This window comes from Janthinobacterium sp. 344 (assembly GCF_900112025.1).
Classification (GTDB): Bacteria; Pseudomonadota; Gammaproteobacteria; order Burkholderiales; family Burkholderiaceae_D; genus Janthinobacterium.
In genome coordinates this window covers 114,554-172,224 of record NZ_FOKL01000012.1, presented here as the reverse complement: position 1 = coordinate 172,224, position 57,671 = coordinate 114,554, and the positions used below count along the sequence as shown (strand labels likewise).

The 57,671-nt window shown below is 59.2% G+C and carries 50 protein-coding genes (2 of these 50 running past the window's edge); 10 read left to right on the top strand and 40 right to left on the bottom strand.

What is annotated here, in order from left to right; translation table 11 throughout:
- From BM193_RS25495 to BM193_RS25410, 18 genes are all read right to left on the bottom strand, one after another.
- Positions 1 to 323 carry the start of a glycosyltransferase family 4 protein gene (locus BM193_RS25495; protein ID WP_092802704.1) on the bottom strand. It extends 679 nt beyond the left edge of the window, so 323 of the gene's 1,002 nt are visible here — the first part of the coding sequence; its start codon is at positions 321 to 323; its stop codon lies off the left edge, out of view.
- A 14-nt stretch (positions 324 to 337) separates the two neighbouring features.
- The gene (locus BM193_RS28565; RefSeq protein ID WP_139176340.1) at positions 338 to 1,594 is read right to left on the bottom strand and encodes a hypothetical protein; all 1,257 of its coding nucleotides are present in this window, start codon (positions 1,592 to 1,594) and stop codon (positions 338 to 340) included.
- Positions 1,595 to 1,690: 96 nt separating this feature from the next.
- Positions 1,691 to 2,572, bottom strand: coding sequence for a glycosyltransferase family 2 protein (locus BM193_RS25485; protein WP_092802710.1), 882 nt, complete (start codon positions 2,570 to 2,572; stop codon positions 1,691 to 1,693).
- Positions 2,569 to 3,702 carry an NAD-dependent epimerase/dehydratase family protein gene (locus BM193_RS25480; protein ID WP_092802713.1) on the bottom strand — a complete coding sequence of 378 codons (1,134 nt, stop codon included), beginning with the start codon at positions 3,700 to 3,702 and terminating at the stop codon, positions 2,569 to 2,571. Before BM193_RS25480 ends, BM193_RS25485 begins: the two co-directional genes overlap by 4 nt.
- A gap of 11 nt (positions 3,703 to 3,713) precedes the next feature.
- On the bottom strand, positions 3,714 to 4,361 hold the full coding sequence (locus BM193_RS25475) for an acyltransferase (protein ID WP_139176342.1): 648 nt from the start codon (positions 4,359 to 4,361) through the stop codon (positions 3,714 to 3,716).
- Positions 4,362 to 4,496: 135 nt separating this feature from the next.
- Positions 4,497 to 5,123 carry an acyltransferase gene (locus BM193_RS25470; protein ID WP_175533420.1) on the bottom strand — a complete coding sequence of 209 codons (627 nt, stop codon included), beginning with the start codon at positions 5,121 to 5,123 and terminating at the stop codon, positions 4,497 to 4,499.
- 25 nt (positions 5,124 to 5,148) lie between these two features.
- Positions 5,149 to 5,973: a glycosyltransferase gene (locus tag BM193_RS25465; protein WP_092802722.1), complete on the bottom strand. Its 825-nt coding sequence runs from the start codon at positions 5,971 to 5,973 to the stop codon at positions 5,149 to 5,151.
- Complete coding sequence (locus BM193_RS25460) at positions 5,970 to 7,211, bottom strand: polysaccharide biosynthesis protein (RefSeq protein ID WP_139176344.1); 1,242 nt, start codon at positions 7,209 to 7,211, stop codon at positions 5,970 to 5,972. The genes BM193_RS25465 and BM193_RS25460 overlap by 4 nt, the downstream gene beginning before the upstream one ends.
- Positions 7,212 to 7,409: 198 nt before the next feature.
- Positions 7,410 to 8,333, bottom strand: a complete 924-nt coding sequence (locus BM193_RS25455; RefSeq protein WP_092802727.1) for a transketolase family protein — start codon at positions 8,331 to 8,333, stop codon at positions 7,410 to 7,412.
- Positions 8,330 to 9,139, bottom strand: coding sequence for a transketolase (locus BM193_RS25450; RefSeq protein ID WP_254786417.1), 810 nt, complete (start codon positions 9,137 to 9,139; stop codon positions 8,330 to 8,332). Before BM193_RS25450 ends, BM193_RS25455 begins: the two co-directional genes overlap by 4 nt.
- 11 nt (positions 9,140 to 9,150) lie before the next feature.
- On the bottom strand, positions 9,151 to 10,236 hold the full coding sequence (locus BM193_RS25445; RefSeq protein ID WP_217638524.1) for an NAD-dependent epimerase/dehydratase family protein: 1,086 nt from the start codon (positions 10,234 to 10,236) through the stop codon (positions 9,151 to 9,153).
- 13 nt (positions 10,237 to 10,249) lie between these two features.
- Positions 10,250 to 11,575 carry a lipopolysaccharide biosynthesis protein RfbH gene (rfbH, locus tag BM193_RS25440; RefSeq protein ID WP_092802730.1) on the bottom strand — a complete coding sequence of 442 codons (1,326 nt, stop codon included), beginning with the start codon at positions 11,573 to 11,575 and terminating at the stop codon, positions 10,250 to 10,252.
- Between the two features lie 18 nt (positions 11,576 to 11,593).
- Complete coding sequence (gene rfbG / locus BM193_RS25435; RefSeq protein WP_092803079.1) at positions 11,594 to 12,661, bottom strand: CDP-glucose 4,6-dehydratase; 1,068 nt, start codon at positions 12,659 to 12,661, stop codon at positions 11,594 to 11,596.
- On the bottom strand, positions 12,661 to 13,431 hold the full coding sequence (gene rfbF / locus BM193_RS25430; protein ID WP_092802733.1) for a glucose-1-phosphate cytidylyltransferase: 771 nt from the start codon (positions 13,429 to 13,431) through the stop codon (positions 12,661 to 12,663). Before rfbF ends, rfbG begins: the two co-directional genes overlap by 1 nt.
- Before the next feature lie 61 nt (positions 13,432 to 13,492).
- On the bottom strand, positions 13,493 to 14,716 hold the full coding sequence (locus tag BM193_RS25425; RefSeq protein WP_092802736.1) for a GumC family protein: 1,224 nt from the start codon (positions 14,714 to 14,716) through the stop codon (positions 13,493 to 13,495).
- Between the two features lie 152 nt (positions 14,717 to 14,868).
- The gene (locus BM193_RS25420; protein WP_175533419.1) at positions 14,869 to 16,488 is read right to left on the bottom strand and encodes an SLBB domain-containing protein; all 1,620 of its coding nucleotides are present in this window, start codon (positions 16,486 to 16,488) and stop codon (positions 14,869 to 14,871) included.
- Positions 16,489 to 16,804: 316 nt separating this feature from the next.
- Positions 16,805 to 19,747: a YjbH domain-containing protein gene (locus BM193_RS25415; protein ID WP_092802742.1), complete on the bottom strand. Its 2,943-nt coding sequence runs from the start codon at positions 19,745 to 19,747 to the stop codon at positions 16,805 to 16,807.
- 381 nt (positions 19,748 to 20,128) lie between these two features.
- The gene (locus BM193_RS25410; protein ID WP_092802746.1) at positions 20,129 to 20,833 is read right to left on the bottom strand and encodes a DUF4197 domain-containing protein; all 705 of its coding nucleotides are present in this window, start codon (positions 20,831 to 20,833) and stop codon (positions 20,129 to 20,131) included.
- Positions 20,834 to 21,159: 326 nt separating this feature from the next.
- Between BM193_RS25410 and BM193_RS25405 the strand changes: the two genes are divergently transcribed.
- From BM193_RS25405 to BM193_RS25395, 3 genes are read left to right on the top strand one after another with little or no spacing between them, the layout of a single operon-like run.
- A complete protein-coding gene (locus tag BM193_RS25405; RefSeq protein WP_092802749.1) occupies positions 21,160 to 22,488 on the top strand; it encodes an LLM class flavin-dependent oxidoreductase in 1,329 nt (442 codons plus the stop codon).
- Positions 22,485 to 23,816 (top strand): MFS transporter, encoded by a 1,332-nt coding sequence (locus BM193_RS25400; protein ID WP_092802752.1) that lies wholly within the window; start codon positions 22,485 to 22,487, stop codon positions 23,814 to 23,816. Before BM193_RS25405 ends, BM193_RS25400 begins: the two co-directional genes overlap by 4 nt.
- A gap of 36 nt (positions 23,817 to 23,852) precedes the next feature.
- The gene (locus tag BM193_RS25395) at positions 23,853 to 26,243 is read left to right on the top strand and encodes a TonB-dependent receptor (RefSeq protein WP_092802755.1); all 2,391 of its coding nucleotides are present in this window, start codon (positions 23,853 to 23,855) and stop codon (positions 26,241 to 26,243) included.
- Between the two features lie 6 nt (positions 26,244 to 26,249).
- On the opposite strand, the gene BM193_RS25390 is transcribed toward BM193_RS25395, so the two are convergent.
- The 11 genes from BM193_RS25390 to leuS form a co-directional block, all read right to left on the bottom strand.
- On the bottom strand, positions 26,250 to 27,854 hold the full coding sequence (locus BM193_RS25390) for an SEL1-like repeat protein (RefSeq protein WP_092802758.1): 1,605 nt from the start codon (positions 27,852 to 27,854) through the stop codon (positions 26,250 to 26,252).
- Between the two features lie 3 nt (positions 27,855 to 27,857).
- Positions 27,858 to 30,062 carry an EAL domain-containing response regulator gene (locus tag BM193_RS25385; RefSeq protein ID WP_092802761.1) on the bottom strand — a complete coding sequence of 735 codons (2,205 nt, stop codon included), beginning with the start codon at positions 30,060 to 30,062 and terminating at the stop codon, positions 27,858 to 27,860.
- Positions 30,063 to 30,067: 5 nt separating this feature from the next.
- Positions 30,068 to 32,230 (bottom strand): HDOD domain-containing protein, encoded by a 2,163-nt coding sequence (locus BM193_RS25380; protein ID WP_175533418.1) that lies wholly within the window; start codon positions 32,228 to 32,230, stop codon positions 30,068 to 30,070.
- A 202-nt stretch (positions 32,231 to 32,432) separates the two neighbouring features.
- A complete protein-coding gene (locus tag BM193_RS25375; protein ID WP_217638525.1) occupies positions 32,433 to 33,713 on the bottom strand; it encodes a multidrug effflux MFS transporter in 1,281 nt (426 codons plus the stop codon).
- Positions 33,714 to 33,893: 180 nt separating this feature from the next.
- On the bottom strand, positions 33,894 to 35,063 hold the full coding sequence (locus BM193_RS25370; protein WP_092802769.1) for a THUMP domain-containing class I SAM-dependent RNA methyltransferase: 1,170 nt from the start codon (positions 35,061 to 35,063) through the stop codon (positions 33,894 to 33,896).
- A gap of 109 nt (positions 35,064 to 35,172) precedes the next feature.
- Positions 35,173 to 35,790, bottom strand: a complete 618-nt coding sequence (locus tag BM193_RS25365; protein ID WP_092802772.1) for a 2-hydroxychromene-2-carboxylate isomerase — start codon at positions 35,788 to 35,790, stop codon at positions 35,173 to 35,175.
- Between the two features lie 9 nt (positions 35,791 to 35,799).
- The gene (locus tag BM193_RS25360; protein ID WP_092802775.1) at positions 35,800 to 36,237 is read right to left on the bottom strand and encodes a CopD family protein; all 438 of its coding nucleotides are present in this window, start codon (positions 36,235 to 36,237) and stop codon (positions 35,800 to 35,802) included.
- 69 nt (positions 36,238 to 36,306) lie between these two features.
- The gene (locus BM193_RS25355; protein ID WP_092802778.1) at positions 36,307 to 37,578 is read right to left on the bottom strand and encodes a glutamate-5-semialdehyde dehydrogenase; all 1,272 of its coding nucleotides are present in this window, start codon (positions 37,576 to 37,578) and stop codon (positions 36,307 to 36,309) included.
- A gap of 17 nt (positions 37,579 to 37,595) precedes the next feature.
- Positions 37,596 to 38,612: a DNA polymerase III subunit delta gene (holA, locus tag BM193_RS25350; protein ID WP_092802781.1), complete on the bottom strand. Its 1,017-nt coding sequence runs from the start codon at positions 38,610 to 38,612 to the stop codon at positions 37,596 to 37,598.
- Between the two features lie 10 nt (positions 38,613 to 38,622).
- On the bottom strand, positions 38,623 to 39,219 hold the full coding sequence (gene lptE / locus BM193_RS25345) for an LPS-assembly lipoprotein LptE (protein ID WP_092802784.1): 597 nt from the start codon (positions 39,217 to 39,219) through the stop codon (positions 38,623 to 38,625).
- A gap of 2 nt (positions 39,220 to 39,221) precedes the next feature.
- Complete coding sequence (gene leuS, locus BM193_RS25340; RefSeq protein ID WP_092802786.1) at positions 39,222 to 41,861, bottom strand: leucine--tRNA ligase; 2,640 nt, start codon at positions 41,859 to 41,861, stop codon at positions 39,222 to 39,224.
- 150 nt (positions 41,862 to 42,011) lie between these two features.
- On the opposite strand from leuS, the gene BM193_RS25335 reads away from it, so the two are divergent.
- Positions 42,012 to 42,800 carry a DUF6597 domain-containing transcriptional factor gene (locus BM193_RS25335; protein ID WP_254786415.1) on the top strand — a complete coding sequence of 263 codons (789 nt, stop codon included), beginning with the start codon at positions 42,012 to 42,014 and terminating at the stop codon, positions 42,798 to 42,800.
- 79 nt (positions 42,801 to 42,879) lie between these two features.
- A complete protein-coding gene (locus BM193_RS25330; RefSeq protein WP_092803085.1) occupies positions 42,880 to 43,245 on the top strand; it encodes a VOC family protein in 366 nt (121 codons plus the stop codon).
- Here BM193_RS25330 and BM193_RS25325 read toward each other — a convergent pair.
- Positions 43,242 to 44,138 carry a LysR substrate-binding domain-containing protein gene (locus tag BM193_RS25325; protein WP_175533417.1) on the bottom strand — a complete coding sequence of 299 codons (897 nt, stop codon included), beginning with the start codon at positions 44,136 to 44,138 and terminating at the stop codon, positions 43,242 to 43,244. The two genes, BM193_RS25330 and BM193_RS25325, sit on opposite strands and share 4 nt — an antisense overlap.
- A 161-nt stretch (positions 44,139 to 44,299) precedes the next feature.
- Here BM193_RS25325 and BM193_RS25320 point away from each other — a divergent pair, with 161 nt between their 5' ends.
- Together BM193_RS25320 and BM193_RS25315 are read left to right on the top strand one after the other, a co-directional pair.
- The gene (locus BM193_RS25320; RefSeq protein WP_092802792.1) at positions 44,300 to 45,481 is read left to right on the top strand and encodes an acyl-CoA dehydrogenase; all 1,182 of its coding nucleotides are present in this window, start codon (positions 44,300 to 44,302) and stop codon (positions 45,479 to 45,481) included.
- Entirely contained in the window at positions 45,481 to 46,728 is a 1,248-nt protein-coding gene (locus BM193_RS25315) for a CaiB/BaiF CoA transferase family protein (protein ID WP_092802795.1), read from the top strand. Before BM193_RS25320 ends, BM193_RS25315 begins: the two co-directional genes overlap by 1 nt.
- Before the next feature lie 37 nt (positions 46,729 to 46,765).
- Here the strand turns inward: BM193_RS25315 and BM193_RS25310 are convergent, their stop codons facing one another.
- Genes BM193_RS25310 through BM193_RS25300 form a run of 3 tightly spaced genes read right to left on the bottom strand, consistent with a single transcriptional unit; the run spans position 46,766 to position 48,559 of the window.
- A complete protein-coding gene (locus tag BM193_RS25310) occupies positions 46,766 to 47,092 on the bottom strand; it encodes a barstar family protein (RefSeq protein WP_086144655.1) in 327 nt (108 codons plus the stop codon).
- Positions 47,093 to 47,100: 8 nt separating this feature from the next.
- Positions 47,101 to 47,910: a 4-hydroxy-tetrahydrodipicolinate reductase gene (dapB, locus tag BM193_RS25305; RefSeq protein ID WP_092802798.1), complete on the bottom strand. Its 810-nt coding sequence runs from the start codon at positions 47,908 to 47,910 to the stop codon at positions 47,101 to 47,103.
- A gap of 19 nt (positions 47,911 to 47,929) precedes the next feature.
- Positions 47,930 to 48,559 carry an outer membrane protein assembly factor BamE gene (locus tag BM193_RS25300; protein ID WP_254786419.1) on the bottom strand — a complete coding sequence of 210 codons (630 nt, stop codon included), beginning with the start codon at positions 48,557 to 48,559 and terminating at the stop codon, positions 47,930 to 47,932.
- 194 nt (positions 48,560 to 48,753) lie between these two features.
- Between BM193_RS25300 and fur the strand changes: the two genes are divergently transcribed.
- The gene (gene fur, locus BM193_RS25295) at positions 48,754 to 49,185 is read left to right on the top strand and encodes a ferric iron uptake transcriptional regulator (protein ID WP_092802805.1); all 432 of its coding nucleotides are present in this window, start codon (positions 48,754 to 48,756) and stop codon (positions 49,183 to 49,185) included.
- A 51-nt stretch (positions 49,186 to 49,236) separates the two neighbouring features.
- Here fur and hrcA read toward each other — a convergent pair whose 3' ends face one another.
- A complete protein-coding gene (gene hrcA, locus BM193_RS25290; protein ID WP_092802808.1) occupies positions 49,237 to 50,253 on the bottom strand; it encodes a heat-inducible transcriptional repressor HrcA in 1,017 nt (338 codons plus the stop codon).
- 117 nt (positions 50,254 to 50,370) lie between these two features.
- Positions 50,371 to 51,096, bottom strand: a complete 726-nt coding sequence (locus tag BM193_RS25285) for an HAD family hydrolase (protein WP_175533416.1) — start codon at positions 51,094 to 51,096, stop codon at positions 50,371 to 50,373.
- A 255-nt stretch (positions 51,097 to 51,351) separates the two neighbouring features.
- Here BM193_RS25285 and BM193_RS25280 point away from each other — a divergent pair, with 255 nt between their 5' ends.
- Positions 51,352 to 51,942, top strand: coding sequence for a hypothetical protein (locus BM193_RS25280; RefSeq protein ID WP_175533415.1), 591 nt, complete (start codon positions 51,352 to 51,354; stop codon positions 51,940 to 51,942).
- A gap of 36 nt (positions 51,943 to 51,978) precedes the next feature.
- Positions 51,979 to 52,560, top strand: coding sequence for a hypothetical protein (locus tag BM193_RS25275; protein ID WP_092802817.1), 582 nt, complete (start codon positions 51,979 to 51,981; stop codon positions 52,558 to 52,560).
- Between the two features lie 186 nt (positions 52,561 to 52,746).
- On the opposite strand, the gene mmsB is transcribed toward BM193_RS25275, so the two are convergent.
- The 5 genes in view from mmsB to BM193_RS25250 are tightly spaced (at most 23 nt apart) and all read right to left on the bottom strand, a layout consistent with a single transcriptional unit that may run on beyond the window.
- Positions 52,747 to 53,652 (bottom strand): 3-hydroxyisobutyrate dehydrogenase, encoded by a 906-nt coding sequence (gene mmsB / locus BM193_RS25270; RefSeq protein WP_092802820.1) that lies wholly within the window; start codon positions 53,650 to 53,652, stop codon positions 52,747 to 52,749.
- A 23-nt stretch (positions 53,653 to 53,675) separates the two neighbouring features.
- Positions 53,676 to 54,803, bottom strand: a complete 1,128-nt coding sequence (locus BM193_RS25265) for an enoyl-CoA hydratase/isomerase family protein (RefSeq protein WP_092802823.1) — start codon at positions 54,801 to 54,803, stop codon at positions 53,676 to 53,678.
- Complete coding sequence (locus tag BM193_RS25260; protein ID WP_092802826.1) at positions 54,796 to 55,581, bottom strand: enoyl-CoA hydratase; 786 nt, start codon at positions 55,579 to 55,581, stop codon at positions 54,796 to 54,798. The genes BM193_RS25265 and BM193_RS25260 overlap by 8 nt, the downstream gene beginning before the upstream one ends.
- Positions 55,578 to 56,738: an acyl-CoA dehydrogenase family protein gene (locus BM193_RS25255; protein ID WP_092802829.1), complete on the bottom strand. Its 1,161-nt coding sequence runs from the start codon at positions 56,736 to 56,738 to the stop codon at positions 55,578 to 55,580. The genes BM193_RS25260 and BM193_RS25255 overlap by 4 nt, the downstream gene beginning before the upstream one ends.
- An 11-nt stretch (positions 56,739 to 56,749) precedes the next feature.
- Positions 56,750 to 57,671, bottom strand: the 3' portion of a protein-coding gene (locus BM193_RS25250; protein WP_092832550.1) for a CoA-acylating methylmalonate-semialdehyde dehydrogenase. It continues 587 nt past the right edge of the window; only the last 922 of its 1,509 coding nucleotides appear in the window; its start codon lies off the right edge, out of view; it ends in the stop codon at positions 56,750 to 56,752.

Genomic DNA, 57,671 nt, shown 5'->3' with positions numbered 1-57,671 from the left:
TTATAAATATTTCTGAGGATCACATCATAATATATCTTGTGCGCAGCACTATAATAATGAAGATGCGTTAAATCATGGACAGTAATGATGTCCGGCGTTTTCGAATTAAATGGAGGTATGAATCCCGGAGACCAAAAGACATCAGATTTCAATTTCCGCAGTTCGGCACCCAGCCGCAAAGGTGAAAGCGGATCGGAAATCTTTCCGGCATAGTTGAGTGATTGCAGCGCTATATCTTCCGGTTTTCTCTTGATCAATGCAGCTGCAACAGCACCAATTCCAGTCGGTCCCATCCAGCGACCATCGTAGCTCAAATTCATCATTATTTTCCCCTATCTTATAATTTTTTATCGTTTTGAAAAAATTGAACTGCCATTTTCTTCGAAGAAAACAATGAAAGAATAATTGCCAAAAACAGATGTTCAACAACCAGATATCCTGCCCCTAACGGAATTAGCTCAATCCCCATGAAAAACAGTACTAAAATAAAAATACCCATGTTTGCTGTTTTTTTCAGCTTCACCACAAGTGTTTTAAAGATGACACCCAATACAAATGCCCATGCAAAAAAGTAGACAATGGCAAATATTCCGAAATCTGCCCATACGCCCCCCATACCGAAAGCAGGGGATCCAGTATCATTTTCAAACCACTCAGGATAAAAAGTTTTCGCGAGCAAGAAATAACCAAAATCTTTCGGTTTTTCGGGATAGATAACGCGCGGCAAACGAGAATATAGATTCTGCTCAACAACAAGCCGCCCATACTGCAATGGGAAATCACTATCAATTACCTTATTACCATTCCTTGTGTAGTCAGAATAGCTTGATATATTTACAGCCATCTCAATCAAATTACTTTGTTTCGCAGTAAATACAGCAAACAAGGAAACCAGAAAAGCGGAAGCAATACCAAAATTGACCAGGAATTTTTTTCCGCCCATTTTTCGTCCAAGTACATACGTAATATATGCAAAATAAATCATGACAATAGTAATAAATTGCCCCTTACTGCCATGAAAATATATATTAGCCAACAAAAAGACAAAGAATATTATTGAACCAAAAAATGTTTTTCTTTTAGTAAAAAGAAATACAATGAAAGCCAAATTGTTTAACAGGGCTGTGGTAAAAAGAAAAATCCCATATCCCGAGCGGGTATTTTCATAAATCTTTCGTGGCATAGCCAGCATATCCCGATATTCGTACAAAATCGGAAGCATTAAAAAACATGAAACAGATAGCAGAAAAATATGAAAATATTTAACATCATTATTTTTTCGAAAATCAGCAATCGAATTTATAAAACGCGAATCAATCGGCGTCACATATCGATATGCCACGGCAAAAACACAAAATTGTACAATATAACAGGCATAAGCATAGCTATATGCAAATACGCTGCCCTGCAAACCATTCAATGCAATATTGAGCGGTTCAAGAACAAAATAAACCGGAACTTGAAAAAAAATCACTGGAACCAAGACATTAAAGTAAGATTTCTCATATTTCACAATCATTGCATATGTAAAAATATAAAAAAGCGCCGCCATAAAAATAACGGCATATACAATGTAGGTATCTGAATTGTTCAATTTATTACTTCTTTGATAGACGGTTTTCAATCATAAACTTTAATTTATCATTAACCTGGGTTCACTTCAATCCGCTCAATACGAGATTATTACTAATTACATTTTCAAACCATCGGCAATTGCGGAAAAGAACGGTTTTCGTAATTTTTTTGAAAATAACTGCCATTTCAAAAGCCGAGTCAAGAAATAATAAGTAAGTGAAATAACCTTCATTGAAAATTTGAAATTTTTACGAATAAAATACAGTCTGTTCCGTTGTGCATAATAGGTAGTAAACGTCGATGCTGAACCGCCTGTGCTGCTGCTCACCTTGTGCTTTACTTCTCCAGCTGCCCAATAATAAATTCCGAAACCGCCATGGTTTGCCCGCCATACGAAGTCCGTGTCGTCATAATAAACAAAATATTTTTCATCCATCATGCCAATTTTTTTAAACACTGATTGGTGAATCAGCATGAAACACGTGGGTGCGTAGTTGGTCCGTCCGTCTGTATTATATTGAGCCTTGTCCGCCTCACCTTCGCCACGATGTGTGGTAGTGCCCGTCCAGTGATTGATGGCACCACCGGCGCACCAGATATTTCCGGAATCAAAAAAATAGATCTTCGGTACCACCAGTTTTTCGTTACGACTCTTCGCGACCTCGAGCATCTTGCTCAGTAACGCAGGATCATCAAACTCAATATCATTATTCAGCAACAGCACGTATTCGCAAGCATTTTCCAGGGCTAGTTCAATTCCCTGGTTGTTACCCTTGGCCACGCCAACGTTTTCCGTATTCTTGATCAGCATGACATTTTTCATGCCGTACTGTTCAATCAGCACCTCTGAACTCTTGTATGAAAGATCGTCCAAACTATTGTCTATAATATACAGATAATAGTTATCAAAATCCTGACGGCTCAGGCTCTCAAAAAACCCGGGCAGCACATCGGCACTATTGAATAAAACCGTCACCAGTCCAATCTTCTCCGTCATTTAAACAGTCCCCGCTTGCTCATTTCAGCGATGCTTGCATCATACGTATCGACCTGCACTTCCTGCTGGTCGACCCAGGCGCTGAAATTACGGATACCTTCATCGAACGACACTTGCGGCGAGAAACCAAGCATTCTATTGGCCTTGCTCAGGTCGGCAAAATTATGGCGAATATCGCCAATGCGGAAGGCGCCAGTAACCGTAATTGGTACTTCGACGCCATAGTTGCGCACCAATGTTTCAGCAACTGTCAGCACATCGGTAGCGATGCCGGCGCCAATGCCAAACACCTCATCGCGCACCTCATCGGCCAGCAAGGCTGCCGTAGTAGCACGTACGATATCGTCGATATAGACGAAGTCACGACTTTCCTTGCCATCTTCAAAAATGTTGATGCCATTTCCGTTTTTGATCCTTGTCGAGAAAATCGACAGGATGCCGGTGTACGGATTACTCAATGACTGACCAGGACCATAGACATTCTGATAGCGCAATGCAATCGCACCAATATTTAGCGACTTGCAAACGGTAAGTACCATCTGTTCCTGGTTCTGCTTGGTAATACCATATACCGAAGAAGGATGAATTTTCGATTCCTCGTCAGTGGCCAGAAGCTTCAGGACTTCACCGGACTGGGCACACATCAGGTCAAAGTTCCCGGCCTTCATGTCCGATTCTTTTCTTGCACATGGATAGACAATGCCCAGCGTTTCCGAAAAATACTTGCCTTCGCCATAAATCGAACGAGAAGACGCGACAACCACTTTCTTCACCTGATGGTCGGTATTGGCCAGCAGGTCCAACATCAAACCAGTGCCACCGATGTTGATGTCGACATAGCGTTTGATTTCATACATCGATTGGCCGGTGCCCGTTTCAGCGGCAAGATGAACGATCGCGTGCTGGCCCGGCAACACTTCGCGCCACGCAGCGTCATCGCATACCGTACCGGCTACAAACCGTACCTTATCCTTGATACTTCTATACAACGGTGACGTCTCTTCAGGGTTGCTGCCATGAATCTGCGGCGACAAATTGTCCAGTACAGTGATTTCATGGCCTAAATCAATGAGATGAAGCGCCAAATTGGAACCGATAAAGCCGGCACCGCCAGTTATGAGAATATTCATTTTTTAGAAAATTATTTGTTGATCTTAATCCACTGTTTTTCAGTAGAATCATATTTTTTAATGATTTTAGCGGGAATACCGGCAACCACGGAAAACGCAGGAAAACTTTTTGTCACGACACTGTTCGCGGCGACGACACATCCTTCGCCCAAGGTAACGCCGCTTCCAATAAATGAATTAGCGCCAATCCAGCATCGATTGCCAATATTGACAGGTCCCTTGGAAACCAAATCTGTTTCTAATCGGGATTTTTCAATGTTTTCATAACCATGATCGAAATCAGTCAAGAAAACATTCGGGCCAAAAACCACTTCATCACCGATTTTTATTTCAAAAGCAGCCGTCAAATTGAGGTTACGATTGGCGAAGGTTTTTCTTCCAATGATAATACGACAATCATACGTATCCTTACCATATCGTTTTACTGCATACAGGATGCTTCCTGCCTCAATATGAACGTCATCACCGATGAAAATACGATCCGCACCATATATCTGATCTGGATTCTTTATCCATACTTGTTTCCCGATTTTCCCAAAGAAAAAAGTATAAAAAAAGCGGGATTTTATTTTCGAGAAAAATATTCCTCCGTAATTATACAAATCAAAAAAACCCATTTTTTTGAAAATTGAATATTTTCTGCGCAGCGTGGACAACACAACAGCTCCAATCTTTATTTTTTAAGTAAACAAATCTTCGCGATAAAATTATCAGTTAAAAAATGGATCGCTATTGAGAATATTTATTTTCAGATTAATTTAAAATAGCTAATGAACATGGAATAATCATATTTTTCAGCATCGTTCCCAAACGCGATTTTCAAAAGAATATTTTTTAATGACTCTTGCGGGGCTACCGGCTACGGTACAGAAATCAGGAACACTTTTTGTCACGACTGCATATGCCCCAATCATCGCTCTTTTGCCAATTTTCACATTAGGCAAAATAATTGCCCCATAACCGATCAAAGCTCCCTCACCAATTTCCACAAAATTGTTCATTGCTTCGATTCTGTTCCCTATCTTGCCGACATCGTTAACATCTTCATAAGGATGATTTACATCAACAATCGCGGCGCCAGCTGCAATAGAAACGTTGTCACCGATAGTGACCCTGCAACCACAAACTATGTGAACATTTTGTTCGATATTCACATTATCTCCAATCGTCAGTCCGGGCAGAAAGTCATTCTCGGTCACCACCACCTCTAGCCTTACGCCGTCACGAATTGAAACATTATCACCGACAAATATTCTGGCAGGATTAACAATCAATAACGGCTTATAAATGGCAACTTTCTTTCCAATAGATCCAAAAAAGAAACGATAAAAAAACATGACTTTCAATTTGGCAAAAATATAATTTGCATGATTGAAAATTTTAAAAAAATTGATATTTTTATATTTTTTAGAATTTTTCATAAATCCAGACGAAAAACATTAAAATTTATTTATTTCCAAGCAAATTTTCACGTTCTATATTATTCAATTTTTCGATTCCATCGACATCCAAAGCATGCTCACGTTCATATGTTTTCATGGCCAAGATGCTCTGGTAGTACATCATTTGTATGACAAAAAACAAACCAGGCGTTCCTGCCTTATAGGCCCCGCCAATAAAATAGGTTTTGATAAACTGCTTGCTCAAACGTGCAAAAAGCTTCATACCACCAGAATATTTATTGGTTTTTGCTTCGATATCAGTATATCGATCAATTGTTGCCAGATAAATTTTTGATGTATTTGAAATAAAATGTCGCACATAATATTTTTTTTCATCCAGATAACAAATGGCACTTTCATCAACTGTCGTCTTGCCAAAGGAGTGAATTTTGTTCCCAGTAAAGTCAATTGCGGCTTTCTGAAAAACACGATTCAATCTATCAGCATAGGCATCATGACAAAATTTCCCATAATAAAAATTTTTTCTCGCCAAATTGATGATCTTGAATTTATCAGACTCAATGGCATTCACAACTTGAAGCAACCCCTGCTCATTCAAAATTTCGTCGGCAAATCCCCAGTAGATCCATGGCGTATTAACAGCCTGCTTGATGAGGGTAACGGTATTTTCATCCTCTACCCAACCTGGATTCTTATGCAGGATTACAGTGGCTCCATATTTTTCAGCGATATCGCGCGTAAGATCGGTGCTGTGATTATCGACCACAAGAATGTGGCCCCATCCTGTGAAATTGCGCAGTACCCGCTCTATCCGTTTTTCTTCATTATAGGTGAACACCACGAATGTCAATTTGTCACAAAACTTCATTTCATTTCCTTGTTTTTTATTCTCTGCAGACGAACGATATACGAAATCAAAAACAGCCCTATAAAAATCTGGGACAGGGCGATCGGCACACCGATTGCAAATGCATTTTCAGGAAAATAGTGCATCATCAGATATCCGCCCGCCATTGACCCGATTGCCGCCATTACGTTGCAAAATATCGTCGCCTTCGCGGCATTATTCAGCATCAAATATACGGTCGCAGCACCGATCACCAGATTTCCTGCCTCGACCAACACGCCAAAGCCGATCGCATGGGCATACTCCACATAGTCATTCTTCGTCAAAAACATCAACAGGTATTTACCGGTTACGATCGCTCCTATTCCCACAATCAACGACAGAATCAATGCGTTACGGATATACTTCAGGGTGAACTCACCTTTGCTGGCATATATCTTCGGCAAGAAAATCTGCGAATAAACCGAAGAGATGGCACCCATGCCGGCACTTCCCAGATTCGTCACAACCACATAAATTGCCGCAGTCGCCGGTGCTCCGGCCCATACATACATCAAACGGTATCCTTGCAATTGAGCCAGATTACAGATGGCACTGATTGAAATGGCATATGAATTGTTCAATACCGTCTTGTAATCTTCGATGCCCTCATCCAGCCAGTTATAATCCAATTTCCTTGCAGAATAAAAACCGATAATCACGATCTCGATCAAGAAGGCAACAATTGATGAGTACAAAAGCGCGTTCGAAGTGGCATTTCCCTGATGCGCAACCAGAAAAAACAGCCCCAAACGTGCAAGGCCTTCAAACAACAGCATCAATACTACAAACACCTTGAAACCGCGGTTATTCAACAATCCTCGTGAGGAATTACACAAATAGAACAGTACTGCCGTAATATAAATACCAGCAATATCCGTTGCTTGAATTTTCGCCATATACCACAATGGCAGGCCAACCAGAAGGCATAATATCAAGGCAAGCAAACAAACCATTTTGTTAAGCCGCCACAATGCACCAAAGGGTATATCTTTTCCAGACAGCGCCAACTTGGCCTGCATATAGTAATCGACAGGTACAAAAATAATCGCATTCATTACATACGACAAGGTCACCAGATAAAAATATTTACCAATTTCTTCTGCGGGAAGATGATTGGTGTACATTTTGATGTAGGCAAAGCCGACAGCAATTGACAACAGTCTCAACCCGATGACAGTACCATTCTCAATTAGACTACGTCCCCTGCTGATAGACATGTAATTTTTATCGCGATGGAATAACCCACCAACAGCTTTCTTAAAATAGACGCATATTCTTCAAATACGCTTTTATATTGTAATGAGACGTTTTGCATGATCCTCCATGCTCTCTCCAACAAAGGTTCGCTGGAGGCATGGATCAACGGAAGTCACTGACTTGACATGGGGCCCGGTGCAAACCGGCCCCGACAGGTATTAAACGATGGGATTGAGCAAACTGTTCAATTTTCCCAGCAGAGCAAGTACATCCAGTTGATGTTCACGCATCAGATAGGCATAACTGCCACATTTCTCGGAAAAACGGTCCTGCACGCCGCAGCGGATTACCCGCGGCCTGGCGCCCACTGATTCAGCGATCACTTCCGCCACCAGGCTACCGATACCTCCGGCCGTACTGTGTTCTTCCAGCACGATCAGGTTGTCGGCGCCGGCGGCAATGTCCAGCAATTGTTGCGTGTTCAGCGGCTTGATTGCCGGCATGCTCCATACTGCGCTATCGGCCAGTTGCGGCGCCAATGACAATGCCGTCGTCACCATGGAACCGGTAGCCAGCAGAACGGTCGAACCCTGGCCGCCAGCACGCACCTGCAGCAGGTCACCCATCGGTGCCGTTGGCAGAGTCTCATGTGTCGCGCCGACATCGGACTTGCCAATCCGGATATAGGTTGGCGCAGCAAATTTAAGCGCATGCTGCATGACATACGCCATTTCGTGGGCATCCGATGGCGACAGAATTTCGATATTCGGAATCGGGCGCAGCATGGCGATATCTTCGGTCGACTGATGACTACTGCCCAGACTGCTGTACACGACACCAGCGCCATCACCAATAAATACCACCGGCAGGTTTTCATAGCAGACATCCATCTTGATCTGCTCGAGCACGCGCACTGGCACGAAGGCGCTCAGGCCGTAGACGATCGGCTTGAAGCCGGCCTTGGCCAGGCCGGCTGCCACGCCAACCATGTTTTGCTCGGCAATGCCGGCGTTGATGAATTGTGTCGGGCAGCGCCGGCGGAACTCATCGAAGAGTGCGTAACCGTGATCGCCGGTCAGCAACAGGACTTTCGGATCAGCCGTGGCGGCATCGACAATGGCTTTTGAAAATGCAGATCTCATTTAACTTGCTCCAACTCGGCCATTGCTGCGCCAAATGTGTCTTCAGTTAGGCGGGTGTAGTGCCAGATATTTTGATTTTCCATGAAGGAAACGCCTTTGCCCTTGACGGTCTTGGCAATAATCGCTTTCGGCGCGCCATTCTTGCTGGCTTTCAATTGCGTCAACGCAAGCTCGAGCGCTGCTTCATCATGCCCGTCGACGGTGACGGACTCGAAGCCAAAGGCTTCGAATTTGGCTTGCAAACTGCCCAGTTGCATCACTTCCACTGTTTTACCCATTGCCTGGAAGCCATTTTCGTCGACGATCACGATCAGATTGTCGAGTGCCCAGTGCTTGGCGAACAACATCGCTTCCCACATCGGACCTTCATTCATTTCGCCGTCGCCGACCACTGCGTAACAGTACTGGCCGGTCTTGCCCAGCTTGGCAGCGAGCGCCATGCCGGTACCGACCGACAGGCCATGCCCAAGCGAGCCTGAGGTGACTTCACAACCAGGCACATGAGCATCGGACAGGCCTTTCAGGCGCGAACCATCGCTGAAATAATTATCAAGGTCGCTTTTCGGCAACCAGCCTTTTTCATACAGGCAGGCATATTGCGCCATGACGCCGTGACCTTTGCTCAGCACCATGTAGTCACGTTGTGTTGCTTGCGGATCGTTGCCCGGATAACGCAAATGATTGCGATACAGTACCGCCATGATCTCGATCAGGGAGAAAGCACAGCCAATATGCACGGTCGAGCCAGCGTAAGCCATCTGCAGCACGGTGGCGCGAAGTTTGGATGAATTAAATTCAGACATCATGAATTTCCGGATTAAGCACGGCCGGACAACGAGCGCGTCATCGTCCAGTCTGCGGTTTTACGAATGGCCGACTGTAAATCGGTGTGAACAAGCAGGTTCAGTTCATTGCGTGCCTTGTCGACATTCGGAATGTAGCGTTGAACCGGCGCACCTGGGACGGGCATTGCACTGACCGAGAAGCGTTCTTCGTCCAGCAAAACACGTGACACGGTCGCAGCCAGTTGCCGTATCGACAGCGCCTCATCAGAGCCGAGATTATAGGCCTTGCCGTCAGCGCCGTTGACCAGGATCGTCAACAGCCAGATCACCATATCGGCCGCATACAGATAGGAGCGGTGTGCCGTACCGTCACCACCAACCCTGATTTCCTGGCCAGCCATGGCGTCCCGAATGAAGTTTCCAGCAGCAAAATGTGCATCCAGCGGCAGGTAAGGTCCCAGCAACGCAAAGACCCGAGCGATACGCGTTTCCATGCCATGCTGTGCGGCAGCACATTGCACCAGCCATTCGGATACGCGCTTGCCTTGGCCATATGCCGTGCCAGGTTGTAAGGTATCCGGTGCTCCCATGTAATGCTCCGGGATATGCGTCAGCTCGTCAGGCTGGCGGCCGTAGACAGCGCCTGAGCTGGTCAGCAGATAGCGCTGTGCGCCACAGCGGTGAGCCATATCCAGTGTTTCCCTGGTGCCGCTGACAATATCATCAAACACCTGGCGCGGCTCACTGACGGCATTGGCAACATCGGTTGCCGCATGCAGCACGATATCGACAGGATCAATGATATGCGCCAGGTTGGTCACATCGCCTTGCACCAGGTGTACAACTGGATGCCGCGCCAGATGTGGCGCTTTGGCGATGAAAGCGTCCGGACGGCGCGTCAACACGTGCAAGTGCAAGTCAAGCCCGAATTGCTGGTCAGCCCAGAGCAGCGTTTCCAGCAACCAGCAGCCGATGAAGCCTGTCCCGCCGGTGATGAATATGCGCTGTTTGGCCAAGGCCCGCCATACCGCTGGCGCGGTATGGCGGGCGATCAGCTCCAAATCGTCCGCGGCAACACCGGGCACGTGCGTACCGCTTGCAGAGAAGGCTTGAGACATTGCCTGATGCCAGTTAGAAATTCACACCAAAGAATTCTTCGATTTTGCTGATCGAGAAGTCCATCATTTCCTTGGTCAAGCCAGGAAATACGCCAATCCACAGCGTGTCATGCATGATGCGGTCCGTATTCGTCAGCTCGCCCGAGACGCGGTAATTACGCCCGATCATGTACGGTTGGCGTGTCAGATTGCCAGCAAACAGCAGGCGCGTACCGATCTTGTGCTGATCCAGGAACGTCAGCAGGCTGACGCGGTCCACATTCGCTTCCGGACGGATGGTGATCGGGAAACCGAACCACGATGGGTCCGAATTCGGCGTCGCTTCCGGCAGGATCAGGAACTCCGCACAGCTCTGCAGGCCGTTTTTCATGTAGTTGAAATTGTCCTTGCGCGCCTGTACGAAGCCGGCCGCGCGATCCATCTGCGCCAAGCCGCATGCCGCCTGCATGTCGGTGATCTTCAGGTTGTAACCCAGGTGACTATAGGTGTACTTGTGGTCATAGCCTTCTGGCAGCGTACCCAGCTTGCAGCAGAAACGCTGGCCACAGGTATTGTCCTTGCCCGGTGCGCAATAGCAGTCGCGGCCCCAGTCGCGGAACGATTCGGCGATGGCTTTCAATTCTGGATTGTTGGTAAACACCGCGCCGCCTTCGCCCATCGTGATGTGATGCGCGGGATAGAAACTCATGGTGCCGATATCACCAAAGGTGCCGCACATCTGGCCGTTGTACGTGGCGCCCAGGGCATCACAGCAATCTTCCACCAGCCACAGATTGTATTTCTTGCACAGCGCGACGATGACTTCCAGGTTGAATGGATTACCCAGGGTATGGGCCAGCATGATGGCCTTGGTCTTGTCCGTGATGGCCGCTTCGATCTTCGAGGCATCGATGTTATAGGTGCCCAGCTCCACGTCGACGAAGACGGGCACGGCGCCAAACTGCAGGATCGGATTGACGGTGGTCGGGAAGCCCGCTGCCACGCCGATGACTTCGTCACCAGGCTGGATGGCACGCGCGCCCAGCTTGGGTGACGTCAGGGCCGAGAAGGCCACCAGGTTGGCGGACGAACCGGAGTTCACCGTGATCAGGAATTCGACGCCGATGAACTTGGCCAGGCGCTTTTCAAATTCGTCATTGAAACGACCGGTGGTCAGCCAGGCGTCCAGCGAGGCTTCGACCATCAGGCCCATTTCAGGCGCACCGACGACTTTACCAGCCGGTGGAATCACCGTCACGCCCGGTTCGAATGGTTTCGGCACGCTGGCCAGGGCGCCGTATTGCGCCACCAGGGCGGCGATCTGGTCGCGGATTTGTTGTTGGGTCAGTTGTTCGCTCATGATACAGCCTTCAATTTGTTAGGTATTTTGATAAGTCGTGATTTGTGCCAGGCTCAGCTCGCGCATGTCCAGGCCCTCGTCGAAGGCCTTGTGCCATTCAACGATTTTGGCGATCGTCTGCCCGATGTCCCAGCGCGGATGCCAGCCCAGCTGGCCACGCGCCTTGGAGCAATCAAGCTTCAAATAAGTCGCCTCATGCGGATGGTTCTGTCCGTCGAGCGACCAGGACGCGCCGGCGCCCCACTCTTGCGTCATGCGTTCGATGATCCATTCGACGGGCTTGGCGTCAGTATCGTGCGGGCCGAAGTTCCAGCCCTCGGCATGCACGGGGCCTTCCGTGTACAGTTTCTCCGCCAGCGTCAAATAACCACTCAGCGGCTCAAGCACGTGTTGCCACGGGCGAATGGCGTGGGGATTGCGGATCATGACCGGCTCGCTAGCGCCAATGGCGCGCAACATATCCGGGATCAGCCGATCCAGCGCCCAGTCGCCACCGCCGATGACGTTGCCAGCGCGGCCGCTGCCCAGGGCAATACCATGCTCCGCATATTTGTCCGCATTAAAAAAAGAACTGCGGTAGCCTGCCGTTACCAGTTCGGCGCAACCCTTGCTATTGCTGTACGGGTCATAGCCACCCATGGCCTCATTTTCGCGGTAACCCCAGGGCCATTCGCGGTTTTCGTAGCACTTGTCGCTGGTAACATTCACAACCGAGCGCACGCCTGGCGTGGCGCGTACGGCTTCCAGCAGGTTTACCACGCCCATGACATTGGTAGCGTAGGTTTCCACCGGATTCACATAGGAATAACGCACCAGAGGTTGGGCCGCCATATGGATGACGATTTCCGGGCAGGCGGCCTCCATCGCGCGTTTGAGCGCCACGCCATCGCGCACGTCACCGATGATCGACTGCATGCCGTGCGCTACATTGGCGACTTCAAACAGGCTGGGCGTGGTGGGCGCTTCCAGCGCGTAACCGGTCACATCTGCGCCAAGCTGCTGCAGCCACAGGCTCAGCCAGCCACCCTTGAAGCCGGTATGCCCGGTGAGGAAGACGCGCTTCCCTTGCCAGAATGCGGGATTCATCAAGCCGCCTTCCAGGGCGCCTTGCCCGATTGCCACAACTCTTCCAGGTGTACTTTGTCACGCAGGGTGTCCATCGGTTGCCAGAAGCCGCGGTGGAAAAAGGCATCCAGCTGCCCTTCCGCGGCCAAACGTTCGAGCGGTTGCTTTTCCCAAGTGGTGCTATCGTCCGCGATGTAATCGATGACTTTGGGCGACAGCACGAAATAACCACCATTGATCCAGGCGCCATCGCCCTGTGGTTTTTCCTGGAAGCTATTGATTTTCTGCCCGTCCAAAATCAGTGCACCGAAACGGCCAGGTGGCTGGGTCGCCGTCAAGGTCGCGAGCTTGCCATGCGCTTTGTGGAAAGCGATCGATTCCGTAATGTTGACATCGCTGACACCATCGCCATACGTGAAACAGAATGCCTCTTCGCCTTCCAGATACTGCTTGACACGCTTCAGGCGGCCGCCCGTCATGGTTTCATCACCGGTATCGACCAACGTGACTTTCCACGGCTCGGCATTGCGTGCATGTACTTCCATCTGATTATTCTGCATATCGAACGTCACATCCGATGTATGCAAGAAATAATTGGCGAAATACTCCTTGATGACATAGCCTTTATAACCGCAGCAAATGATAAATTCATTGACGCCATGAGCGGAATAACTTTTCATGATATGCCAAAGAATGGGTTTTCCACCTATCTCGACCATCGGTTTTGGTTTGGTGGAAGTTTCTTCGCTAATACGGGTACCCAAACCACCCGCCAAGATGACTGCCTTCATTTCATGAAACCCTATAATTTAATTAATCTCAAAATGAAAATCAACAAATAAAAATCTAAATTTATTTTACTTTTTTCCATTTGCAAAACATTTTAAATTGCTCAAATTTTTCCAAGTTCCTTGGATTGCTTTTTGAACTCCTGAAAGCTTCCGACAAAAAAGCCCAGAATATGGCAAAAATCGCGGCCAAAAACCCAGTAAAAATGACTATCACGCCGCGTGCCGGCTTTGATTTTTTATCAGGAACAACCGCACTATCCAGCACTTGCAATATTGAACCTTCTTTAGCCTCATCAACCTTGGAAATCTCCAGCTGCTTAGCCAACATTTCAAAAATTGTTTCTTGATACTTCACATCACGCACCCGACGGGTATATTCCAGCGCCAATTCAGGAACTGCACTGGTGGCAACCGAAATATCGCCTTTACCCGTATTCATCCCTGTTTCCAGCTTGCTCAATTGAGCTCGCAATCCGATCAATTCCTGTTGTATCTTTATATACTCTGGATTATTACTTGTAGAAAAGACTCGCATGGCCCCAAGCGCAACTTCCTTCGCTGCGATTTGCGCCTTAAGAGCAGCGGCAGCCTGAATAATCGCCTCAGCCTGTTCGTTCAGTTTGATTAAGCCCGTTTTTTCCTGTACCTGTTTCAACGCGACTTCTGCATCGGCCAATTCCAGTTTAGACTGCTTCAACTGCCGCTCAAAAAACAATCTACGTTGCGATGCTTCAGTCACTGCCAGCAATTTTGTCAGTTTTTGAAGTTCTTCTACATAAGCATTCGCCAAGCTGGCCGCAAGTTTTGGATCTTCATCGGTAACTTCAATAAAAATCAATCCGTCTTTTCCATTTACCATACTACTGGCTCTTTGAAGAGTATTACGTGCTTCGGTTGCAAATTTCACGTCATATACGGACATCAAATTGAAACGTTTAATCAGATTGTCTGCAACAGTCCGACTGTTTAACATGCCTATATAAATATCATTTGGATTTTTCAGAGCCGATGCACCACCAGCCAATCCGCTCAACGCGCCCAGTTGCCCAAGCAAAGCACTTGATCCGGAATTCGACTGTGGCGGCAATATCTGAGTCTTTGCAGTATATTTATTGGAAATAGAAAGCGAAACTCCCACTGCAACCAGCATTGCAAAAAATGTCACCAGCAATATATTTCTTTTGTTTTTTGCCAAAATAATCGCTATATCAAGCAAACCAATTTCGTCGCTTTGCACCTCAGCCTGCGCTTGATTATTCGGAAAATCATTCTTATCAGTCATCATTATTTTTATCCATATTTTCAATTTCCATCTTGCTATTTTATTTTAAACAATATTCAACCAGAATATTTTTCAGAAAAATTCGACATGATTGGAAATTTTTTCAACAAATATAATCAAAGAAAATATTTGTACACTCACCAGATAAATTCTGTCTAGTCTTTAAGCACTTTCAAGCCAGCGGCTCCCAAGCCAAACTGATAGAAAATAGCCGTCCAATCCTTCAGACTCTGCATGAACGTGCTGCGCTCGATCTTCTCCGGCACGACGACCGTATCACCAGGATTCAACGCCGTACCGCCAATGCCGCTGAACCAGCCCGTTCCCTGGCCGCTCTGCGCCGTACCATCGGCACGGATCACGTACATCTCCGACTTATCCGCAGTCGAGGTAACGCCACCGGCTTGCTGCACATAGTCGTTGACCGTGCGCTGTGGGCGATACACAAATGCGTTTTGCTGGAAGACGGAACCGAGCACATCCACGGTACCCGGGCGGCGCGGAATCAGGATCGAATCACCGTCTTGCAGCGGCAAATCAGGCAAATTTTTCACTTGCGTATCGACACCTGGCAGATCAAGAACGATGCGGCCCTCCGCCTTGACGCTGCGCAGTTTTTGCACGATGCGGCGCTGCTGCTCGACTTCGGCCGCAGTCTTCGCTGCATTTTCCTTGTCGCCGGTCGCGGCCATGCGCTGGGTAGCGTTCGATTCCAGGTCGCGCTCAAAGCGGTCCGCCACCTGGTTCAATTTGATTTGCTGGGCGCGGCGCACGGATTCGCGGTTCAGCTGGGTCGCGTACAGGTAGCCGTTTTCATTGGCGCCACCGACACGGGCGATCAGCTCGCGCAAGGTTTCACCTTTTTTCAGCAGGAAAATACCGCTCTGCTTGGCTTCGCCGGCCACGCGCACGTATTCGTTCTGGATTTGTGCCTGCACCGGCACGGCGCCTGGCGCAAACACGCGCAGCACATCGGTTGGTTTCACCTGGATACTCGCCAGCTGGGTGCTGGTGATGGTTTTGTCGGCGATCAGTTCCACCACCGTCTTGTATTGATTGTCGACGTTCTTTTCAACGATCACTTGCTTCGTTTCCGCTGCGGAATCGAAGCCGCCGGCCCAGGTCAATACATCGGCCAGGCTGCCATTGCCTTTCAATTCGAAAATGGCGGGCTGCTTCACATTGCCCGTCAAGGCCACCAGGGGACCGACTTCCGGAATGTAAATCACGTCGCCGTCGCGCAGGGTCACATCGCGGCTCTTGTCGCCTTTGGCCAGCATGTCGTACAAGTCGAAGGTGCTGACGGTCTGTGCGCCACGCTTCAATTGGATGTTGCGCATGCTACCCGTGGCGTCCGGGCCGCCCGAGGTGAACAGGGCATTCAACAGCGTGCTCATGGCGCTCAGGGTATAGGTGCCGGGACGCACGGCGTGGCCGACCACATACACTTGCACGGCGCGTGTTTGCGCGATGCTCGCCGTCAAGTCGAAGTTGGTGTAGATCTTGCTGATTGCCTTCTTCAGATAGCCCTGCAAGTCCTTGTACTGCACGCCGCTGACCTTGACGGAGCCGACGCGGGGAATGAAGATCGCGCCGCTGCGGTCGACCGTGGCGCTGACGTCGATATCAACCATGCCCCAGCCGCGCACCTGCAACTCGTCGCCCGTACCAATGACATAGTCCTGATTCACTTGCGCACCATCGAATGGCGCGAAAGTGGATGGCACGTCGCTGAACAAGTCCTTGCCGAACACGTTCAATTTCTGCCCTGTCACACCTTCTGCATAAGCTTCAAAAGCGCCAACTTCGGCAACGACACGTTTGGCTGGTCGGCTGGACGGCGGGGTCTGTGCCTGGCGCTGTTCGCTGCGGCCACTGCGAATGGCCGGCAAGCCGCCGCCCGTCTCCATCGATTGCATTTTAGGAGTGTCACTCGCTCCAAGGTCTTGTGCAACGGCAGACCCCATTCCCATCAGGCAAACCGAGAAAATCATGTGTTTCACGAAAGGCGGGGGAGTACGAAGTTGCTTTTTCATGCTGGTCTTTGTCTGGATGAATGATGTTGTATGAGTAAAGGGGCGCGATACGCGTTTAATACTTGCCCTGCCAGGTCACGCTGATTTCTTTCGGTCCGGGATTGATCGACAGGCCCGATTTGCTCTGGTCGCGCTGCGCGTGCCACAGCCAGCTGCCCATGGCGTAACCGACGATGCCGCCGGCCACCGTGTCGGAGACCCAGTGCTTGCGGCCAAACACGCGGCCGGCGGAACCCACGGCCGCCACGCTGTACAGCCATGGCGCATCGTATTCCTTGGCAAATGGCGTCACGGCGGCAAAGCCGATGGCGGCATGGGCGGAAGGGAACGAGGAGTTCGAACGGGACGTACCGCTGCCGACGCGGCTCCACGCCCCGAGGTCTTCCTCTGGACGGGCGCGGCCAAACGCATATTTGCCGGCCACCGCCACGCCCGTTGCCGCGACAACGGATTGCAGGGAAATGAGTCCCGTATTTTGCATGCGCTCATCGCCCAGGGCGAATGCGGCGGCGGCAGCACCGACTGCCGCATACGGCATGGCCTTGCCCAGCTTGTCCCAATTGCGGTAGACCTTGGAATCTTCATGTTTCTTGACGAAACGGTCAACCGGTTTGTCAGCCAGCGCGGAGGCGACCACCACGCCGCCGACCACCGCCGTCGCCTTGAACCATTCAGGGACGCTAGGCGTAGCGGATGCGGATTGCTCCAGGCGCGCACGCATGGCGGGCCATGGGCTGACAAACGGCCGGTCCGGCGGATTGACGGCAGGCAAGTGCTGTTCATCGGGGCGCTCGGCAAAATTGCCCAGGCCATCGTAGCTGTGCATGTCGGCGCGCGGACGCTCGAACATGTCGTACAGGTCGCCAGGCGAGGCCACCATCTGCCCCACGTCGCGCGTCCATGGCGCAATGGCGAAGCCGGCCGTCGATTGCGTATCCATCGGCAGCATGCTGTTCAGCGGTACGGACAGGAAGATGCCCCGGTCCTGGTATGGTTTCGATGGCGTGCCCGGGCTGGTGATGTCGTTGCCGTTCGTATGCGTGTACCAGGCACCCACTTCGATGCCGGACTGGAAGCGGCGCTTGAATTCCACGCGCACGCCCGTGTCTTTCGCCAGGAAGCGGCCGGCACGGGCCGTCACGGTAATGTCATGCGGCAAGCGGTAATGCAGGGAGCCGATCGCCGTCACCGTCTTGTAGTCGCGCGAATCGAGCAAGCCCTTGTAGCCGCGTTGTTGCAAGGCATCGACGGCCAGGTCGGCCGCCCAGCGGCTATCCTTTGGCAGGTACAGCACCTGGCCACCGGCACCGCGGAACATGTCTTCATACAGGCCAGCCGACAAACGGGTGTACACGCGCTCGGCGGGATTGTTGTATTTGTTCAGCAAGACGCGGCTCAGCGAAAAACGCCCGCCGCGCAGGTATTCCGCGATGTCCGTGCGTACATGCGGCAAGTTGCTGTTCGATGGCTGCTTGACGCCTGACACCGTTTCCAGCAACTGCAGGCTGGCGGCGCTGTTCAGGTACAGGCCATCACCGAGGCGGCGGTCATAATTGGCCACTGCCGAGATCGAATAGCGGAAGGCGCCGCTCGGATCATTGAAGAAGAAGCCCACCTTGGGGGCGATCTTGAAACGGTTCGCCTCGCGGTCCAGCGATTTGATTTGCACCACGTCGCCATCGACGCCAACGCCGACGGCCAGCTTGCCATCGTCCTTGAGGACGTCGGCGGCCTTGGCGGGCGGAGGAGCGGAAGCGGCTGGCGCACTGGTAGCGGCCGCTAGGTCGGGCGCGGCAGTGGCAGCAGTGACGGCAGGCACTGGCGTCGGTACGGCAACAGCTGAAGCGGCCATGACCGGCGCCGGCTTGTCGAGGAATTCCTGCAGCCAGCCTTGCTGTTCGTCGCGGATGACATCGCTCTTTTCCGGATAGCGCAGCAGCACGACGTCGAGGAAGGCCTTGCGGTCGATCTTGCCCGCCAGGTAATCGTTCAGCTTGGGCAGGTCGAAAAATTCATAGGTGGCAATCGGCTGGTCCAGCTTGGTATACGTGATGCGCAGGGTCGTCACGCCCTGCGGCGTGAAGGCAATGGCCGTGCGCGCGGCACGGCCGACGGCGCGGCCCATGTTCGAGATGCGGCTGTTGGTCAGGCTCAGGCTCAAGACATTGCCTTCCTGCTCGACGCGGATATTCTTGTAGTCCTGCTTCACGAGGGCATTCACCAGGTCGGCGCCATACACCGGATCGCGGTGCCATTCCGCCTTGCTCGGCAGCGGTGGCGGATTCTTGTCGTCGACGAAATACGGCGGTTCATACACCTTCGGGACGAACTCGCGCTCGCCGAACGGAATGCTGATAAACGCGTTCACGCTGAACTGGTCACGGCTGCGGGCCGCTTGCAGGGCCAGCCAGCCCCAGCGGTATTCCAGGCCCACGGACGCGCCCTTGCGGCGCTTGCCGGCATCCGTTTCGCTGGCGCGGAAGTCGCGCAAGTAATTGGTGGTATCGTATTCGGCCACCACCGACCAGCGCGGCAATGCCGCCGGGGTCCAGCGCGCGCCGGCAAACACGCCGTCCGGGCGTTTATGGGCATAGCCCAGGCTTGCTTCGATATTCTTGCTGGCACCAAAAGTCTTGGTGGCAACGACATACTGCCCCTTGAACAGCTCCGTGCCAAACAAGTCCGTCATGCCGACGGCGACTGATGGCATCCACTCCGTTTCCGTCCACAGCCGTAATTTGCCGTCGACGACTTTATCCTTGTAGCGGCCATAGCCGCTGCCATATTCGCCGGGCACATTGCTAAAGCCGGGAATGCCCGTGATCGACACATAGCGCCCCGTCATTTGCAGGAAAGGCAGGATATTCGCCGTCGCCCATAACTGGCCATACGGGCTATCGTAGCTATACCCCACGCTGAAGGTACCGTCCGTTTCCACCACCGCACTGGGCATGTTGATATAGCCCGACTGACCGCCGTGATTCGGCGTCGCCGCCATCGCCGCAGGCGCTCCCAGCACCAGACAGCCACACCAGGTATATTTAATTGATTTTCTGAGTACGCTTAACAAATCCGGCTACCTAAAATTTCCTGCACCTGGAATTCCTGACTATGTATTCAGAAAATCAATGAGCCTGAGGGAACGTGAATGAAACGAAAATAGGCCAACCGATGGGCATTGCTTCATGCCACGCATCAGTTCGCCGCTAAAACCGCGTATTCCCAAGCGGCCGATACGGTATCAACCATGCCTACAGGAATTTATGTCGCAGAATTTTAACATTGTTTTCTTGTAGCAAATGCTTAACTTGTTTCCCTTGCGCCACACCTTCAGGCAATGTGCCAGCACCGCCAGCAGGCTTGCAAAGCGCTGAAACACTTACTTCAAACTGCCAAACACCTTGCCGATAATCTTGCTGCCGTAGCCTAAAGGATTGCTGCGGATGGCTTTTTCTTCCTCGCCGATCATCAGGTACAGGCCATCGAGGGTGCGGTCGGTGACATAGCCCTCCACCGTCGACTGCTGCTGCGGCACCAGTCCCGTCTTGCCGATCTGGCTCATGGTGCTGTTGTATTTGCTGGCCAGGCCGGAGCGGTCCGTGACGGATTTCACGATGGGCAGGAACTTGGCGGCCAGCGGTGCCGAGGTCTTTTGACGGAAAAAGTCCGTCACCGAAGTATCGCCGCCGGACAGGATATTCTTGGCATCGGTGACGCTCATCGATTTCACCGCATCGAGCAGCAAGGGCTTGGCCATGGGCACGGCCGACTCGGCGGCCCGGTTCATCGACACCACCAGATCGTCCAGCTGCTGACCGCGCCCCGTCATTTTCAGCAAGGGCTTGGCCTGCTCCAGGATGCCCGGCAGCTTGATCTTGACCTTGTCATTGTTCAGGAAACCGTTTTCGACGCCCAGCTTGGCCACGGCGGCGGCGGTCCCCGCATCGAGCGCCGCCTTCAAGCCACTGCTGGCTTCCTGGTTGCTGAGGGCGGCGAGCGGATTGGCCGCGCCAGCCATGGGCGAGCACAGCGCCACAGCGCACAAGATGGCGGCACGGCGGCCGGGAAAAGAGTTCAGGCGCATATTCATCCTTTGTTGACAAGCCAGCGACGCATCGGGCGATTCTTGCCCCCCAGCATATCAAACCATGGCGGCACAAACACTTTTTGTCGCGCAAGAAATACACTTGCGCACTAGCGCGGGAGCGCACGATACAACAAATTCTGTTGTATTCGCGCACGGTTGAATGGTGGTGGAAGCGCTGCGGGCAGTCGCCAGCGTCCTGCTTGCCTCTGCAGGAAGCGTTGAGGTGGAGGAAACGCATATCCATATCCACATATATTCGTTCGGCAAAGTTGACACCCTAGCTACGCTCTGGGCCTGTATTCATTTCTTTCAAGGAACGGCTCATGAGCAGTAGCAAGCGACAAATGCGGTTGGGGGCATTTTTGCAAGGTGTCGGGCATCACATTGCCGCCTGGCGCCATCCCGATGTCGATCCCGCCGAAGCCACGCGGCTGGAGCCATTGAAGCACCTGGCCCGCGTGGCCGAGCGGGGCAAGTTCGACGCCATCTTCTTCGCCGATACGGTGGGTTTTCCGGAAGGCCCGCCAGCGCTGCTGGCACGCGCCGCCCTGCCCTATTATTTCGAGCCGCTGACCTTGCTGGCCGCCCTGTCCGGCGCCACCGAGCATATCGGCCTGGTGGCCACCACCTCTGTCACCTATCTGCACCCGTTCCACCTGGCGCGCAAGTTCGCCTCGCTCGACCATATCAGCGGCGGACGCGCCGGCTGGAACCTGGTCACCTCGGGCACGGACTGGGAAGCGAAAAGCTTCGGCCTGTCCGCGCAAGTGCCGCACACGGAGCGCTACCAGCGCGCGCGCGAGTATGTCGATGTCGTCAAGGGCCTGTGGGACAGCCTGGGCGACGATCCCTATCTGTTCGATCAAGCCAGCGGCAATTTCTTCGATCCCGCCAAGCTGAAAGTGCTCGAACACGAAGGAAAATACTTCAAGCTGCGCGGCGCCCTGCAATCGCAGCGCCCCGTGCAGGGCTATCCCGTACTGATACAAGCCGGCTCCAGCGAGGATGGCCAGGAACTGGCGGCCGCCACGGCCGAACTGGTGTTTACGGCACAGCAGACCCTGGCCGGCGCGCAAGCCTTTTACAGCGGCCTGAAAGCCCGCCTGGCCCAGCACGGCCGCGGCAACGACGAGCTGCTGATCCTGCCCGGCGTGATGCCCATCATCGGCGCCACCGAGGAAGAGGCCAAGGCCCGCTACGACCAGTTGCAGGACTTGATCGACCCCGTCATCGGCCTGGGCCTGCTGTCGGGCCTGACGGGCGTCGACCTGAGCAAATATCCGCTCGACGAACCGTTCCCCGAACTGCCACTGGGCGAAGGCTGGCAAAGCCGCGTGCAGCTGTTCATCGACATGGCGAGGAAAGACAATCTGACACTGCGCCAGGTCTACCAGCGCGCCGCTGGCGCACGCGGCCACCGCGTCATCTGGGGCACGCCGTCAAGCATCGCCGACCAGCTGCAGGAATGGTTCGAGAACGGCGCCGCCGACGGTTTCAATATTCTCGCGCCCACCTTCCCGCATGGCCTGGAAGCGTTCGTCGACCTGGTGATTCCGGAACTGCAAAGGCGCGGCCTGTTCCGCACCGAGTACAGCGGCCATACCTTGCGCGAACACCTGGGCCTGGCCCGGCCACTGGGACTGGCGGCATGAGCGCCGCCGCCCTGCCCGCGACGCCGCCAGCGCCGGCATCGCCACCTGCCGCCACGCCAGCCAACGACTATCTGTTCGGCCGTCGCCGCACGGTCCAGACCTTCAGCCTGCTATGCCTGCTGATGGTGTTCGACTTCGCCGACCGCATGATCCTCGCCGCGCTGATCCCTTCCATCAAGGCCGAGTGGCACATCACGGATGCCACGGCCGGCATGCTCAGTTCCATCCTGACCCTGGGCATGGTGTTGTGCGCGTTTCCCGCCTCGATCGCCATCGAGCGCTGGAGCCGGGTCAAGACGGCCAGCATCATGGGCGTCATCTGGAGCCTGGCCTCGGCCGCCGGCGGCCTGGCGGGCAGCGTCACGCAGCTGGCCGCCAGCCGCGCCCTGGTGGGGGCGGGCGAAGCGGGCTACGCGCCGGTTGCCTACACCTGGATCAGCGCCGCCTTTCCCAAGCGCCGGCGCCAGCTGGCCCTGGGCCTGTTCTCGTCCGCGCAGCCGATCGGCATGGCGCTGGGCGTGGCGCTGGGCGGCTATGTCGCCACGCATTACGGCTGGCGCCACGCGCTGGGCATCATGGCCTTGCCCGGCCTGCTGATCGCCGTGTGGCTGTACCGCGGCCACGACTACCAGACCGTCAGCGTGCGCGACACCGCCGCCAAGTCTCCCGGCGAACCGGCCCTGCGCGGGCGCCTGGCCGTCATCGCCGGCACGCCCTCGCTGGTGTTCGCCTACCTGAGCGCCGCCATGGGCACCCTGCAATGGGTGCCGGCCGTGTTCTTCCTGCCCACCTACCTGAATCGCTTCCACGACATCCCGGTGCAGCAGGCCTCCTTCATGACCAGCGGCGTGATGCTGCTGTCGATCATCGGCGTGCCGCTCGGTGGCTGGATCATGGACCACTACAACCGCCGCAACGAACTGGCCAAGCTGCTGTTCCCCATCGCCGCCTCGCTGGCCGCCACCGCCATGCTGGGCAGCGCCTTCGGCATCGTGCATGGCCTGGCATGGCAGTACGGCCTGGTGATCGCCGGCGCCTTTGTCGTTTCGGCGGCCGGCACGGGGCCGCTGGCGATGACGCAGGAACTCGTGCACCCCGCCTTCCGTCCTTTTTCCGCCACCTGCGCCGTCGTCACCCTGCACCTGCTCGGCTCCGTGCCCGGCCCCGTGCTGGCGGGCCTGCTGTCGAACCGCTTTGGCCTCAACGACGCCCTGCTGGTCCTGGCGCTGGCCGGCGGCGCGCTGCAGCTGACGACCTTGCTGCTGGCACTGCGCTACTACCGCCGCGACCTGGGCAAAGTGGCGCAGCACCAGTTGCAGCCCTTGTAAAAAACACCGATCATCACGCTAAGAACAGGCTTAACGATGTCCAAGAAAAACCATCCCCTCACACTGACTTCCCGCGCGCTGCTGATCGCCGCCGTCTTCGGCCCCCTGGGTGCCGCGCGCGCCGATGATGCGCCAGTCGCCAGCGAACCCGCCTTGCACGATGGCGGCGCAGTGCCCAGCATCACCGTCACGGCGCGCCGGCGCCAGGAAAAGGCGCAGGACGTGCCGGCGCCGATTACCGTCGTCAGCGGCGCCCAGCTCGAAGCACAAGGGCTCTACCAGGTGCAGGACTTGCAACAGGCGCTGCCCAACATCACCTCGCAATTCCTGCACGCGCGCCAGTCCAGCGTGGCCGTGCGCGGCATCGGCAACAACACGGCCAACGAAGGCCTGGAAGGCAGTGTCGGCATTTACCTGGACAACGTCTTCCTGGGGCGTCCCGGCCAGGCCGTGTTCGACCTGCTGGACCTGGAACAGGTCGACCTGCTGCGCGGCCCGCAAGGCACCCTGTTCGGCAAGAACACCACGGCCGGCGTGCTCAATATCAGCACGCGCCTGCCGACTTTTGAGAAGGAAGGCCACCTGGAGGTAGCGCTGGGCCAGCGCGGCTACCGCCAGTTCAAGGGGGGATATTCGGGGCCCATCAGCGACACGGTGGCCGTGCGCATCGCCGCCTACGACACGCACGACGATGGCTGGCTGAAGAACCTGCAGGATGATCGCCGCTTCAATGAAATCAACCGCAAGGGCGTGCGCGCACAGGCGCTGATCAAGCCGAACCAGGATTTCAGCCTGCGCCTGATCGCCGAACACAATGAAGAGGACTCCAGCACCGGCACCCTGGTGCCATACGCCTACGGCCCCCTGAACCGGGGCGCGGCCGGCGGCAGCCTGCCCGGCAACGCCACCAACTACGGCCTGTGGCTGCAAGCCAAGGGCGCCACCAAAGTCATTTTCAATCCCTACGACTACAACGTCAGCATCGACGAGCAGCAGCAGGCCAAGGTGCGGCAAAACGCCGTCTCGGCGGAAGCGAACTGGAAGCTCGGCAGCGGCGCCGACAGCTATGCGCTGACGTCGATCACGGCCTGGCGCGACTGGCGCTTCGAACCAAAGAACGACCTCGATTCCAGCGATTTGAAAGCATTGACGGGCGGCTTCAGCACCAGTGAACACCAGTTCTCGCAAGAGCTGCGCCTCGCCTCGCCAACGGGCAAATCCTACGACTATGTGCTGGGCGCCTACCTGTATCACCAGAAGACCGCCAGCTACAACCATTACGACACGGGCCCGCTGGCGTCGGCCGTCTCGGGCGGTGGCTACCCGAACAACAATCTGATGTCGGGCAATGGCGAAGCGCAGACGGACAGCTACGCCGTGTTTGGCCAGGAAACCTGGCACGTCGCGCCCAGGCTGGACTTGAGCGCGGGCCTGCGCCTGAACTCCGAACGCAAGCAGGGCCGCGTGGTGCAAAACGCGCTGGGCAATCCCTCCCCGTACACGGCCTATCCGATCTTCGCTTTCTGGGATTCCGGCACATTGAGCCGCACCGACAGGAACGTGGCCAGCCTGCTCAACGCCAGCTACCGGGTAGAGCGCGACGTGCTGACCTACGCCACTTTCTCACAGGGCGAGAAATCGGGCGGCTACAACGTCAACGGCGTCGCCTCGGTCGGTTCCGCCTTTGGCGTGCAATCGATCATCATCGAGCCGGAAAAGGCGCGCAACCTGGATCTGGGCATCAAGACGGCATGGCTGGACAGCCGCCTCACCGTCAACGCGAATGTCTTCATCACCAAGGTCAAGGATTACCAGGGCGTGACGAACGTGCCGTATGCGCCGCTGGCCAGCTATATCGGCGTGCTGACGAACATCGGCGACCTGACCAGCAAGGGCTTCGAATTCGATGCGCGCGCGCGTTTGTCGCGCCAGCTGGAACTGGCCGTCAATGGCGCCTACACCAGCGCCACCTTCGACAATGGCACGGGGCCGACGCCGTTCGAAACCTTCAATGACCTGGGCAATCCGCTCAATCCCCTGCAAGGCTACGGCAAGGGCAGCCGCGGCATCGCCGGCAACCGCGTCAACGGCGCGCCAAAATGGATACTCAATACCAGCGTGCAGTGGCGCCAGAAACTCGGCGCACGGGTGGAGCAGTACGCCAATGCCAACCTGGCGCTGCGCTCCGACAGCTTTGGCGACATCAATAACTCGCGCTACTCTCGCCTGCCCGGCTATGGCCTGGCCAATGCCAGCGTAGGCTGGCGCGTGGGCCAGGGCGAGGCGCGCTGGGATTTCTCGCTGTGGGCGCGCAACCTGTTCGACAAGCGCTATTTCCTCGGCTTGACGGGCGTGGGCACGAACGCCTATGCGGCGTCGGCGGGCCAGCCGCGCACGCTCGGCGCCAGCGCGCGCTACGACTTTTAGCCGGCGCTACTCGGCCAGCGCTGCCAGGCGTTGACGCACCAGGATCAGCTCAGACTCGCGCATGCGCGCCGCTGTCTGGCGCAGGGATTTTTCCGCGCCGGCCACGCCGGCCGCCACCGCCATCGACAGCCAGACATATGCCTGCTGCAAATCGAGCGGGCCTCCCTGGCCGCTGGCGGCCATCAGGCCCAGGTTGAACTGGGCCCGTGCATGGCCCTGGCGCGCGGCCAGCGCATACCAGTCCCAGGCGGCGGCGTAATCCTGCGGCACGTCCTGGCCATTATCGTGGCGCAGGCCCAGCGCGAACTGCGCCAGGCTGTGGCCTTGCGCGGCGGCGCGGCAATAGCAGGCGCAGGCCTGCTGGCTGTCGGGCGCGGGGCCATCGTCGCGGTCGTGCAAGACGCCCTGCATGTACTGCGCCGGCGCGTAATCCTGCTCGGCGGCGCGGCGGTACCACGCCAGCGCCAGCGCCAGATCCTGCGGCACGCCCTGGCCGTTTTCATGCCGCAGGCCCAGGTCAAACTGCGCCCGCACGTGGCCCTGCTCGGCCGCCTGGCGGTACCAGTACACGGCTTGCTGCGCATCCTCCGGCATGCCCTGGCCATGTTCGCACAACAGTCCCAGCTGGTACTGGGCGGCGGGGAATCCCTGTTCGGCCGCCTGGCGATAAAACGCCTGCGCCTGCGTATAATCGTGTGCGCCATGTTCGTGGTGCAGCCCCAGGTTGTGCTGGGCCGCCGCATGCCCCAGGCCCGCCGCCTTGATGTACCAGTCCAGGGCCGCCTGTTTATCGCACGGCACGCCCCGGCCATTGTCATAAATCAGGCCCAGGTTGAACTGCGAGCTGGCGTGACCCTGCTCGGCCGCGCGCCGGTACCAGATGATCGCCTGCCCGCTGTCCTGTGGCAGCACGTCGCCATTTTCATAACGCAGCGCCAGGTTGAACTGGGCCGGCGCATAACCTTGCTCGGCCGCCTTGCGCAGCCAGGCCGTCGCCTGTTGGCGGTCCTGGCGCACGCCCTGGCCATTGTCATAGCGCAGGCCCAGGTTGAACTGCGCGCGCGCATAGCCTTGCTCGGCCGCCTTGCGGTACCAATTGATGGCTTGCACGAAATCCTGCGGCACGCCCTTGCCATTGTCATACATCATGCCCAGGTTGTTCTGCGCGCCCGCGTCGCCCTGCTCTGCCGCGCGGCTGAACCACAGCATGGCCTGGCCGCTGTCCTGCGCGATGCCCTGGCCCTTGGCATACAGCCAGCCCAGGTTGTACTGCGCCGCCGCGTAGCCCTGCTCGGCCGCCTGCTGGTACCAGTGCGCTGCCTGGCCAAAATCCTGCGCCACGCCCTGGCCCTTCTGGCACATCACGCCCAGGTTGTATTGCGCATGTTCGAGCCCCTGCGCGGCGGCCAGCCCATACCAGTGCAGGGCCAGCGCATAGCTTTGCTCGGCGCCCTGGCCATTGAAGTGCATGAAGCCCAGGCTGTGCTGGGCGTTCGCATTGCCCTTCTCGGCCAGGCCTTTCAGGCGCAGGTAATCGGCAGTGTGATGAGCAGCTGTGCTAAGAGCGGCCGTGTTATGAGCGGCCGTGTGGCGGGGAGGGGCAACGGCCATGGATCAGGCCTCGATGGCCAGCGCTTGCGGCGTGCCGCTGGCGCTGCCGGCGATCAGGCGGTTCTGCTCCTGCAGCACGGCGATGAAGCTGCCCAGCGAAATGGGGCGGTGGTACAGATAGCCCTGCATGGTGGTGCAGCCCTTGTCCTGCAGGTAGCGCGCCTGGCCTTCCGTTTCCACGCCTTCGGCGATCAGGTGCAGGCCCAGCCCGCGCGCGATCGAGATGATGGCCAGGATCACGGGATAGTGTCCCTGCTCGTCGTGGATTTCCTTCACAAACGACTGGTCGATCTTGATGGTGTGGATGGGGAAGCGGTGCAAATACGACAGCGAGGAATAGCCGGTGCCGAAATCGTCGATGGCGACGGACACGCCCAGCTGGCACAGCTTGTTCAACTGCTCGATCGCATACTGCGGATTGCGGATGCAGATGTTTTCCGTGATCTCCACCTCGATCTTTTCCGGCGCGATGCCATAGCGCGTCAGCGCGCCGCGCATCTTCTCGAAGAAGTCGCCCCGGTCCAGGTATTGCGGCGACAGATTCAGCGACAGGCGCACGGCTTCGCCGCCGGCCGCGTTCCACTGCAGCAGGTCGCGGCACAGGGCGCCCAGCATCCAGTCCGAGATCGGCAGCATCAAGCCGTTTTCCTCGGCGAACGGCAGGAATTCGCCGGCCGTCAGCAAGCCCCGCTGCGGATGGTTCCAGCGCATCAGGCCTTCGGCGCCGACGATGCGGCCCGTCGTCACATCCACCTGCGGCTGGTAATACATTTCCAGCTGGTTCAGCTCCAGCGCCTTGCGCAGGCTCTGCTCGAGCGCGATCTTCTGGTGCGACACGTCGAGCATGGACTCGTGATAAAAACTGTGGCCATTCTTGCCCAGCGCCTTGACCTGGTACATGGCGATGTCGGCATGGCGCAGCAATTCATCGATGGTCTCGCCGTCGCCCGGATAGATGGCGATGCCGATCGAGGCCGAAATATGCACCTGGTTGCCATCGAGGTCGAACGGCTGGTGCAGGCATTCGAGGAACTTGTCGGCGATCAGGCGCGCATCCTGGCGGTCGCGCAGTTCCGGCAGCACGATGGTGAATTCATCGCCGCCCTGGCGCGCCAGCGTATCGCCGCGGCGCAGGCAATCCTTCAGGCGCAGCGCCACCTGCTGCAGCAGCTCGTCGCCCTTCACATGGCCCAAGGTATCGTTGACCAGCTTGAAGCGGTCCAGGTCGATGAACATCACGGCCAGTTCCGTCAGCTTGCGGCGCGCCTGGATCACGGCCAGGCCCAGACGGTCCTTGAACAGCATGCGGTTCGGCAGGTCCGTCAGGATGTCGTGGTAGGCCTGGTAGGAGATGACCTCCTCGGCGCGCTTGCGGTCGGTGATGTCGCGCGCCACGCCATACGTGCCGAAGTATTCCTGTTTCCGCGCCTCGTGGTCGAGGCTATGCATGCCGATCGAGTTGAGCGGGATCGTCATCAGGGTATTGCTGAAAGTCCGGTCGCTGCCGCTGCCGCTATGGCACTTCAGGCGCAGTTCCACATTGCGCGAGGCGCGCTCGTCGATGCGGCGCTCGTTGAAGGCATAGCGCGCGCGCTCCTGGTCTTCATCGTGCACGAGGATCGAGTAATGGCTGCCGATCAGCTCCTCGCGGCTAAAACCCAGCAGCTGGTGCACGCGGTCGTTGATGAAGGTGATGCGGCCTTCGTGGTTCAGGGTATAGATGATGTCGGGCGAGCTGTCGACCAGGTAGCGATACATCTTTTCCGAGTTTTCCAGCTGCAGCGCGATGCGTTCGTTCTCCAGCGCCAGCTTGCGCTTTTGCAGCGCGTTCTCCACCGTCTTGAGCAATTCCTCGCGGCTGTACGGCTTGCGCAGGTAATCGTAGGCGCCGCGCTTCAGGGCGCCGATGGCCGCCTCGATGCCGACATCGCCACTCATGACGATCACGTCGCCTTCGATGCCGCGCCGGTTGATGTGGTCCATGATTTCATGGCCGCTCATGTCGGGCAGGCGCAAATCGAGCAGAATCAGGTCGAAGCGCAGTTTCGACAATTGCGCCAGCGCCTCGCTGCCGCAGGTGGCCGTGTACAGCTGGTAGCCGCGGTCCTTCAGCAGTTCGTGCAGGGAGGCGAGCAGCCGGGGTTCATCGTCGACCAGCAGGATGCGCGGACTGTTTTCCAGGTCGAACGGAGTAGCGGAGGAATTCATGGACGTTACGAAGATAAAGCGGTAGTGCCGGGCGCGGGCAGCGCGCCGGATGCGGCGGCAGCGCTCTGCGGCTGCGGGATCGGCAGCAGGATTTCAAACGACGTGCCGGCCTTGCTGCTACGGCAGCCGATCACGCCATGCAGGCGCGTGACCAGCTCATGGACGATGGACAGGCCCAGGCCGTGATGCGCGCCTTCCTTGCTGCTGCGCACAGGCGAGAACAGCTTGGCCAGCACCTCGGGAGACAAGCCGGCGCCATTGTCGCTGACGCACAGTTCCAGGTACAGGCGCCGGTCGCGGTTGACGTGGCCACGGTTCGTCACTTCGATGCGCCCGCCGTCAGGCAAGGCTTCGACGGCGTTCTTCAGCAGGTTGAGCAGGATCTGCTTGAGCGTGTCGGCATCGGCCTCCACCTCGCTGGGTGCATCATGCATGCGCGTCACCACCTCGACCGTCGCCGGCAGGAACTGCGTGGCGCGGAACAGCCGCAGCACGTCGTCCACCACGCGCGCGCTATCGGTGACGCCGCCCGCCGCCACCGGCTGCAGGTCGGCCAGGCCATTGATCAACTGGCCGACCCTGTCGATCTCCTCGTTCAGGATGGCCATCTCGCCCGCCACCGGCTCCTGTTTCTCCAGCTTGTGATCGAGCACGCTCAGGTAGTTCTTGATGATGGAGAGCGGGTTATTCACTTCATGCACCACGCGGCGCGACGCTTCGCGGTATTCCTCGGCAACGTGATCGAGCTGGCGCCGCGCCGCGCCGCGCGCGCTGATCGCCGTTTCCAGCGCGCTGGCGGCCTGGTTGCCGAAGGCGCGCAAGAATCCTTCGCGCTTCTGGCAGGCGGGAATCTGCCATGCCGCCACGCCGCCGATCAACAGGCCCAGGCTGCGCTGGCCCGCCACCAGTGGCAGGCATACCAGGCTGTCGGTGCCGAGGATGCGGAACAGCTGTTCCTCGACGATGCCCAGCGCCGGCATGTCGCGCTTCAAAAAGGCCGGCTGGCATTCCAGCGCCGACGCGGCCAGCGGCCCGCCCCTGGCCAGCGGAATGGAAAAGCCGGCCAGGCGCTGCTGCTGCTCGCCCGCCGCCACGCCGACCAGCGCGTGGCCGGTGGGGTTTTGCAGCAGGATGACGGTGGTCTCGAAATCGAAGAGGATGCGCGCCGAGCGCGTGATGGCTTCCAGCAGATGGGTCTCGCCCTGCTGGCGGGCGAAGGTCTGCCCCACTTCCGAGACCAGCACCATGTTGCGCACTTCGTCGGACAGGCGCTGCTGCACCGGATCGACGGGCGGTGGCATGAACGCGGGCGGCACGGCGATATCGTCGGCGCCGGCCAGGTCGATGCCCAGATGCTGCGCGGCCTGCTCCACCTGGCGCGCGACGCTGCCGATCAGTGTCTCCAGCACTTCCTCGTCCAGCGCGCACAGGCGCGCCGCCTGCGTGATGGACTCCGCATCGTCGGCGTGGCAACACAGCAGATGCGCCAGGCGCACGATGCGGATCAGGGGATGGCTCGCTTCCAGGCGCGCCAGCGGTTCGTGGTGATACAGCACGCTGTCGGCCAGGAAGGAATCGAGATGCCAGCGTTCGATCAGCCAGGCGCCCGCCTCGGCATGCGTGATCTGCAAGGTGCGCTGTTCCACCGCGCACAGGGCGGCATCGTCGCGGGCCGTGAAATTGAAGGCATATTCCTTCGGCGCCGTGGCCAGCAAGGCCAGGCGGCCCACGTTGTGCAGCAAGCCCGCCAGATACGCTTCCTCGGCATGCGGATAAGCCATGGCCTTGGCCAGCGCGCGCGCCATGACGGCGGCCGACAGCGAACTTTTCCAGAAGGCGCGCAAGTCGGTGCTGCCGGAATGGGGAAAGCTGTTAAAGGTCTGGAACACGGATTCGCTGATGACCAGGGTCTTGATCATGTCCGTGCCCAGCGAAACGAGCGACTGTTCCAGGCTGACGACCTTGCCCTGGCGGTGGTAGGCGGAACTGTTGGCCACGCCGAGGATCTTGCTGGTCATGCCCGCATCCTTGGCGATCAGGGCGGCCAGTTCCGGCATGCCGGCATCGTCGGCCTGCAGGTGGGCGATCAGCTTGAGGAGGATCTGCGGCATGGCCGGCAGGCGGGCAATCAGCAGGCGATTGCGAATATCTTGATCAGATTGATGCATCGTATCAGGCATTGCCGGTTTGAAAAGGAAGAGCGCTCAGCTGCGAAGCGCGGCCACGTTCAGAGGAATCCTCCACTCCTGTAACCAAAAAATAGACTGCCTGAGAGGATGCCGGGAAAAAGTCATCTTATCATAAGCGCCGGATATTACTTGCAATATAGAAAATTAAGTTGAAATAAATCCAGCGTTCTGCAGTGGAAACTTATCGCTTCAGGGGCCCCAGCAAACGGTGGCGGAAGCGCCGTGAAATCAGCCACAGGGCCAGCGCCAGCCCCGTAAACGCCAGCTGGCCCGACGCCAGCCACAGCACCGAACCGGACAGCAGCGGCGAGATCACACCCGCCACCACGGCGCCCAGCAAGGTGCTGGCAAACGACTGGCACGAGGCCACCGTGCCGCGGATGTGCGGGAACAGGTCCAGCGCCAGCAGGGTCGCGCCCGGCCCCACCAGCGACATGCCGAAGGTGTAAAAGAACAGCGGCAGCACCGACCAGGGCAAGGACGGCGGCAGGAACAAATGGAACACCACGTTGACGCTGGCGGCGCACAGCAGGAAGGTAAAGCCGATGCCGATCTGGCGCGCGAACGTGACCTTGCCGGCGATGCGGTTGGCCGCCGCGGCGCCGAGGAAAATGCCGCTCACGCAGGGGATGAACAGCCAGCCGAACTGCGATGGCCCCAGGCCCAGCTGCTTGGGCAGCATTTCCGGCGCGGCCGTGATGAACAGGAACAGGCCGGCGAAGTTGAGCGCGACGATGCCGGCCTTGATGTGGAACAGGGGCGAGCGCAGGATCTGGCCATAGCTCGACGCCAGGAAGCGGGGATTGAAGGGCTGGCGCTTTTCCAACGGCAGGGTTTCGGGCAGGCGCCAGTAGCAGAACGCCAGCAGCACCAGCGTGTAAAACGCCAGGAACAGGAAGATCGAGCGCCAGTCGAACCAGATGACGATCCAGCCGCCCAGGATGGGCGCCACGGCGGGGGCGATGGAAAAGATCATCGTCACCAGCGACAGCAAGCGCGCCGCCGCCGCATCCGAGTACAGGTCGCGGATGATGGCGCGGCTGATCACCACGCCGGCGCCGGCCGAGACGCCCTGCATAATGCGGAAGAACCACAGGTAATGCACCGTGTGCGCCGAGGCGCAGCCCAGCGAGCCGATGGAAAACATCAACAGGGAAACGAGGATCACGTTGCGCCGGCCGAAGGTATCCGAAATCGCGCCATGCCACAGCACCATGCCGGCAAAAGCCAGCATGTAGAACGTCAGGGACTGCTGCACTTCCAGCGGCGAGGCTTGCAGCGAACCCTGGATCGCGCCGAACGCGGGCAGATAGGTGTCGATCGACAGGGGCCCCAGCATCGACAGGCCGGCCAGCATCATCGCCAGTGCGCCGCGGCTCAATGGCGCCATGTGGCTGGGAGTCGGCGGCGGTACGGGCGTGACCGGATCTGGCGGCACATCGGCCGGAGGGGTGGGAAACATGGCGGGTCCAAAGTGGCGCGCGGACCTGTATTGGTCCGCGCGCGTGATACAGCATTTTTTAGCGCTTAAAACATTTGAGAAAACCATAGCGAGCGGCCGCCAATTGTGGCCGAGAAGCGCAACCGTACGAAAGTACGGTGAGCATCGCAAGCCGCAAGTGGCAACGCGCAGTAGGTTTAATCAAATGTTTTTTGGTTTGGCTTCTTCGCGGCGGTTGTAGCCGGCGACCATATCAAAGCGGAACAAACGGCATTCCAGCGCGCCGTTGAAGAAAGGCGTCTTGCGCGCTTCTTTCAAACGCAGCAGTTTGGGCAGGCCCAGGTCGGCCGTAAACAGGAACACGGTCCAGCCGGCGAAGCGCTGCTTCAGGGTCGTGCCCATGGCCGAATAGAAGGAGGTCGACAATTCATCTTCCGGGATGGTGCTGTCGCCGCGCACGCCGATACGCTCGCCGTACGGCGGGTTGGTCAGCATGATGCCGGGCACGTCGCTTGGCGGCTTGACTTCCTGCGCCTCGATCTGTTTCAGCGGCACGTCGAAGCGCACGCCCGCACAGCGCAGGTTATGGCGCGTCATGGCCACCATGTCGCCCGAGATGTCGCTGCCGAAGATGGTCGGTTCCGCCGGCAAAGGATTGGCCTTGATGGCGTTTTTCATGGCATTCCACGGCGCCGGGTCGAAGTCGTGGAAGTTTTCAAACGCAAACTGGCGCGAGGCGCCCGGCGGAATCCCCTGCAGCATCTGCGCCGCTTCGGCAAGGATGGTGCCGGAACCGCACATCGGGTCGAACAGCACCATGCCCGGCTTCCAGCCCGACACGCGCAGCAGGCCGGCGGCCAGGTTTTCGCGCAGCGGCGCGTCGCCCGTCTCTTCGCGCCAGCCGCGCTTGAACAGCGCTTCGCCCGAGGTATCGAGGTAGACGGTAAACGTGTGCGCGTCGAGGAAGCCGACGATGCGCATGTCCGGCGTCTTGGTGTTGACCGATGGGCGCTCGTTGAACTGGTCGCGGAAGCGGTCGCAGATCGCATCCTTGATTTTCAAGGTGGTGAATTCCAGGCTGCGCAGCGGCGACTTGACGGCCGTGACGTCCACGCGGATGGTGTGATGCACGCCGAACCAGTCTTCCCATGGCTGCGCCAGGGTCAGGTCATAGATATCGTTTTCCGTCTTGTAGCCGGAATGGGCCATGCGCATCAGCACGCGCGAGGCGATGCGCGAATGCAGGTTGATGCGGTAGGAATCGAGCAGGTCGCCCGAGCAGTGCACGCCGCCCGGTACCTGGTTGTGGACCTTCATGGTCGCACTATCCTGGGCGATCTCGCCCAGTTCCTCGGCCAGCGCCGCTTCCATGCCGCGTGGGCATGGGCAAAAATATGAAGCCATGGTGGTGTACTCTTTATCCGTTGGAAAACAAACTAAAATCTGGGGTCAGACCCGGCGGGTCTGATCCCGGTGCTAATTACTTTACTGATAACGCCCGCTCGACAAAATCGAGGCGGTCCTGGCCCCAGTAGCCTTCGCCATCGACGATGTACCACGGCGAACCGAAGACGGACGCGGCAGTGGCCGCTTCCGTGTTGGCGTCGTATTCGGCCTGCACGCTGGCCGTCTCCGACGTTTTCAGCAGCTGGCGGCCCTCGAAACCGGCATCGAGCGCGATCTGCACCAGGGTTTCCTCGTCGCCGATATTGCGCTCTTCCGCCCACAGGCCGCGCATGATGGCGTGCGCCAGGTTCAGGGAGGCCTCCACGCCATGCGCCAGGCGCGTGGCGATGATCAGCTTGGCCGCCGCTTCCGGCGAGACAGGGAAGAACTTCGGCTGCAGGTTCAAAGGCACCTGCAAAAAGGCCGACCAGCGCGCCAGTTCCGCCAGCCGGTACGCCTGGCGCTGCGGCGCGCGCTTGGCCAGCGGCAGGCCGCCCGACACGCTGAAGACCTTGCCCAGGTCAAACGGCCGCACGTCGATCTGCGCGCCCGTCTTCGCGGCGATGGCCATCAGGCGCGCGTGGCCCAGGTAGGTCCATGGCGAATGGGGCGCAAAGAAATACTGCACGACTTTATTCTGTTGAGCACTCATCTCGTCTCCTTAGAAAGGCTTGACCACGACCAGCACGACGACGGCCAGCAGCATCACCACCGGCACCTCGTTAAACCAGCGGAACCAGGTGTGGCTGCGCTTGTTCAAGCCTTTTTCGAACTTGCGCAGGATGGCGCCGCAGGCGTGGTGGTAGCCGAGCAGCAGCACCACGAAGGTCAGCTTGGCGTGCATCCAGCCCGGCATCTTGACGCGGCCCTCGCCGCCACCGTACAGCATCCACATCAACGCCAGGCCCAGCACCATCGCCGGCAGCGCCAGCAGGGACATGAAGCGGTACAGCTTGCGCGCCATCAGCAACAGGCGTTCCGTGGCCACCGTTTCCGTCTCCATCGCCAGGTTCACGAAAATGCGCGGCAAATAAAACAGGCCGGCGAACCAGGATATGACGAAGATGATGTGGAAGGCTTTAGTCCAGAGAAAGAGCATGGGGTTCCCAGTGTCAGAGGTAGCGAAGAAGGAGAGCGCGGGATGCCTCGCGGGCCGCCCGCCGTGGAATTACTTGCGCACTTCACCGTGGCCAAAGACCACGTATTTGAGCGAGGTCAGGCCTTCCAGGCCCACGGGGCCGCGCGCATGCAGCTTGTCGTTCGAGATGCCGATTTCGGCGCCCAGGCCATATTCGAAACCGTCGGCGAAGCGCGTCGAGGCGTTCACCATCACGGAGGCGGAATCGACTTCGCGCAGGAAGCGCAGCGCATCGCTGTAGTCTTCCGTGATGATGGACTCCGTGTGCTTGGACGAATACCGGTTGATGTGGTCCATCGCTTCGTCGATGCCGTTGACGACCTTCACCGACAAAATCGCCGCCAAATACTCGGTGGACCAGTCTTCCTCGGTGGCGGGTACCAGGTGCGGGTAGGCAGCGGCGGCCAGGATGGCGTAACTTTCCGCATCGGCGCGCAATTCCACCTGCTTGGTGAGGTACAGTTCGGCCAGCTGCGGCAGCACGACAGGCGCGATGGCACGCGACACCAGCAGGGTCTCCATGGTGTTGCAGGTGCCGTAGCGGTGGCACTTGGCATTGAAGCCGATGTCCAGCGCCTTCCTGATATCGGCCTTGGCGTCGATGTAGACGTGGCAGATGCCGTCGAGGTGCTTGATCATCGGCACGGTGGCCTCGGCCATCAGGCGCGCGATCAGTCCCTTGCCGCCGCGCGGCACGATGACGTCGACATACTGCGGCATGGTGATGAGGGCGCCGACGGCGGCGCGGTCGGTGGTGTCGATCACCTGGACCGCGTCGGCCGGCAGGCCTGCCCCCAGCAACCCTTCCTGCACCAGCTTGGCCAGCGCGCGGTTGCAATGGATGGCTTCAGAGCCGCCGCGCAGAATCGTCGCGTTGCCACTCTTGATGCACAGGCCGGCCGCGTCGACCGTCACATTCGGGCGCGCTTCATAGATGATGCCGATGACGCCCAGCGGCACGCGCATCTGCCCCACCTGGATGCCCGTCGGACGGAACTTCATGTTCGATATCTCGCCGATCGGATCGGCCAGCGCGACGATTTGCGTCAGGCCTTCGACCATGGTGGCGATGGCAGCGTCGGACAGGGTCAGTCGGTCGAGCATGGCCGGCGCCAGGCCGGCGGCGGCCGCCGCGTCCAGGTCGCGCTGGTTGGCCGCGCGCAGCAGGTCCGCGTCGCGCACGATGGCGGCGGCGATCAGGGTCAGGGCGCGGTTGCGCGTGGCGCTGTCGGCACGCGCCATGGCGCGCGAAGCGGTGCGCGCACGCGTGCCCACGTCCTGCATATATTCAGTGATATCCATGCTCGTATCCATAAAAGTTAACCCCTGGCGATCTTCAGGCCCAGCTGCAGCATGGCATCCCAGGCATCGCCCGCGTAGCCCTTGGCACGCAAGCCCTTGATCATCTTGTCCACCTGCGCCGCCTGCTGCAGCGCCGCTTCCAGCACCGGCAGCGAAATACGCCGCAGTGCCGGTTCCATCATGCGCTCGCGCGGCCCCCAGATGCGGTATTCCTTCAGCAGCGCGCCCAGCGGACGGCCTTGCGCCATGCCGGCCTTCAATTTTAACAGCGTGCGGATTTCCTCGGAGACGGCCCACAACACCAGTGGCAGCGCCTCGCCCTCGCCTTTCAAGCCTTCGAGCATGCGCACCAGGCGCGCCGGGTCGCCGGCCAGCATGGCTTCGGACAATTTGAAGACATCGTAGCGGGCCACGTTCAGCACCGCATCCTGCACTTGTTCATACGTCAGCTTGCCCGCTGCATGCAGCAAGCCGAGTTTCTGGATTTCCTGGTGCGCCGCCAGCAGATTGCCTTCCACGCGCTCGGCGATGAAGTCGATGCTGGCGCGCTCGGCGCTCTGGCCCTGCGCCGCCAGGCGCTGGCTGATCCACGCGGGCAGCTGCGCCCGTTCCACGTTGGGAATCTCGATATACACGGCCGCCTGCTGCAGGCTGGCGACCCAGGCCGCCTTCTGCGTGGCCCAGTCCAGCTTGGGCAGGGTGATCAGGGTCAGGTTGTCGGGACTGAGATTTTTCGCATAGCTTTGCAGCGCCGCGCCGCCATCCTTGCCCGGCTTGCCGGTGGGGATGCGCAGCTCGATCAGTTTTTTATCGCCGAACAGCGACAGCTCCTGGTTCGCCGCCAGCAGTTCGCCCCACTTGAAGCTGCGCTCCACCGTCAGCACGTCGCGCTCGGAATACCCTTGCGCGCGCGCCGCGCGGCGGATCTTGTCGGCCGCCTCCAGCGCCAGCAGGTGTTCGTCGCTGGTGATCACATACAGCTGCGCCAGCGGCTTGGCCACATGCCCATCGAGCGCGTCTATCCGCAATTGCATGGCGTCCCCGTTACTGCCGCGGGGCCGGGACGACCGGTGTCACAGGCGCCACTGGCGCCACCGACATGGCCGGCAGCACCGGCTTGATGGCTGCCAGGCGGCGCATGATCTGCTGCACCAGGTCATTGCGCATGTCGCGGTACAGCTGCGCCTCTTCCGTTTCCTTGGCCAGCACCTGTGATTCGTTGAACGTGATCGGACGATTCAGGCTGATGGTCGTCGGCGCCAGCAACTGGTTGCCGGCCTTGTCCAGTACGCGGAAATTGATCGAATACCCGAGCTGGTACTCGCTCACGCGGCCATTGCTGTTCAACGACAGAATGGTCTTGGTGCGGTTCCTCTCCGGATCGCTGAGCACATCGAGGATGGCGTCGGCGCCATCCTTGGTGTCCACCACTTCCGTGCTGCCGATGGCGCGGATATAGCGCTTCAAGTCAATCGCCAGCGGCGACGTCTCGGGCAAGCCGATATACATCGTCGCGAACGGCAGCATGAAACTGCCGTTCGAACCGCGCAAATGAAAGCCGCAGGCCGACAGCAGGACGGTCAAGCCCAGCGCCAGCACGGCGCGGCGGCCCAACAGCGATACGGAAGAGGAAGTCGTCATGATTACACCACGATGCTGATTAACTTGCCTGGCACGACGATGATCTTCTTCGGCGTGGTCTCGACGTACTTCTGCACACTTTCGCACGCCAGCGCGGCCGCTTCGATGCTGGCCTTGTCCGCATCCTTGGACACCGTGATCGAGCCGCGCAGCTTGCCGTTCACCTGGATCATCATCTCGATCTCGGACTGCTCCAGCGCCTGCGGGTCGACTTGCGGCCATGCGACGTTCAGCAAATCGCCATGCACGCCGGCATAGCCCAGCTCTTCCCACAACACATGGGTGATGTGCGGGGCGACAGGGTTCAGCAGGCGCAGGAAGATGGAAAAGCCTTCGGCGATCAGCGCCTTCGACTGCGCGCTGTCATCCAGCTTGGCCGATTCCAGCGTATTGAGCATCTTCATGCAGGCCGATACCACCGTGTTGTACTGGATGCGCTTCAAGTCGTAATCGGCTTGCTGCAGCAGCTTGTGCAATTCGCGGCGCAGGTTCTTCTGCGCGTCGCCCGTGGCCGGTGCGGCGCCGCCAGCCAGTGCGGCCTGGATCGTCGCCGACTGGGCGTAGCCGAAGTTCCACACGCGGCGCAGGAAGCGGTTCGCGCCTTCGACACCGCTGCCCGACCATTCCAGGGTCTGTTCCGGCGGCGAGGCGAACATGGTGAACAGGCGGGCCGTGTCGGCGCCATACTGTTCGATCTGCGCTTGCGGATCGATGCCGTTGTTCTTCGACTTCGACATTTTTTCCGTGCCGCCGATTTCCACGGGCTGGCCGTCGGCCACCAGGATGGCGGACTGCGGACGGCCCTTGTCATCGAGCGACAGGCGCACGTCGTCCGGGTTGAACCAGGTGGTCTTGCCCGCCGCGTCCTTGCGATAATAGGTTTCGTTGAGCACCATGCCCTGCGTCAGCAGGTTGACGAAGGGCTCGTCGAACTTGACCAGGCCGAAGTCGCGCATGATCTTGGTCCAGAAGCGCGCGTACAGCAAGTGCATCACGGCGTGTTCGATGCCGCCGATGTACTGGTCCATCGGCATCCAGTAATCATTGCGTTCATCGACCATGGCATCGTTCGAGCCTGGCGAGGTATAGCGCATGTAGTACCACGACGAATCCACAAAAGTATCCATGGTGTCCGTCTCGCGGCGCGCCGGCTTGCCGCACTGCGGGCAGTCGCACTTGAGGAAGGCTTCGTATTTGTTCAGCGGATTGCCCGTGCCGTCCGGCACGCAGTCTTCCGGCAGCACTACCGGCAAGTCTTTTTCCGGCACCGGCACCACGCCGCAATCGGCGCAATGGATCATCGGGATCGGCGTACCCCAGTAGCGCTGGCGCGAAATGCCCCAGTCGCGCAGGCGGAACGTGGTTTTCTTCTCGCCCAGGCCCAATTCGGCCAGGTCGGCGGCCACCGCATCGACGGCGGACGCGAAATGCAGGCCGTCATATTTGCCGGAGGCGATGCACACGCCATCCTTGCTGCCGTACGATTCCTGCCACGCGTCCGTCGAGAACTCCTGGCCCTTGACTTCGATGACTTGCTTGATCGGCAGATTGTATTTCTTGGCGAAGCCAAAATCGCGTTCGTCGTGCGCCGGCACGCCCATCACGGCGCCGTCGCCATAGGTGATCAGCACGTAATTGCCGACCCACACTTCCACTTGCGCGCCCGTCAGCGGATGCGTGACGAACAGACCGGTCGGCATGCCCTTCTTCTCCATCGTCGCCATGTCCGCTTCGATCACGGAGCCGAGCTTGCATTCGGCGTTGAAGGCGGCCAGTGCAGGATTCGTTTGCGCGGCGTGGATGGCCAGCGGGTGCTCGGCGGCCACGGCGCAGAAGGTCACGCCCATGACGGTGTCCGGACGCGTGGTAAACACATACAGCTTGCCGTCGCCGATCAGGGCGCCGTTCGCATCCTTGATCTCATGCGGGAAGGCGAAGCGCACGCCCGTCGACTTGCCGATCCAGTTGGTCTGCATGGTACGCACGCGCTCGGGCCAGCCCGGCAGCTTGTCGTCCACATACGCCAGCAATTCTTCCGCGTAATCGGTGATGCGCGCGTAGTACATGGGGATTTCACGCTTTTCGATCAGCGCGCCCGAACGCCAGCCCTTGCCATCGACCACTTGTTCGTTGGCCAGCACGGTCTGGTCGATCGGGTCCCAGTTCACGGTACCGGTTTTCTTGTAGATGATGCCTTTTTCCAGCATCTTGAGGAACATCCACTGGTTCCATTTGTAGTACTCAGGCTTGCAGGCGGTCATCTCGCGCGACCAGTCGATGGCCAGGCCCATCGATTCCATCTGCTGCTTCATGTGGGCGATGTTCGAATACGTCCATTGCGCGGGCGGCACGTTGTTGGCCATGGCCGCGTTTTCCGCCGGCATGCCGAACGCATCCCAGCCCATCGGCATGAGCACGTTATAGCCGTTCATGCGCAGGTAGCGGTACATCACATCATTGATCGTATAGTTGCGCACGTGACCCATGTGCAGCTTGCCCGAAGGGTAAGGCAGCATCGAGCAAGCGAAATACTTGCCTTTAGGGAAACGCGGGTCGTGTTCGACGGCTTTATAGGCGTCGATCGCCTTCCAGTGGGATTGGGCGGCGTGTTCGACGTCGGCGGGACTATATTTATCTTGCATAATGGATGTGCGACCAGCGTGGCCCGGCCAAAAGTGGATATGAACCGAGCATTATACTGGTTGTCGCCGCCCGATAGCGCGGCGCGCTGGCGGCCCGGGCAGGCATATTTTTGCAAGCGCACAATTATGCTGTGTGATATATACACAATCTTGTTCTTTGCCTCCAAGCCGGCCATGATCGTCTACCAGGAATATCCGCCCATCCCCGCCCTGCGGCCGTGGCTGGACTGCGTCTGGACGTGCCGCGTGCAGACGGGCGCCACACCCGTCACGCACCAGGTCTTGCCGGACAATGGCATCGACATCCTGTGCCAGGACCAGCAGGACGCCAGCTTTGCCGTCGGCATGATGACGGCGCCGATCGCCGTCGTCAGCCACGGCCTGGTGCAGACGGTGGCGGCCCGCTTCAAGCCGGGCGCGGCGACGCGTTTCTTCCAGCTGCCCCTGTGTGAACTCAACGATGGCCGCACGGGATTGCAGCAGTTGTGGGGGCGCGACCTGGCCATGCGCCTGGGCGACGCACTGTGGAGCGCGCCCTTGTCCGATGCGCAGCGCCTGGCCATCCTGCAGGATTATCTGCTGCTGCGCCTGCGCGCCGGACCACCGCTGCGCGCACCCGGCGTGGCGCAGCATGCCATCGCGGCCATCGAAGGGGCCCACGGCCTGCTGCGCGTGGAGGAGCTGGCACGGCGGCTGGGCGTGTCGGGCCAGCATCTGGCCCTGCAATTTCGCCAGCAGGTCGGCATCGGCCCCAAGCTGTTCGCGCGCATCTGCCGTTTCCGTGCCGCCAGCAATGGCTTGAAACGCCTGGCGGCGCAGCCGGACTGGGCGCAAGTGGCCCTGCAATACGGCTATTTTGACCAGTCGCACCTGATCCATGACTTCCAGGATTTTGCCCACAGCGCGCCCGACGCGTGGCTGGCGGGACGGCACCGCTAGGACGACCTTCCATTTTTACAATCGCGCGGCGCGCGCCGATGGCATGATGGCGTTATTCTTCATTCACCAGGAGCAGAACATGATCAAGGGTTTGCGTACCGTCACCTATCCCGCCCCCGACCTGGACAGGGCCAAAGCCTGGTACAGCCAGGTTTTCGGCGTGGCGCCATACTTCGACCAGCCCTTCTATGTGGGGTTCAATATCGGCGGCTTCGAACTGGGCTTGCTGCCGGACGGCCAGCCGGGCACGCAAGGCAGCGTGACGTACTGGGGCGTGGAAGGCATCGAGCAGGAAGTCGAGCGTATCGTCGCGCTGGGCGCCACCGTGCACCACCCGATCACGGACGTGGGCGACGGCATCCGCACGGTGGAATTGCTCGATCCGTTCGGCAACCAGCTCGGCTTCATCGACAATCCCCATTTCGATACCGCCACGGTCATCTAGGCCGCCACGCCTTGCAGCCACAGCCGGAATTGCTGCAAGGCCGCCTTTTCATGCGCCGCCTCGGGCGTGATCAGATAATATGCGCGCTGGCCGCGCAGTGGACGCTCACATACAATACGCAATTCGCCGCGCGCCAGCTCCGCCTCGACCAGCATGCGCGGCAGCAAGACCACGCCCTGCCCCTGCACGGCGGCCATGGCCAGCATGGAAAACAGTTCATACCGCGCGCCGTAACGCGCGCCCTCGCCATCGACTTGCATGGCGTCAAACCACTGGCGCCAGGCGCCCGGGCGCGTGCTTTGTTGCAATAAAGTCAGCGCCAGCAAATGCTGCGGCTGCCAGTGACTGCGCGCCGCCAGCAAGCGGGGACTGGCGACGGGCACGATCTCTTCATGCATGAGCAAGGTGGCGCGCGTGCCGGGCCAGCGCGCCAGCTGCTCGGGCGTGCCCGCATACAGGGCGCCGTCATATTCCGTATCGGCAAACATGAACGGCTTGGTGTAGGCATCGATATGCACGACGACGTCCGGCTGCTCGCTGGCAAAGCTGGCCAGGCGCGGCATCAGCCAGCGCGTGGCAAAGGTGGGTACCGAGGCCAGCTGCAAGGCGCCGCCGCCACCCTGGCGCGCCATGGTGTCGAGCGTGTCGCGCTCCAGGCCGTCGAGGCGGGCGGCGATCTGGCGCGCATACGCGGCGCCGGCGCTGGTCAGCAGCACGCCGTGACGCGTGCGCTGGAACAGTTGCACGCCAAGAAAGCTTTCCAACGATGAAATCTGCCGCGAGACGGCGCTTTGCGTCAGCGCCAGTTCGCGCGCCGCGTGCGTGTAGCTCTGGTGGCGGGCGGCAGCCTCGAAGCAATTCAAGGCTTGCAACATGGGAATTTTTCTGGACATGGCGGAGCGGCGGCAAGGAAGAAGCCGCCAGTATGCCGCAAGATATGCGCGGCACGCATGTCTGGGTGCGAATAAATCGTTTGCGCAAGGCAAAGCAAAAACCTACCATGAGCCCTATTCAATCTTGCGCCGATCACCGGCGCTCACCTGCGAGGCCTGTGATGAGCAAAACTGCATTCGACTGGAATTCCCCCCTGCTGCTGGACGAACAACTGACGGGCGACGAGCGCGCCGTGCTGGAAGCGGCCCGCGACTATTGCCAGGGCAGCCTGGTGCCGCGCGTGCTCGAATCGTTCCGCCATGGCCGCACGGACGCGGCCATCTTCCGCGAAATGGGCGAATTGGGCTTGCTGGGCACGACGATTCCCGAAGAATACGGCGGCGCCGGCCTGAACTATGTCTGCTACGGCCTGGCCGCGCGCGAAGTCGAGCGCGTCGATTCGGGCTACCGCTCGATGATGAGCGTGCAATCGTCGCTGGTGATGGTACCGATCAATGCCTTCGGCAACGAGGAAACCAAACAGAAATACCTGCCGAAACTGGCGACGGGCGAATTCATCGGCTGCTTCGGCCTGACGGAACCGAACCACGGCTCCGATCCCGGCAGCATGGTCACGCGCGCGCGCAAGGTACCGGGCGGCTACAGTATTTCCGGCGCCAAGATGTGGATCACCAACAGCCCCATCGCCGACGTGTTCGTCGTCTGGGCCAAGGACGATGAAGGCGCGATCCGCGGCTTCGTGCTGGAAAAAGGCTGGAAAGGCCTGTCGGCGCCCGAGATCCACGGCAAGGTTGGCTTGCGCACCAGCATCACCGGCGAAATTGTCATGGATGAAGTATTTTGCCCGGAAGAAAACGCCTTCCCCGACGTGCGCGGCCTGAAAGGCCCGTTCACTTGCCTCAACAGTGCCCGCTACGGCATCGCCTGGGGCGCGCTGGGCGCGGCGGAAGACTGCTACCTGAAGGCGCGCCAGTACACGATGGACCGCCAGCAATTCGGCCGCCCGCTGGCAGCGAATCAACTGGTGCAAAAGAAGCTGGCCGACATGCTGACGGAAATCACCATGGGCTTGCAGGGCTGTTTGCGCCTGGGCCGCATGAAGGATGAAGGCTCGCCGGCCGTGGAAATCACCTCGATCATGAAACGCAACAGCTGCGGCAAGGCGCTGGACATCGCCCGCATGGCGCGCGACATGATGGGTGGCAACGGCATTTCCGACGAATTCGGCGTCATCCGCCACCTGGTCAACCTGGAAGTGGTCAACACCTATGAAGGCACGCACGATGTGCACGCGCTGATCATCGGCCGCGCCATCACCGGCATCGCCGCCTTCAGCAACTGATGGACGCCTTCGCTTCCACCCTGCGGCCCGCGCCGTTGACGGGCTTGCGCGTGCTGGACCTGTCGCGCGTGCTGGCCGGCCCGTGGGCCGGGCAAATGCTGGCCGACCTGGGCGCCGACGTGGTGAAAGTCGAGCAACCGGGCCGCGGCGACGATACGCGCTCGTGGGGCCCGCCGTATCTGAAGGACGAGGACGGCCGCGATACGGCCGAGGCGGCCTACTTCCAGTGCGCCAACCGCAACAAGCGCTCCCTGTGCATCGACCTGGCCGCGCCTGAAGGGCAAGCCCTGGTGCGCCGGCTGGCGGCCGAGGCGGACGTGCTGCTGGAAAATTTCAAGCTGGATGGCTTGAAGCAATACGGGCTCGACGCGGCCAGCCTCCTGGCGCTCAACCCGCGCCTCGTGTACTGCTCCATCACGGGCTTTGGCCAGGATGGGCCGTACGCGGCGCGCGCCGGCTATGACTTCCTGATCCAGGGCATGGGCGGCTTGATGAGCATCACGGGCGTGCCCGATGGCCAGCCGGGCGCGGGGCCGCAAAAAGTGGGCGTGGCGCAGACGGACATCCTGACGGGCCTGTACGCCACCATCGCCGTGCAGGCGGCGCTGGCCGAACGGGAACGCTCGGGCCTGGGCCAGCATATCGACCTGGCCCTGCTCGACGTGCAGGTGGCGGCGCTGGGCAACCAGGCGGCCAATTACCTGTGCGGGGGAAAAGTGCCGCAGCGCATGGGCAATGCGCATCCGAACATCGTGCCATACCAGGATTTTCCCACGGCCGATGGCGACATGATCCTGGCGATCGGCAACGATGGACAGTTTTCGCGCTTCTGCGCCGTCGCCGGCCATCCGGAATGGGCGCAGGACGAGCGCTTCGCCACGAATCCGCAGCGCGTGGCGCACCGCGCGATTTTGATCCCCCTGATGCGCCAGGCCACCGTCATGCGCACGACGGCCGAGTGGATCAGCGCCTTCGAGGCGCAAGCCGTGCCTTGCGGTCCCGTCAACCGCATCGACCAGGTCTTTGCCGACCCGCAAGTGGTGGCGCGTGGCTTGAAAGTGGAGATGCCGCATCCGACGGCGGGCACGGTGGCGCTGGTGGCCAATCCCGTGCGCTTGTCCGGCTCGCCCGTGCAATACCGCTTGCCGCCGCCGTTGCTGGGGCAGCATACAGATGAGGTGTTGGGGCAATGGCTGGGATTAGATACTGAGGAAATTACTGGTTTGCGCGAGCGCAAAGTCGTGTGAAGAACTGGGGTCAGACCCGGCGGGTCTGACCCCGGAATTACTTCAGCGTCAATTTCAACGCCGGCTTTTCGCCGTAATCGTCATAGCGTTCATTGATACCGGCGATGCAGAACGTGATTTCTTCCAGCAAATCAGGAACTTGCGCTTTCATCGCGTCCGCATCCTGCACCACGATTTCCAGCACTTCGTTCGGTTTCAAACGGAACTGCGTCATGTTTTCGTCGTCGCGCAGATAGCTGAGGCAATCGACCCAGGCATCCATGCTGTTGCCGTAGAACTCGGGGAAACCGAAGGCTTGCGCGCATTGCGCGTGGAAGCTCGCTGCGTCGGTGATGTCTTTTCCATTCAGGATGGCAGTGGCCATGATCTTCCTCAGTTCTTCAGCGACAGCACGTCCTGCATGTCGAACAGGCCCGTCGGCTTGTCGGCCAGGAAACGCGCGGCGCGCAGGGCGCCGTGCGCGTAGGTGACGCGGCTGCTCGACTTGTGGCTGATCTCGATGCGCTCGCCAATGCCGGCAAACAGCACCGTATGGTCGCCCACGATATCGCCGCCGCGGATGGTGGCAAAGCCGATGGTCGACGGATCGCGTTCGCCCGTCACGCCTTCGCGGCCGTACACGGCGCATTCCTTCAGGTCGCGGCCCAGGGCGCCAGCCACCACTTCCCCCATTTGCAGGGCGGTGCCCGATGGCGCATCGACCTTGAAGCGGTGATGCGCTTCGATAATTTCGATGTCATAGCCTTCGGACAGGCTTTTCGCGGCCAGTTCCAGCAGTTTCATGGTGACGTTCACGCCCACGCTCATGTTCGGCGCGAACATGATGGCCGTCTTTTCAGCGGCGGCGGCAATGGCCGCCTTGCCCGCGTCATCGAAACCGGTGGTGCCGATGATCATCTTGATGCCGTGCTCGGCGCAATACGCCAGGTGCTGCAAGGTGCCTTCGGGACGCGTGAAGTCGATCAGGTAGTCGGCGCCGGCCAGGCCGGTGGCCAGGTCGGACGCAATCAGCACGCCGGCGGGCTTGCCGAGGAAGGCGGCCGCATCCTGGCCGACGGAGGGCGAGCCGGCACGGTCGAGGGCGCCGGCCAGGATGGCGTCCGGTGCATTGCTGACCGCTTCGATCAGGATATGGCCCATGCGGCCGCTGGCGCCAGCGATGGCAATTTTCAGTTCAGTCATTATTTTCTCTTGCAGCTACTTATTTGGTGGGTTCGACAGCGGGCGCCGGCGCAGCTTCGGTGGCAGGCGCAGGGGTCGCCTCAGGCTTGCTCACAGGAATGGCTGGGGCGGCATCGGCCGGGACCGGCACGGCGCTCGGCGCCACGGGCGACGGCACGGCAGCGGCCGGCACTTCGGCCTTGGCCACCTTGGCGAACGGCGACGGACCGGCGATGCGGTCGATGTATTCTTTCTCGGTCGGCAAGTTGCCGCCTTCGAAGCGCGCCACTTTGCCCTCTTTGTCAAAGAACACGATCACGCGGCTGGTGGTGGTTTCGCCATTGCCCCGCGCCAGGCGGAAAGGATAGTCCCAGCGGTCGGCATGGAAGATATCGGTCAGCAGCGAGGTGCCGAGGATGAAGCGGACCTGGTCGCGCGTCATGCCGACTTTCAGCTGGGCCAGCATCTCTTCGGAGATAAAGTTGCCTTGTTGAATGTCAGGACGGTACGGCGAGAAAAACCACATGAATTTCTGCAGTTTCGTGACGGTGGTCGTTTGCGCGCCCTGTTCCGGGACGACTTCCTTGCCTTCCTTGAGCGTCACCGCCGGCTTTTCGCCGAGGATGCCGCGATTGGCACAGCCAGATGCCGCCAGCGCGATACAGACCATGCCTGCCACGACTGGAGCTCGAAAGGAAAGACGGTGCCAGAGAGATGGCAATACAGCCGGTGTTACGCGCATAAATGACCTCAATTGGATGAACAAAACGCCAGGAGTGACCGGCCAGCCCAAAAAGCATATTTTGGCACTCCCCGACAAAACGCTATATGATAAAGCACCTGACCCACATACGAGCAACAAACATGAGTAACAATCCTAGTGATCTCAAGGCAAGCGGCCTGAAAGCGACCCTGCCACGGTTGAAGATACTCGATATCTTCCAGAGTAGCCCGGTACGCCACCTGACAGCGGAAGACGTCTACAAAATTCTGCTGGCCGACAATATGGATGTCGGTTTGGCAACTGTCTACCGTGTCCTGACGCAATTCGAACAAGCCGGCTTGCTTAACCGCAACCATTTTGAAACCGGCAAGGCGATTTTCGAGCTCAACGAAGGTTCCCACCACGACCACCTGGTGTGCCTCGATTGTGGCCGGGTCGAGGAATTCTTCGACGAAGACATCGAAGTGCGCCAGCAAAAAGTGGCCGAAGAACGCGGCTTCAAGATCGCCGAACACGCACTGGCCATCTACGGCAACTGCATCAAGGTCGCCTGCCCGCACAAAACAGCCTGACGCTTGCCGGCCTGCCCCGCAACGGGGTGGCCGGCACGGCAAACAGGACGCTCAATGATGGCTGAGTGCGTTGGATAGCAGCTTGGCCGTGATATCGACAATCGGGATGACCCGCTCGTACGCCATGCGCGTCGGCCCGATTACTCCCAACGTTCCCACGATCTTGCCGTTGACTTCATACGGCGCCGTCACCACGCTCATTTCATCCATCGGCACCAGGTTCGATTCGCCGCCGATGAAAATCTGCACGCCCGTCGCCTTGCTCGATACGTCGAGCAACTGCATCAGCCCCGTCTTTTGCTCGAACATGTCGAACATCTGGCGCAGCGAACTCATGTTCGATGACAGATCGCTCACGCTGAGCAAGTTGCGCTCGCCGGAAATCACCATGTCATCGCTGTGGTCGGCCATCGCTTCGCTGCCCGCTTCCACGGCCGCCTGCATCAGGCTGCCCATGTCGTCGCGCAGCTGGCGCAGTTCGCCCTGCAGGCGCACGCGCACGGCGTCGAACGACAGGCCGCCGTAATTCTGGTTGATGTAGTTGGCCGACTGCACCAGTTGCGCCGGCGTATAGTCCGCTTCCGTCAACAGCAGACGGTTCTGCACATCGCCGCCCGGGGCGACGATGACGAGCAGGATGCGTTTTTCAGACAGGCGCAGAAATTCGATTTGCTGGAATACGGATTCGCGGCGCGGGCTGAGCACGACGCCGGCAAATTGCGACAGCGAGGACAGCATCTGCGCCGCATTGGCGATGGTGCGCTGTGGCTGCGGCGTCTGCAGGCGCATGCGCGACTCCACCATGTGCTCGTCCAGATGCTTGACCGTCAGCAAGGTGTCGACAAAGATGCGATAGCCGCGCGGCGTGGGAATGCGTCCGGCCGAGGTATGCGGGCTGGCCACATAGCCAAGCTCTTCCAGGTCAGCCATGATGTTGCGGATCGTGGCCGGCGACAGGTCGAGGCCGGAAATCTTCGACAGGGCGCGCGAACCGACCGGCAGGCCGTCGGCGATATAGCGCTCGACCAGGGCTTTCAGCAGTGTTTGGGCACGTGTATCGAGTTGCATGATGGTTTAGTTAAGCAAGTATTCTTTAAGCAAGTGTTCTTTTAGACAAGTGGCAACGAAAGCGGCCAAACGTGCGGCAACAGCGCCTATTATGCACGTTCGTCCGCCCGGCGGCGATCAATCTTCCAGTTGCTGCCGTAGCCACAGCAGCAATTCATCAAAGTTGGCGCAGATGGCGTCCGGTTGCACGCCAGCGGCCAGGTGCGCGTCGCTGCCCTTGCGGTTCATCCAGACGGCGCGCATGCCCGCCCCTTGCGCCCCCGTCACGTCAAAATACAGGTCATCGCCCACATACACGGCCTCGTGCGGCGCCACGCCCAGCGCGGCGCAACCGGCCAGGAAGATGCTGGCATCGGGCTTGGCGACGCCGAAATCGCTGGCGGCGATCGATACCTTGAAATGCTGCGCCAGGCCGATAATTTCAAGATCCGCGTTGCCATTCGAGATCGACCCGACCAGCATGCGCTGCTGCATCCATGCCAGGCCGGGCAAAACGTCGTCGAACGGCTGGACGCGGTTGCGCGCGGCCATGAATTGCAGGATGGCGCCATCGACCAGGGCCGGGTCTTCGCCCGCCGCTTCAAAGGCCGACAACAGGCCCGCGCGGCGCAGCTCAATCAGGTTGCCATGAAAATGTGGTTGCGCGTTGAGCATGGCCAAGCGGTGCTGGCGCAGCACCTCGATGGAAAATTGTTGCGCCACTTTCGGCGCATGCGTGGCCAGCCAGTCGTGCAGCAGGGTTTCGGCGGCGGCGATCACGGGCGCGATGGGCCACAGGGTATCGTCGAGGTCGAACAGGATGGCCTTCGGCGGCACGACAGCTTTTACAGGGGAAAGAGACATGGCGAGTTCACAAATGGTGCCGCGGCACGGCGCGCGGCGGAAGTGTATTGTCGCACTGATCGCCGCCAGCGGCATGGCTGCGCCCCGGGGAAATGGGGCCAGGCCAGCGCTTCTGGGCGAAAAATTGTTACAGGGTGATACAAGGCAGGATCAATCCGCTTGCCAGATAGACTAAAATAGGCGCCATTCCAATGCGGCGCCAGCGTCCGTGTTGCGCTACCCTACCTAATTCGTTTTGGAGAATGTATGAAAAATTTGTACCTGCGCTCGATGCTGGCGGCGGCTTGCGCCGTCACACTGGCAGCTTGCGGCGGCAGTGGCGGCAATCTGTATCTGGGCGGCCAAGTGTACGGCCTGGCCAAAGATGGCCTGATTCTCAGAAACGGTTCCGAAGATTTGGCGGTCGCGGCCGGCTCGTCGAGTTTTTACTTCACCAATCTGATCAAAACCGACGACCGCTATGCCATCACCATCGCACAGCAGCCGAAGGGCGCGGTATGCACCCTTGAGAATGGCAGCGGCAAGGCATCGAGCTACTCCGTGACCACCGCGATCGTCAGCTGCGTCACCAACACATATCCACTGACAGGCTCGATCACCGGCCTGACGGCGAACAAACTGACCCTTGTCATTGGCAATAACAGCACCAGCCCGCTGGCCGGCGCCACCAGCTACACCTTCCCGGCAATCGCTGACGGTGCCGCCTACAATATTTCCATCCTGACCAATCCCACGGGCCAGACTTGCCGCTTCCAGGGTTCGACGAGCGCCGATGGCCACGATATCGTTGGCACGATGGGTTCCGCCGCCACGACCGCCGCCACGCTGGCGTGCACCCCGAATTAAGCCACGCGATTCGCCACCACTATTTTGGAGAAATACATGAAGTTATCCTGCCTGCGCCCACTCGCCGCGCTGCTGCTGACCCTGGGACTGGCTGCTTGCGGCGGCAAGGCCTCGTATGACGTCAGTGGCACCATCACTGGCTTGAGCAATGAAGGACTGGTGCTGGCCAACGGCAGCGACACCCTGCCGCGCCCTGCCGGCTCCACCACGTTTACGTTCAACAAGCGCATCGACTACGGCACCGACTACAACATCACGGTCCTGACGCAACCGGCCCACATGAATTGCAGCGTCAGCGGCGGCTCGGGCTCGGCTGGCCATTACCTGAGCATCGATGCACTGGTTACCTGCAGCCAGAACGCCTACAAGGTGGGCGGCACGGTCAGCGGCCTGACCGTGGATGGCCTGGTGCTGATTAATGGCAATACGACGACAAATATCGTGAAGGACAGCACGGCCTTCACCATGAATGGCACCGTGGCCTACGGCGCCAGCTATGGCATCAGCGTCTTCACCCAGCCAACCGGCCTGGTATGCAAAGTCGCGCCAGGCACCGGTATCGGCACCATGGGCGAAGCGGATGTGACCACGGTACAGGTCACTTGCGGCCCGGCCTGAGCCGCCTGAATGGCAGCCGCAGGGCGGCTGCCGCGAAGAGATATCATGGAAATCTATAATTGATATTCCAAAGATAAATTGGAGTTATATGTGGCGATGCAGCATAATGCATCTGTCTCCTCCAACTCTTCCAAGAATTGGATTTAGCCCGCTTTCACCAGCGGGCTTTTTTTTGTCCAAAATTTCTCAGGCGGCAGGTTTCTGCAATCCCGGCTGCAACATCTGCACGATGCTGGAGAAATCCTGCTGCGCATAGCCGGCCTGCGCATGCATCTGGTACAGCTGGCGCACCAGGCCGCCCAAGGGCGTGGGCGCATTCGCCGACAGGGCCGATTGCTGGGCCAGGCCCAGGTCTTTCAGCATCAGCGCCGTGCCGAAGCCGCCACTGTAGTTGCGCGAGGCGGGCGTGCCGTCCATGACGCCGGGCCACGGGTTGTACACCTCCAGCGTCCAGTTGCGGCCCGAACTCTTGGCCATGATGTCGGACAAGACTTTCGGATCGAGGCCATGCGCCACGCCCAGGTTCAGCGCCTCGGCCGTCCCCGCCATCAAAATGCCCAGCAGCATGTTGTTGCAAATCTTCGCCACCTGGCCCGCACCCGCCTCGCCCGCATGAAAAATGTTCTTGCCCATCTTTTCCAGCAAGGGCCGCGCCTGCTGCAAGGCCGCTTCGCTGCCACCGACGATGAAGGTCAGGGTGCCGGCCGCCGCGCCCGCCGTCCCGCCCGAGACGGGCGCGTCGATCATGGCAAAGCCGCGCTCGCTGGCCGCCTGCGCCACTTGCCGCGCCACATCGGCGGCGATGGTGCTGCAATCGATGAACAGGGCACCGGGCTTGGCCGAATCGAGCACGCCGCCGGCCGCCAGGTACAGTTCCTGCACGTGCTTGTTGGCAGGCAGCATGGTGATGACGGCGTCGGCCGTCTGCACGGCCGCGCTGGCGGACGCGGCGGCCGTGGCCCCCGCCTCGACCAGCGACGCCACCGCCGCTGGCGCCAGGTCGAACACGGACACGTGAAAGCCGGCGGCCACCAGGTTGCGGGCCATCGGCGCGCCCATGTTGCCCAGGCCGATAAAAGCGATATGTTGCATTATTGAAGTCTCCTGTTGTTCTTTTAATGTAGATCGGCCAGTGGATGCGTGCTCCACGGCGCCGCGAAATACTCGTCCAGATACGCCGCGCCGACGTCGGCCAGGCTAGCCGGCTGCCACTGCGGGGCGTTGTCCTTGTCGATCAGCAAGGCGCGCACGCCTTCGCTGAAGTCCCCATGGGCGCAACATTGCACGGCAACAATGAGTTCGAGCTGGAACACTTGCGCCAAACTCATGTGCCGCGTGCGCTCACGCATGGCCCATACCAGGGCGGCCGAGCTGGGCGCGCCCTTGGTCAGTGAATGCGCCGCCTTTTGCAGCCAGGCCGAGTCGCCGGCATAGACGGCAATGGCGGCCACCACTTCGGGCAGGGTGGGCGCTTGCGTCAGCGCGGCGATGGCGTCAAAGTTGGCGCGCACTTCGGAGACGGGCAGCATGGACGCCGGGGCGGAGAAACCGCGCAGCAAGCGGTTCAGCTGCTGGTGATTCGCCTGCGGGCTGGCCTGCCATTGCGCCAGCGCCAGCGCGTCGAGCACCATGGCGCGCTCTTCCTGGCGCAGGAAATAGTCGCCCAGGCCCGCAAACAGGGCATCGGCCGCGTTCATCGGCGCCCCCGTCAGCCCCAGGAACAGGCCGCTGCGGCCCGGCATGCGGCCCAGGAACCAGCTGCCGCCCACGTCGGGGAACAGGCCGATGGTAATTTCCGGCATGGCGATGCGCGTGCTTTCCGTCACCACGCGGTGGCTGGCGCCCGCCATCAGGCCCAGGCCGCCGCCCATGACGATGCCGCCGCCCCACACCAGCAGCGGCTTCGCATACGTATGGATGCGGTGGTCGAGCCGGTATTCCTCGGCAAAGAAGGCCAGCGCCTGCGGGTTCGGCACGACACCGGGCTGTTCCACCACGGCCGCGCGCAGGCTGCGCACGTCGCCGCCGGCACAGAATGCCTTGTCGGTCGACGATTGCAGCACCACGCAGGCGATGGCGTCATTGCTGGCCCAGCGCACGAGGGCGCCATCGATGGCGCGGATCATGTCCAGGGTCAAGGCATGCAGCGACTTTGGCGCATCGAGCGTGATGACACCCAGCCGCATGCCGCCAGGACAGCCGCGTTCCTCGATGTTCACGGTTTCAAGCAAAGTCTCAACCATTCTTCCACTCCGCCGGACGTTTTTCCAGGAACGCTTGCACGCCCTCCTTCTGGTCTTGCGTCTCGAACAGACCCAGGAACAGGGTGCGTTCATCGGGCAGGGAAGCGGCCAGCGGACGGCTGCGCGCGCCCTGGATCAGGGTCTTGCACGCCGTCACGCTGCTGGGGCTCTGGCGCGCCACCTTGGCCGCCAGCGCCAGCGCCGTGGCGGCAGCTTTGCCGGTCGGCACGACTTCCTCGACCAGACCGATGGCCAGGGCCTTCTCCGCATCGACCCGTTCGCCGCATAAAATCATGCGCTTGGCCCAGCCTTCGCCCACCAGCCACGGCAAGTGCTGCGTGCCGCCCGCGCACGGCAGCAAGCCGACGGACGCTTCCGGCAAGGCCATCTGCGCGTGTTCCTCGGCGATGCGGATATCGCAGGCCAGCGCACATTCGAGCCCGCCGCCCATGGCATAGCCATTGATGGCGGCGATGCTGACGCCGCGAAACGCGGACAGCGCCTCGAACGCTTCGCCAAACGCGGCCGCCATGTTGAAGGCCATGTCCTTGTCGCCATCGGCAAAGACTTTCAAATCGGCACCGGCCGAGAAGAACTTCGCACCGCCGCCCGTGATCACCAGCGCGTACACGTCGGCGTCCGCGTTCAGGTCGGCCACCAGCTCTTTCAGGGCGCGCAGGCTGGCCAGGGTCCACGTGTGGGCGGGCGGGTTGTCGAGCGTCACCAGGGCCGTGTGGCCGCGGCGTTCCAGCAGTAAATTTGTATACACTTTAGTCATCGTAAGGTCTCCGTGGCGCCGTCTTTCAAAATCGCTCGCGCGACGATCAGGCGCATGATTTCATTCGTCCCTTCCAGGATCTGGTGCACCCGCGTGTCGCGCACATGGCGCTCCAGCGGGTACTCGCGGATGTAGCCGTAGCCGCCATGCAGTTGCAGCGCATCGTTGGCGACATTGAATCCTGCATCCGTGGCGAAACGTTTTGCCATGGCGCAATACGCCGTCGCGTCCGGGCTTTCCTGGTCCAGCTTCCAGGCCGCCAGGCGCACCATCTGGCGCGCCGCCACCAGTTCCGTCAGCATGTCGGCCAGCTTGAATTGCAGGGCCTGGAACTGGGCCAGCTCGCGGCCGAACTGCGTGCGTTCCTTCATGTACGTTTGTGCGCGCGTGAGGGCGGCCTGCGCCGTGCCCACCGAGCACACGGCGATATTGATGCGCCCGCCGTCGATGCCCTTCATGGCGATGGCAAAGCCTTCGCCTTCCGCGCCCAGCAAATTGCCAACAGGCACTTTCACCTGGTCGAAGCTGATGATGCGCGTGGGCTGGCTGTTCCAGCCCATCTTTTCTTCTTTCTTGCCGTACACGATGCCGGGCAGATTCGCCGGCACGGCAAAGGCGGAAATGCCGGCCGCGCCCTCGCCGCCCGTGCGTGCCATGACGATCAGCATGTCCGTCTGCCCCGCTCCGGAAATGAACGCTTTCGTGCCGTCCAGCACATAAAAGTCGCCATCCTTGACGGCCTTGGTGCGCAGCGAGGCCGCGTCGGAGCCCGACTGCGGTTCCGTCAAGCAATAGCTGGCCAGCTTCTGGCCGGCGGCCAGGGCCGGCACCCATGCGTCGCACAGGGCTTCCTGCCCCCAGCGCGACAGCATCCAGGTGGCCATGTTGTGGATCGTGATGTAGGCCGTGGTCGAGGTACAGCCGCCGGCCAGTTCCTCGAAGACGATGGCGGCATCCTGGCGCGACAGGCCCAGGCCGCCCCAGCGCTGCGGCGTGTACAGGCCGCAAAAGCCCATCTCGCCCGCCTTGGCAATCGTTTCCACGGGGAAGATCGATTCCGCATCCCAATGCGCCGCGTGCGGCGCCAGTTCCCCTTCGGCAAACGCGCGCGCCGCCTGCTGGAACTCGCGCTGCTCGTCGCTCAGTTCAAAGTCCATGGTGCAGCTCCTTACTTGAGGCTGATGGTGGTGTTGACCTTGCCCACCGAGGCCGCATCCGTGAACCAGCGCTGGGTAATCGTCTGCGTCTGCGTGTAGAACAGCACGACCTGCTTGCCGAACGGGCCCAGGTCGCCCAGCTTGGAGCCGCGCGAGCCCGTAAAGCTGAACAGGGGAACGGGCACGGGAATGGGCACGTTGATGCCGACCTGGCCCACGTCGATTTCTTCCTGGAAGTAGCGCGCGGCCGCGCCGCTTTGCGTAAACAAGGCCGTGCCGTTGCCGTTCGGATTCGCATTCACCAGTTCAATGGCTTCATCGAGCGTGTCGACTTCGACGACGATCAGCACGGGACCAAAAATTTCCTGGTCATACACGACCATGCCGGGTTTCACGCCGGACAAGATCGTCGGGCCGACGAAGTTGCCGTTCGGATAGCCATCGACCTTCACGTCGCGGCCATCGAGGGTCAGCACGGCGCCCTGTTCGATGCCCTTGGCAACCAGGCTGTGCACGCGCTCTTTCGCCGCGCAGGAAATCACGGGACCGAGGTCCGGATTGTCCTTGCCGGCGCCCACGCTCAAGCCTTGCGCCTTGGCGGCCAGTTCCGGCAGCCAGTCGCGCGCCTCGCCCACCAGCACGGCGACGGACGCGGCCATGCAGCGCTGGCCGGCGGCGCCGAAACCGGCGCCCAGCAGCTGATTCAGGGTCTGTTCTTTATTAGCGTCCGGCAAGACGACGGCGTGGTTCTTGGCGCCCATCATGCATTGCGCGCGCTTGCCGTTCAGGCTGGCGCGCTGGTACACATGCGTGCCCACCTTGCTGGAGCCGACGAAGGAAATGGCCTTGATGTCCGGGTGGTCGCACAGGGCGTTGACCACGTCTTCGCCGCCGTGGATGACGTTCAGCACGCCGGCCGGGATGCCCGCCTGC

Bases quoted from the DNA above. Each gene is read 5' to 3' on its own strand.
- BM193_RS25485 (WP_092802710.1), bottom strand. From the start codon at position 2,572: ATGACGGAGAAGATTGGACTGGTGACGGTTTTATTCAATAGTGCCGAT.
- BM193_RS25480 (WP_092802713.1), bottom strand. From the start codon at position 3,702: ATGAATATTCTCATAACTGGCGGTGCCGGCTTTATCGGTTCCAATTTG.
- BM193_RS25470 (WP_175533420.1), bottom strand. From the start codon at position 5,123: ATGAAAAATTCTAAAAAATATAAAAATATCAATTTTTTTAAAATTTTC.
- BM193_RS25465 (WP_092802722.1), bottom strand. From the start codon at position 5,973: ATGAAGTTTTGTGACAAATTGACATTCGTGGTGTTCACCTATAATGAA.
- BM193_RS25460 (WP_139176344.1), bottom strand. From the start codon at position 7,211: ATGTCTATCAGCAGGGGACGTAGTCTAATTGAGAATGGTACTGTCATC.
- BM193_RS25455 (WP_092802727.1), bottom strand. From the start codon at position 8,333: ATGAGATCTGCATTTTCAAAAGCCATTGTCGATGCCGCCACGGCTGAT.
- BM193_RS25450 (WP_254786417.1), bottom strand. From the start codon at position 9,139: ATGATGTCTGAATTTAATTCATCCAAACTTCGCGCCACCGTGCTGCAG.
- BM193_RS25445 (WP_217638524.1), bottom strand. From the start codon at position 10,236: ATGTCTCAAGCCTTCTCTGCAAGCGGTACGCACGTGCCCGGTGTTGCC.
- rfbH (WP_092802730.1), bottom strand. From the start codon at position 11,575: ATGAGCGAACAACTGACCCAACAACAAATCCGCGACCAGATCGCCGCC.
- rfbG (WP_092803079.1), bottom strand. From the start codon at position 12,661: ATGAATCCCGCATTCTGGCAAGGGAAGCGCGTCTTCCTCACCGGGCAT.
- rfbF (WP_092802733.1), bottom strand. From the start codon at position 13,431: ATGAAGGCAGTCATCTTGGCGGGTGGTTTGGGTACCCGTATTAGCGAA.
- BM193_RS25425 (WP_092802736.1), bottom strand. From the start codon at position 14,716: ATGATGACTGATAAGAATGATTTTCCGAATAATCAAGCGCAGGCTGAG.
- BM193_RS25415 (WP_092802742.1), bottom strand. From the start codon at position 19,747: ATGGCGGCGACGCCGAATCACGGCGGTCAGTCGGGCTATATCAACATG.
- BM193_RS25410 (WP_092802746.1), bottom strand. From the start codon at position 20,833: ATGCGCCTGAACTCTTTTCCCGGCCGCCGTGCCGCCATCTTGTGCGCT.
- BM193_RS25405 (WP_092802749.1), top strand. From the start codon at position 21,160: ATGAGCAGTAGCAAGCGACAAATGCGGTTGGGGGCATTTTTGCAAGGT.
- BM193_RS25400 (WP_092802752.1), top strand. From the start codon at position 22,485: ATGAGCGCCGCCGCCCTGCCCGCGACGCCGCCAGCGCCGGCATCGCCA.
- BM193_RS25395 (WP_092802755.1), top strand. From the start codon at position 23,853: ATGTCCAAGAAAAACCATCCCCTCACACTGACTTCCCGCGCGCTGCTG.
- BM193_RS25390 (WP_092802758.1), bottom strand. From the start codon at position 27,854: ATGGCCGTTGCCCCTCCCCGCCACACGGCCGCTCATAACACGGCCGCT.
- BM193_RS25385 (WP_092802761.1), bottom strand. From the start codon at position 30,062: ATGAATTCCTCCGCTACTCCGTTCGACCTGGAAAACAGTCCGCGCATC.
- BM193_RS25380 (WP_175533418.1), bottom strand. From the start codon at position 32,230: ATGCATCAATCTGATCAAGATATTCGCAATCGCCTGCTGATTGCCCGC.
- BM193_RS25375 (WP_217638525.1), bottom strand. From the start codon at position 33,713: ATGTTTCCCACCCCTCCGGCCGATGTGCCGCCAGATCCGGTCACGCCC.
- BM193_RS25370 (WP_092802769.1), bottom strand. From the start codon at position 35,063: ATGGAAGCGGCGCTGGCCGAGGAACTGGGCGAGATCGCCCAGGATAGT.
- BM193_RS25365 (WP_092802772.1), bottom strand. From the start codon at position 35,790: ATGAGTGCTCAACAGAATAAAGTCGTGCAGTATTTCTTTGCGCCCCAT.
- BM193_RS25360 (WP_092802775.1), bottom strand. From the start codon at position 36,237: ATGCTCTTTCTCTGGACTAAAGCCTTCCACATCATCTTCGTCATATCC.
- BM193_RS25355 (WP_092802778.1), bottom strand. From the start codon at position 37,578: ATGGATATCACTGAATATATGCAGGACGTGGGCACGCGTGCGCGCACC.
- holA (WP_092802781.1), bottom strand. From the start codon at position 38,612: ATGCAATTGCGGATAGACGCGCTCGATGGGCATGTGGCCAAGCCGCTG.
- lptE (WP_092802784.1), bottom strand. From the start codon at position 39,219: ATGACGACTTCCTCTTCCGTATCGCTGTTGGGCCGCCGCGCCGTGCTG.
- leuS (WP_092802786.1), bottom strand. From the start codon at position 41,861: ATGCAAGATAAATATAGTCCCGCCGACGTCGAACACGCCGCCCAATCC.
- BM193_RS25330 (WP_092803085.1), top strand. From the start codon at position 42,880: ATGATCAAGGGTTTGCGTACCGTCACCTATCCCGCCCCCGACCTGGAC.
- BM193_RS25325 (WP_175533417.1), bottom strand. From the start codon at position 44,138: ATGTCCAGAAAAATTCCCATGTTGCAAGCCTTGAATTGCTTCGAGGCT.
- BM193_RS25320 (WP_092802792.1), top strand. From the start codon at position 44,300: ATGAGCAAAACTGCATTCGACTGGAATTCCCCCCTGCTGCTGGACGAA.
- BM193_RS25315 (WP_092802795.1), top strand. From the start codon at position 45,481: ATGGACGCCTTCGCTTCCACCCTGCGGCCCGCGCCGTTGACGGGCTTG.
- BM193_RS25310 (WP_086144655.1), bottom strand. From the start codon at position 47,092: ATGGCCACTGCCATCCTGAATGGAAAAGACATCACCGACGCAGCGAGC.
- dapB (WP_092802798.1), bottom strand. From the start codon at position 47,910: ATGACTGAACTGAAAATTGCCATCGCTGGCGCCAGCGGCCGCATGGGC.
- BM193_RS25300 (WP_254786419.1), bottom strand. From the start codon at position 48,559: ATGGTCTGTATCGCGCTGGCGGCATCTGGCTGTGCCAATCGCGGCATC.
- fur (WP_092802805.1), top strand. From the start codon at position 48,754: ATGAGTAACAATCCTAGTGATCTCAAGGCAAGCGGCCTGAAAGCGACC.
- hrcA (WP_092802808.1), bottom strand. From the start codon at position 50,253: ATGCAACTCGATACACGTGCCCAAACACTGCTGAAAGCCCTGGTCGAG.
- BM193_RS25285 (WP_175533416.1), bottom strand. From the start codon at position 51,096: ATGTCTCTTTCCCCTGTAAAAGCTGTCGTGCCGCCGAAGGCCATCCTG.
- BM193_RS25275 (WP_092802817.1), top strand. From the start codon at position 51,979: ATGAAGTTATCCTGCCTGCGCCCACTCGCCGCGCTGCTGCTGACCCTG.
- mmsB (WP_092802820.1), bottom strand. From the start codon at position 53,652: ATGCAACATATCGCTTTTATCGGCCTGGGCAACATGGGCGCGCCGATG.
- BM193_RS25265 (WP_092802823.1), bottom strand. From the start codon at position 54,803: ATGGTTGAGACTTTGCTTGAAACCGTGAACATCGAGGAACGCGGCTGT.
- BM193_RS25260 (WP_092802826.1), bottom strand. From the start codon at position 55,581: ATGACTAAAGTGTATACAAATTTACTGCTGGAACGCCGCGGCCACACG.
- BM193_RS25255 (WP_092802829.1), bottom strand. From the start codon at position 56,738: ATGGACTTTGAACTGAGCGACGAGCAGCGCGAGTTCCAGCAGGCGGCG.